At 34.2% G+C, this 57,341-nt stretch carries 71 protein-coding genes, 13 pseudogenes and 1 riboswitch (2 of these 85 running past the window's edge); of the genes and pseudogenes, 3 read left to right on the plus strand and 81 right to left on the minus strand.

What is annotated here, in order from left to right; translation table 11 throughout:
* Window positions 1-276, plus strand: the 3' portion of a protein-coding gene (locus PWK10_RS14395) for a spermine/spermidine synthase domain-containing protein (protein ID WP_274766516.1). It extends 222 nt beyond the left edge of the window; 276 of the gene's 498 nt are visible here — the last part of the coding sequence; the start codon falls outside the window, past its left edge; the stop codon is at window positions 274-276.
* Between the two features lie 255 nt (window positions 277-531).
* Window positions 532-1,928, plus strand: a pseudogene (locus PWK10_RS18950) (amino acid permease).
* Between the two features lie 33 nt (window positions 1,929-1,961).
* Here the strand turns inward: PWK10_RS18950 and thiT are convergent.
* Window positions 1,962-2,591, minus strand: a complete 630-nt coding sequence (gene thiT / locus PWK10_RS14410; RefSeq protein WP_274766519.1) for an energy-coupled thiamine transporter ThiT — start codon at window positions 2,589-2,591, stop codon at window positions 1,962-1,964.
* Between the two features lie 27 nt (window positions 2,592-2,618).
* Window positions 2,619-2,720: riboswitch (TPP riboswitch) on the minus strand.
* 51 nt (window positions 2,721-2,771) lie between these two features.
* The gene (locus tag PWK10_RS14415) at window positions 2,772-3,635 is read right to left on the minus strand and encodes a tRNA 2-thiocytidine biosynthesis TtcA family protein (RefSeq protein WP_008908677.1); all 864 of its coding nucleotides are present in this window, start codon (window positions 3,633-3,635) and stop codon (window positions 2,772-2,774) included.
* A 212-nt stretch (window positions 3,636-3,847) separates the two neighbouring features.
* On the opposite strand from PWK10_RS14415, the gene PWK10_RS14420 reads away from it, so the two are divergent.
* On the plus strand, window positions 3,848-4,870 hold the full coding sequence (locus PWK10_RS14420; RefSeq protein ID WP_008908678.1) for a branched-chain amino acid aminotransferase: 1,023 nt from the start codon (window positions 3,848-3,850) through the stop codon (window positions 4,868-4,870).
* 61 nt (window positions 4,871-4,931) lie between these two features.
* On the opposite strand, the gene PWK10_RS14425 is transcribed toward PWK10_RS14420, so the two are convergent.
* The 79 genes and pseudogenes from PWK10_RS14425 to PWK10_RS14795 form a co-directional block, all read right to left on the minus strand.
* The gene (locus PWK10_RS14425; protein ID WP_274766520.1) at window positions 4,932-6,839 is read right to left on the minus strand and encodes an immune inhibitor A domain-containing protein; all 1,908 of its coding nucleotides are present in this window, start codon (window positions 6,837-6,839) and stop codon (window positions 4,932-4,934) included.
* Entirely contained in the window at window positions 6,829-7,140 is a 312-nt protein-coding gene (locus tag PWK10_RS14430; RefSeq protein WP_274766521.1) for a hypothetical protein, read from the minus strand. Before PWK10_RS14430 ends, PWK10_RS14425 begins: the two co-directional genes overlap by 11 nt.
* A 304-nt stretch (window positions 7,141-7,444) precedes the next feature.
* A complete protein-coding gene (locus tag PWK10_RS14435; RefSeq protein WP_342455808.1) occupies window positions 7,445-8,848 on the minus strand; it encodes a DUF4153 domain-containing protein in 1,404 nt (467 codons plus the stop codon).
* Complete coding sequence (locus tag PWK10_RS14440; RefSeq protein ID WP_274766522.1) at window positions 8,796-9,140, minus strand: hypothetical protein; 345 nt, start codon at window positions 9,138-9,140, stop codon at window positions 8,796-8,798. Before PWK10_RS14440 ends, PWK10_RS14435 begins: the two co-directional genes overlap by 53 nt.
* 260 nt (window positions 9,141-9,400) lie before the next feature.
* Window positions 9,401-9,739 (minus strand): hypothetical protein, encoded by a 339-nt coding sequence (locus PWK10_RS14445; RefSeq protein WP_274766523.1) that lies wholly within the window; start codon window positions 9,737-9,739, stop codon window positions 9,401-9,403.
* Window positions 9,730-9,906 (minus strand): hypothetical protein, encoded by a 177-nt coding sequence (locus PWK10_RS14450; protein ID WP_274768385.1) that lies wholly within the window; start codon window positions 9,904-9,906, stop codon window positions 9,730-9,732. Before PWK10_RS14450 ends, PWK10_RS14445 begins: the two co-directional genes overlap by 10 nt.
* Window positions 9,882-10,331 carry a hypothetical protein gene (locus tag PWK10_RS14455; RefSeq protein WP_274766524.1) on the minus strand — a complete coding sequence of 150 codons (450 nt, stop codon included), beginning with the start codon at window positions 10,329-10,331 and terminating at the stop codon, window positions 9,882-9,884. Before PWK10_RS14455 ends, PWK10_RS14450 begins: the two co-directional genes overlap by 25 nt.
* Window positions 10,332-10,341: 10 nt before the next feature.
* A complete protein-coding gene (locus PWK10_RS14460; RefSeq protein ID WP_274766525.1) occupies window positions 10,342-10,860 on the minus strand; it encodes a glycosyltransferase in 519 nt (172 codons plus the stop codon).
* A 47-nt stretch (window positions 10,861-10,907) separates the two neighbouring features.
* On the minus strand, window positions 10,908-11,396 hold the full coding sequence (locus tag PWK10_RS14465) for a hypothetical protein (protein WP_274768303.1): 489 nt from the start codon (window positions 11,394-11,396) through the stop codon (window positions 10,908-10,910).
* Window positions 11,397-11,404: 8 nt separating this feature from the next.
* The gene (locus PWK10_RS14470; RefSeq protein ID WP_274766526.1) at window positions 11,405-11,785 is read right to left on the minus strand and encodes a hypothetical protein; all 381 of its coding nucleotides are present in this window, start codon (window positions 11,783-11,785) and stop codon (window positions 11,405-11,407) included.
* A gap of 154 nt (window positions 11,786-11,939) precedes the next feature.
* Window positions 11,940-12,350, minus strand: coding sequence for a carbohydrate kinase family protein (locus tag PWK10_RS14475; RefSeq protein WP_342455809.1), 411 nt, complete (start codon window positions 12,348-12,350; stop codon window positions 11,940-11,942).
* The gene (locus tag PWK10_RS14480; protein ID WP_274766527.1) at window positions 12,296-12,529 is read right to left on the minus strand and encodes a hypothetical protein; all 234 of its coding nucleotides are present in this window, start codon (window positions 12,527-12,529) and stop codon (window positions 12,296-12,298) included. Before PWK10_RS14480 ends, PWK10_RS14475 begins: the two co-directional genes overlap by 55 nt.
* 46 nt (window positions 12,530-12,575) lie before the next feature.
* Window positions 12,576-12,761 (minus strand): hypothetical protein, encoded by a 186-nt coding sequence (locus PWK10_RS14485; RefSeq protein WP_274766528.1) that lies wholly within the window; start codon window positions 12,759-12,761, stop codon window positions 12,576-12,578.
* A gap of 55 nt (window positions 12,762-12,816) precedes the next feature.
* A complete protein-coding gene (locus PWK10_RS14490) occupies window positions 12,817-13,038 on the minus strand; it encodes a substrate-binding domain-containing protein (protein ID WP_274766529.1) in 222 nt (73 codons plus the stop codon).
* Complete coding sequence (locus PWK10_RS14495; protein ID WP_274766530.1) at window positions 13,023-13,808, minus strand: LacI family DNA-binding transcriptional regulator; 786 nt, start codon at window positions 13,806-13,808, stop codon at window positions 13,023-13,025. The genes PWK10_RS14490 and PWK10_RS14495 overlap by 16 nt, the downstream gene beginning before the upstream one ends.
* 111 nt (window positions 13,809-13,919) lie before the next feature.
* A complete protein-coding gene (locus tag PWK10_RS14500; RefSeq protein WP_008908685.1) occupies window positions 13,920-14,564 on the minus strand; it encodes an SDR family NAD(P)-dependent oxidoreductase in 645 nt (214 codons plus the stop codon).
* Between the two features lie 208 nt (window positions 14,565-14,772).
* Window positions 14,773-14,991, minus strand: coding sequence for a DUF192 domain-containing protein (locus tag PWK10_RS14505; RefSeq protein WP_274766531.1), 219 nt, complete (start codon window positions 14,989-14,991; stop codon window positions 14,773-14,775).
* 45 nt (window positions 14,992-15,036) lie between these two features.
* Window positions 15,037-15,843 carry a type II secretion system F family protein gene (locus PWK10_RS14510; RefSeq protein WP_274766532.1) on the minus strand — a complete coding sequence of 269 codons (807 nt, stop codon included), beginning with the start codon at window positions 15,841-15,843 and terminating at the stop codon, window positions 15,037-15,039.
* Window positions 15,844-15,994: 151 nt separating this feature from the next.
* The gene (locus tag PWK10_RS20080) at window positions 15,995-16,225 is read right to left on the minus strand and encodes a type II secretion system F family protein (protein WP_446715385.1); all 231 of its coding nucleotides are present in this window, start codon (window positions 16,223-16,225) and stop codon (window positions 15,995-15,997) included.
* A gap of 4 nt (window positions 16,226-16,229) precedes the next feature.
* Window positions 16,230-16,601 carry a type II secretion system F family protein gene (locus PWK10_RS14515; protein ID WP_274766533.1) on the minus strand — a complete coding sequence of 124 codons (372 nt, stop codon included), beginning with the start codon at window positions 16,599-16,601 and terminating at the stop codon, window positions 16,230-16,232.
* Between the two features lie 250 nt (window positions 16,602-16,851).
* Window positions 16,852-18,111, minus strand: coding sequence for a CpaF family protein (locus tag PWK10_RS14520; protein ID WP_342455545.1), 1,260 nt, complete (start codon window positions 18,109-18,111; stop codon window positions 16,852-16,854).
* Between the two features lie 294 nt (window positions 18,112-18,405).
* Entirely contained in the window at window positions 18,406-18,528 is a 123-nt protein-coding gene (locus PWK10_RS14525; protein WP_274766534.1) for a hypothetical protein, read from the minus strand.
* Window positions 18,529-18,619: 91 nt separating this feature from the next.
* Entirely contained in the window at window positions 18,620-18,856 is a 237-nt protein-coding gene (locus PWK10_RS14530; protein WP_274766535.1) for a hypothetical protein, read from the minus strand.
* Window positions 18,857-18,896: 40 nt separating this feature from the next.
* Window positions 18,897-19,241, minus strand: coding sequence for a response regulator (locus PWK10_RS14535; RefSeq protein ID WP_274766536.1), 345 nt, complete (start codon window positions 19,239-19,241; stop codon window positions 18,897-18,899).
* Window positions 19,242-19,441: 200 nt separating this feature from the next.
* On the minus strand, window positions 19,442-19,606 hold the full coding sequence (locus tag PWK10_RS14540) for a hypothetical protein (RefSeq protein ID WP_274766537.1): 165 nt from the start codon (window positions 19,604-19,606) through the stop codon (window positions 19,442-19,444).
* A gap of 5 nt (window positions 19,607-19,611) precedes the next feature.
* Complete coding sequence (cpaB, locus tag PWK10_RS14545; protein ID WP_274766538.1) at window positions 19,612-20,046, minus strand: Flp pilus assembly protein CpaB; 435 nt, start codon at window positions 20,044-20,046, stop codon at window positions 19,612-19,614.
* Between the two features lie 8 nt (window positions 20,047-20,054).
* Window positions 20,055-20,216 (minus strand): hypothetical protein, encoded by a 162-nt coding sequence (locus PWK10_RS14550; RefSeq protein ID WP_274766539.1) that lies wholly within the window; start codon window positions 20,214-20,216, stop codon window positions 20,055-20,057.
* Between the two features lie 103 nt (window positions 20,217-20,319).
* Complete coding sequence (locus PWK10_RS14555; protein WP_274766540.1) at window positions 20,320-20,673, minus strand: hypothetical protein; 354 nt, start codon at window positions 20,671-20,673, stop codon at window positions 20,320-20,322.
* Window positions 20,674-20,746: 73 nt separating this feature from the next.
* Entirely contained in the window at window positions 20,747-21,106 is a 360-nt protein-coding gene (locus tag PWK10_RS14560) for a Tad domain-containing protein (RefSeq protein ID WP_274766541.1), read from the minus strand.
* Between the two features lie 9 nt (window positions 21,107-21,115).
* Window positions 21,116-21,469 carry a TadE/TadG family type IV pilus assembly protein gene (locus PWK10_RS14565; protein ID WP_274766542.1) on the minus strand — a complete coding sequence of 118 codons (354 nt, stop codon included), beginning with the start codon at window positions 21,467-21,469 and terminating at the stop codon, window positions 21,116-21,118.
* Window positions 21,470-21,564: 95 nt separating this feature from the next.
* Window positions 21,565-21,753 carry a Flp family type IVb pilin gene (locus PWK10_RS14570; RefSeq protein ID WP_274766543.1) on the minus strand — a complete coding sequence of 63 codons (189 nt, stop codon included), beginning with the start codon at window positions 21,751-21,753 and terminating at the stop codon, window positions 21,565-21,567.
* Between the two features lie 106 nt (window positions 21,754-21,859).
* Window positions 21,860-22,120 carry a response regulator transcription factor gene (locus PWK10_RS14575; protein ID WP_274766544.1) on the minus strand — a complete coding sequence of 87 codons (261 nt, stop codon included), beginning with the start codon at window positions 22,118-22,120 and terminating at the stop codon, window positions 21,860-21,862.
* 104 nt (window positions 22,121-22,224) lie between these two features.
* Complete coding sequence (locus PWK10_RS14580) at window positions 22,225-22,515, minus strand: response regulator (RefSeq protein WP_274766545.1); 291 nt, start codon at window positions 22,513-22,515, stop codon at window positions 22,225-22,227.
* 111 nt (window positions 22,516-22,626) lie between these two features.
* Window positions 22,627-23,373: a sensor histidine kinase gene (locus PWK10_RS14585; RefSeq protein WP_274766546.1), complete on the minus strand. Its 747-nt coding sequence runs from the start codon at window positions 23,371-23,373 to the stop codon at window positions 22,627-22,629.
* A 31-nt stretch (window positions 23,374-23,404) separates the two neighbouring features.
* The gene (locus tag PWK10_RS14590; RefSeq protein WP_274766547.1) at window positions 23,405-23,671 is read right to left on the minus strand and encodes a hypothetical protein; all 267 of its coding nucleotides are present in this window, start codon (window positions 23,669-23,671) and stop codon (window positions 23,405-23,407) included.
* Between the two features lie 150 nt (window positions 23,672-23,821).
* Window positions 23,822-24,907 (minus strand): annotated as a pseudogene (locus tag PWK10_RS14595) (methyl-accepting chemotaxis protein); the annotation flags it as partial.
* Window positions 24,880-25,158, minus strand: coding sequence for a hypothetical protein (locus PWK10_RS14600; protein WP_274766549.1), 279 nt, complete (start codon window positions 25,156-25,158; stop codon window positions 24,880-24,882). The gene PWK10_RS14600 and the pseudogene PWK10_RS14595, both read right to left, overlap by 28 nt.
* Window positions 25,146-25,784: a cache domain-containing protein gene (locus tag PWK10_RS14605; protein ID WP_274766550.1), complete on the minus strand. Its 639-nt coding sequence runs from the start codon at window positions 25,782-25,784 to the stop codon at window positions 25,146-25,148. The genes PWK10_RS14600 and PWK10_RS14605 overlap by 13 nt, the downstream gene beginning before the upstream one ends.
* Before the next feature lie 138 nt (window positions 25,785-25,922).
* The gene (locus PWK10_RS14610; protein ID WP_274766551.1) at window positions 25,923-26,924 is read right to left on the minus strand and encodes a putative bifunctional diguanylate cyclase/phosphodiesterase; all 1,002 of its coding nucleotides are present in this window, start codon (window positions 26,922-26,924) and stop codon (window positions 25,923-25,925) included.
* 2 nt (window positions 26,925-26,926) lie between these two features.
* Window positions 26,927-28,777, minus strand: coding sequence for a diguanylate cyclase domain-containing protein (locus PWK10_RS14615; RefSeq protein WP_274766552.1), 1,851 nt, complete (start codon window positions 28,775-28,777; stop codon window positions 26,927-26,929).
* A 160-nt stretch (window positions 28,778-28,937) separates the two neighbouring features.
* Window positions 28,938-30,035, minus strand: a complete 1,098-nt coding sequence (locus PWK10_RS14620) for a methyl-accepting chemotaxis protein (protein WP_274766553.1) — start codon at window positions 30,033-30,035, stop codon at window positions 28,938-28,940.
* A 105-nt stretch (window positions 30,036-30,140) separates the two neighbouring features.
* Window positions 30,141-30,227, minus strand: a pseudogene (locus PWK10_RS18955) (cache domain-containing protein); the annotation flags it as partial.
* Window positions 30,221-30,592, minus strand: a complete 372-nt coding sequence (locus PWK10_RS14630; protein ID WP_274766554.1) for a cache domain-containing protein — start codon at window positions 30,590-30,592, stop codon at window positions 30,221-30,223. The gene PWK10_RS14630 and the pseudogene PWK10_RS18955, both read right to left, overlap by 7 nt.
* Window positions 30,567-30,689, minus strand: a complete 123-nt coding sequence (locus tag PWK10_RS14635; protein ID WP_274766555.1) for a hypothetical protein — start codon at window positions 30,687-30,689, stop codon at window positions 30,567-30,569. The genes PWK10_RS14630 and PWK10_RS14635 overlap by 26 nt, the downstream gene beginning before the upstream one ends.
* A gap of 120 nt (window positions 30,690-30,809) precedes the next feature.
* Complete coding sequence (locus PWK10_RS14640; RefSeq protein ID WP_274766556.1) at window positions 30,810-31,529, minus strand: ABC transporter permease subunit; 720 nt, start codon at window positions 31,527-31,529, stop codon at window positions 30,810-30,812.
* A 26-nt stretch (window positions 31,530-31,555) separates the two neighbouring features.
* Window positions 31,556-31,984 (minus strand): ABC transporter permease subunit, encoded by a 429-nt coding sequence (locus tag PWK10_RS14645; RefSeq protein WP_274766557.1) that lies wholly within the window; start codon window positions 31,982-31,984, stop codon window positions 31,556-31,558.
* Between the two features lie 11 nt (window positions 31,985-31,995).
* Window positions 31,996-33,512 (minus strand): annotated as a pseudogene (locus PWK10_RS14650) (xylose ABC transporter ATP-binding protein).
* Between the two features lie 81 nt (window positions 33,513-33,593).
* Window positions 33,594-34,607: a sugar ABC transporter substrate-binding protein gene (locus tag PWK10_RS14655; RefSeq protein WP_274766558.1), complete on the minus strand. Its 1,014-nt coding sequence runs from the start codon at window positions 34,605-34,607 to the stop codon at window positions 33,594-33,596.
* A 183-nt stretch (window positions 34,608-34,790) separates the two neighbouring features.
* Window positions 34,791-36,374 carry a substrate-binding domain-containing protein gene (locus PWK10_RS14660; RefSeq protein WP_342455810.1) on the minus strand — a complete coding sequence of 528 codons (1,584 nt, stop codon included), beginning with the start codon at window positions 36,372-36,374 and terminating at the stop codon, window positions 34,791-34,793.
* A gap of 61 nt (window positions 36,375-36,435) precedes the next feature.
* Window positions 36,436-37,023: a hypothetical protein gene (locus PWK10_RS14665; RefSeq protein ID WP_274766559.1), complete on the minus strand. Its 588-nt coding sequence runs from the start codon at window positions 37,021-37,023 to the stop codon at window positions 36,436-36,438.
* A gap of 227 nt (window positions 37,024-37,250) precedes the next feature.
* The gene (locus PWK10_RS14670; protein ID WP_274766560.1) at window positions 37,251-37,541 is read right to left on the minus strand and encodes a response regulator; all 291 of its coding nucleotides are present in this window, start codon (window positions 37,539-37,541) and stop codon (window positions 37,251-37,253) included.
* The gene (locus tag PWK10_RS14675) at window positions 37,535-37,687 is read right to left on the minus strand and encodes a hypothetical protein (RefSeq protein ID WP_274766561.1); all 153 of its coding nucleotides are present in this window, start codon (window positions 37,685-37,687) and stop codon (window positions 37,535-37,537) included. Before PWK10_RS14675 ends, PWK10_RS14670 begins: the two co-directional genes overlap by 7 nt.
* 2 nt (window positions 37,688-37,689) lie before the next feature.
* Window positions 37,690-37,938, minus strand: coding sequence for a sensor histidine kinase (locus tag PWK10_RS18960; protein ID WP_342455811.1), 249 nt, complete (start codon window positions 37,936-37,938; stop codon window positions 37,690-37,692).
* Window positions 37,935-38,213, minus strand: a complete 279-nt coding sequence (locus PWK10_RS14680; RefSeq protein ID WP_274766562.1) for a histidine kinase — start codon at window positions 38,211-38,213, stop codon at window positions 37,935-37,937. Before PWK10_RS14680 ends, PWK10_RS18960 begins: the two co-directional genes overlap by 4 nt.
* Before the next feature lie 26 nt (window positions 38,214-38,239).
* Window positions 38,240-38,491, minus strand: coding sequence for a HAMP domain-containing protein (locus tag PWK10_RS14685; protein ID WP_274766563.1), 252 nt, complete (start codon window positions 38,489-38,491; stop codon window positions 38,240-38,242).
* Between the two features lie 154 nt (window positions 38,492-38,645).
* Entirely contained in the window at window positions 38,646-38,858 is a 213-nt protein-coding gene (locus PWK10_RS14690) for a hypothetical protein (RefSeq protein WP_274766564.1), read from the minus strand.
* Window positions 38,859-39,142: 284 nt separating this feature from the next.
* A complete protein-coding gene (locus PWK10_RS14695) occupies window positions 39,143-39,469 on the minus strand; it encodes a substrate-binding domain-containing protein (RefSeq protein ID WP_274766565.1) in 327 nt (108 codons plus the stop codon).
* A 40-nt stretch (window positions 39,470-39,509) separates the two neighbouring features.
* The gene (locus tag PWK10_RS14700) at window positions 39,510-39,833 is read right to left on the minus strand and encodes a substrate-binding domain-containing protein (protein WP_274766566.1); all 324 of its coding nucleotides are present in this window, start codon (window positions 39,831-39,833) and stop codon (window positions 39,510-39,512) included.
* Between the two features lie 346 nt (window positions 39,834-40,179).
* Window positions 40,180-41,592, minus strand: a complete 1,413-nt coding sequence (locus PWK10_RS14705; RefSeq protein WP_274766567.1) for a peptidoglycan-binding domain-containing protein — start codon at window positions 41,590-41,592, stop codon at window positions 40,180-40,182.
* Between the two features lie 179 nt (window positions 41,593-41,771).
* The gene (locus PWK10_RS14710) at window positions 41,772-42,734 is read right to left on the minus strand and encodes an FAD:protein FMN transferase (RefSeq protein ID WP_274768306.1); all 963 of its coding nucleotides are present in this window, start codon (window positions 42,732-42,734) and stop codon (window positions 41,772-41,774) included.
* A 188-nt stretch (window positions 42,735-42,922) separates the two neighbouring features.
* Window positions 42,923-44,172: pseudogene (gene sstT / locus PWK10_RS14715) on the minus strand (serine/threonine transporter SstT).
* A gap of 194 nt (window positions 44,173-44,366) precedes the next feature.
* Entirely contained in the window at window positions 44,367-44,447 is an 81-nt protein-coding gene (locus PWK10_RS20085) for a hypothetical protein (RefSeq protein WP_446715386.1), read from the minus strand.
* Between the two features lie 13 nt (window positions 44,448-44,460).
* Window positions 44,461-44,918: pseudogene (locus PWK10_RS14720) on the minus strand (glycerol-3-phosphate responsive antiterminator).
* A 9-nt stretch (window positions 44,919-44,927) separates the two neighbouring features.
* Window positions 44,928-45,203, minus strand: coding sequence for a DUF1667 domain-containing protein (locus PWK10_RS14725; RefSeq protein WP_342455812.1), 276 nt, complete (start codon window positions 45,201-45,203; stop codon window positions 44,928-44,930).
* An 81-nt stretch (window positions 45,204-45,284) separates the two neighbouring features.
* A pseudogene (locus PWK10_RS14730) lies at window positions 45,285-46,542 on the minus strand (NAD(P)/FAD-dependent oxidoreductase).
* Window positions 46,543-46,555: 13 nt separating this feature from the next.
* Window positions 46,556-47,976: pseudogene (locus tag PWK10_RS20090) on the minus strand (FAD-dependent oxidoreductase).
* Between the two features lie 124 nt (window positions 47,977-48,100).
* Window positions 48,101-49,594, minus strand: a pseudogene (gene glpK, locus PWK10_RS14740) (glycerol kinase GlpK).
* A gap of 159 nt (window positions 49,595-49,753) precedes the next feature.
* On the minus strand, window positions 49,754-50,017 hold the full coding sequence (locus tag PWK10_RS14745; protein ID WP_274766569.1) for a hypothetical protein: 264 nt from the start codon (window positions 50,015-50,017) through the stop codon (window positions 49,754-49,756).
* Between the two features lie 2 nt (window positions 50,018-50,019).
* Entirely contained in the window at window positions 50,020-50,505 is a 486-nt protein-coding gene (locus PWK10_RS14750; protein ID WP_274766570.1) for a DUF6973 domain-containing protein, read from the minus strand.
* Entirely contained in the window at window positions 50,469-50,627 is a 159-nt protein-coding gene (locus tag PWK10_RS14755) for a hypothetical protein (RefSeq protein ID WP_274766571.1), read from the minus strand. The genes PWK10_RS14750 and PWK10_RS14755 overlap by 37 nt, the downstream gene beginning before the upstream one ends.
* A 406-nt stretch (window positions 50,628-51,033) precedes the next feature.
* Window positions 51,034-51,512 (minus strand): annotated as a pseudogene (gene rlmH / locus PWK10_RS14760) (23S rRNA (pseudouridine(1915)-N(3))-methyltransferase RlmH).
* A gap of 105 nt (window positions 51,513-51,617) precedes the next feature.
* Window positions 51,618-52,855 (minus strand): annotated as a pseudogene (locus tag PWK10_RS14765) (uracil-xanthine permease family protein).
* 198 nt (window positions 52,856-53,053) lie between these two features.
* Window positions 53,054-54,106, minus strand: a complete 1,053-nt coding sequence (locus PWK10_RS14770; RefSeq protein WP_274766572.1) for a S1C family serine protease — start codon at window positions 54,104-54,106, stop codon at window positions 53,054-53,056.
* 8 nt (window positions 54,107-54,114) lie between these two features.
* A pseudogene (locus PWK10_RS14775) lies at window positions 54,115-54,901 on the minus strand (MBL fold metallo-hydrolase).
* An 86-nt stretch (window positions 54,902-54,987) separates the two neighbouring features.
* Window positions 54,988-55,771 (minus strand): annotated as a pseudogene (locus PWK10_RS14780) (ABC transporter ATP-binding protein).
* A 14-nt stretch (window positions 55,772-55,785) separates the two neighbouring features.
* Entirely contained in the window at window positions 55,786-56,028 is a 243-nt protein-coding gene (locus PWK10_RS18980) for an iron chelate uptake ABC transporter family permease subunit (protein ID WP_342455549.1), read from the minus strand.
* 23 nt (window positions 56,029-56,051) lie between these two features.
* Window positions 56,052-56,345, minus strand: coding sequence for an iron chelate uptake ABC transporter family permease subunit (locus tag PWK10_RS18985; protein ID WP_342455550.1), 294 nt, complete (start codon window positions 56,343-56,345; stop codon window positions 56,052-56,054).
* A 37-nt stretch (window positions 56,346-56,382) separates the two neighbouring features.
* Entirely contained in the window at window positions 56,383-56,715 is a 333-nt protein-coding gene (locus PWK10_RS14790) for an iron chelate uptake ABC transporter family permease subunit (RefSeq protein ID WP_274766573.1), read from the minus strand.
* Between the two features lie 82 nt (window positions 56,716-56,797).
* Window positions 56,798-57,341, minus strand: partial view of a FecCD family ABC transporter permease gene (locus PWK10_RS14795; protein WP_274766574.1) — the 3' portion only. The gene runs 23 nt beyond the window's last position; only the last 544 of its 567 coding nucleotides appear in the window; its start codon lies beyond the right edge, outside the window; the stop codon is at window positions 56,798-56,800.

The raw sequence follows: 57,341 nt of genomic DNA on the forward strand, positions 1-57,341 counted from the left end.
TATGACATAATAATCGTAGACTCATCGGACCCAATTGGCCCTGCTGAAGTTTTATTTAGCGAAAATTTTTATAGGGATGTTTACAATGCCCTCAAGGAAGATGGAATAATGGCCTGCCAAAGCGAATCTCCTATTTTGTATCCTGATATTTTTAGGGCAACATATAAAAAATTAAAAAACATATTCCCTATAGTTAAAATCTCCATCGCAACAGTTCCAACTTATCCCGGAGGATTTTGGAGCTTTACGATCGGTTCAAAAAATATGATAAGATAAATAAAGTTAATGATATAGATACAAAATATGTCTCAAAAGAAATATTAGAATCCTCCTTTAATATTCCAAAATTTGTTCAGAATATCATAAAATAAAACGGTGCCTGGCACTGCTTTTTAAAATTTTGCTAAAATTTTGTTATTGACTATTCACCTCTTTTCATAGATAATTAACTTATCAATATTTATGCATCAAATGTATAAAGGGGGTCTTATTATGAGCAATGCTAAAAAATTAGGACTTTGGACTTTGGTTATGCTTACCTTCGTTCCAACCTTTGGATTTGGTAACATAACTACCAACGCTGTTGCACTTGGACCTGCTGCGATTCCATCATGGGTATTGGTATCATTGTTATTCTTCTTCCCATTATCAATTATGATGGCAGAACTTGCATCAGCAAACCAAGATAAGGAAGGCGGAATTTATACTTGGATTGAGAGCGTTCTTGGTCCAAAGTGGGCCTTCATTGGAACATGGTCCTACTTCGTTGCTAATTTATTTTATCTACAAATGGTTTTTGCAAGAATACCAGTTTCAACTTCATGGGCAATATTTGGTGAAAACAGATTCAATGACCAAAACGCATATCTTCTTCCTTACTTGAGCGTTATTCTTGCAATAATACTAACTTATATCGCAACAACAGGAGTTAAGAAGTTCTCAAAGCTTGCTGACTTTGGTGGAAAATTCACTATTGCAGCAACAGTAGTATTTATTCTCTTTGCCTTTGTTGGGCTTTTGGTTGGTAAACCCTCAGCAACTCAATTTACAGTTGAAAACACCATTCCAAAGTTTGATACAGGCTATTTTGCAACCTTCTCATGGCTTCTTTTGCTGTTGCCGGTGCTGAAGTTGCAGGAACTTATATTAAAGACGTTGATAATCCAAAGAAGACATTCCCAAAGGCAGTTATCATCGCAACTGTTCTTATAGCTTTAGCTTACGTTATAGGTTCTGTTGCTGTATGCCTTGTTATATCACCTGAAGCTCTTCAAGAGGCTAACCTTAAGAACGCAGGTTATGTGGTATATCAGACACTTGCACAAAACTTTGGAATAAACGGCAAGATTGTAGTTCAAATATATGCAGCTATCCTTACTATAACATCTATCGCTGCATATATTGTATGGATTGAATCACCAATTAGGGCTATGTTTGCTGAAGTTCCAGAGGGAACCTTCCCAAAATTCTTAACTGAAAAGGATGAAAACGGAACATTAAAGAAGGCTCTTTGGGCTCAATGTGCCCTTGTTATCATAATGATTATAGTCCCACTATTAGGACTTGACTCAATCGATGCCTTCTTTAGAATATTAACTGACCTTTCATCGTTATCGCTTGTTGTTCCTTATATAGTTTTAATTGCAGCGTATATAGTATTTAGATTAAAAGGTAAAGAAGCTCCATTTACATTCTTTAAGTCCAACACAACGGCTATGATTTTCTCATGGATAGCTCTTATCTTAAGCATTGCAGGATTCTTCGGTGCAGGACTTGACTATGTAATGGGATCAGAAACTACAAAGGAAGCTGCAATCCTAATCTTTAAGACCTATGGTGGTCCTGTAATCCTAATAATTTTAGGATATGTATTAGTATTCTTTACAAGACTTGCTAATAAAAACGCTTCAAAAACTCAATCTATGTAATAAAAACTCCTCTAGGTGTCCTAGAGGAGTTTTTTAGCTTACGGCTTGCTGCTTTATCTTTTCTATGGCATTTTTAAATTGAGGAACTAAGGATATTAAAAGGCAAAGTAAAAGATCCGGCCCTAAATAACTTATGTTATAAACAATTGAATACCATAGCGGGTTCATCCCCTCCGGTGCATAGCTTGCAAAGAAAATAGCCCCAGATATTATATGAAAAATCATCCTTGAAATTCCACCTATTATTAAAGCTATGCTAAAGTTTTTTCTATAAAGTCCTGCAAGCCCAAGGGCAGCAAAGGCAAGGGGATAATCTACTATAACCTGTGCCCAATGAACTATATACTGGTCTTGAATAAACTGCAATATTCCATAGGCAGCACCAGCAATAAGTCCATCCTTATAGCCAAAAATATAAGCAAAAAGCATTATTGGAATCATGCTGCCTAGGGTTATTGTCCCTCCCTGGGGCATCTGCAGAAATTTAATATAGGATAAAACAAAGGACATGGCAATTAAAAGGCTTGCATAGGTAAGTTTCTTTGCCGACATCTTTTCCTTGGATCTTGACATAGCTAGTCCAATACCTACCAAGATAATAATTAAAACCCAAGAAGTCAATGTTATTTTTGAAATGCTTTTAAAGATGTTTAAAAATTGCATAAAAAACCTCCTTTTAGCCGACGCAAAAGGAGTTAGGCTTCGCTTCCCTTCGCTGGCATTACCCAGTTCAGGTTCTAAGGGTCGAAGGCTATGCCTTCCTCTCAGCACGTGGCTCCCCTAGCGATCGGCAAATTTTTATTCAGTTAATTATATGATACACTTTAAAATTATATACGTCAATCATTCTTTGTCATAAAAATCTAGAAAGGAATACTTTTGTCCTCCCTTTTGCCAACCTATTATGCTATCTAGATTTACGTTTTGAGCTGCCTTAAATATCGACTTTTCAACGTCTTCAAAGTCCTTTTTAAGGTTATTTATAAGCTCTTTAATTTCATATCTCTTATTTCCTATTTTCTTAGCAGCCACCATGCAGGCACAATTTAAAGGCCATATTCCTGCGTATTTTGTAAACTGCTCTATATAACGCTCTTCAATATAATACATAGGCCTTATAAGTTCCATCCCTTCAAAGTTTTGTGCCTTTAATTTAGGCATCATGGTTTTAAAATTCCCTGAGTATAAAACGTTTAAAAGGATTGTTTCAATAACATCATTATAATGGTGACCTAAGGCAAGCTTGTTACACCCAATCTCCTTGGCCTTATTATATAAAGCTCCCCTTCTCATCCTTGCACACATGTAACAAGGATAGTCCTTGGCAATTCTGTCTACAACTTCAAATATCTTCCCATCGAATATATGGGCAGGAATGTTTAAATAATTTAAATTATCTATAAGAAGCCTTTTAATATCGGGATGGTATCCTGGGTCCATAACTATAAACTCAACTTCAAACTTTGCCTTTGAATGGTTTTTAAATTCCTGAAAGAGCTTTGCCATAAGAAGGCTATCTTTACCCCCTGATATCGCAACCGCAACCTTATCTCCATCCTTTATAAGTTGAAAATCCTTAATTGCCCTTACAAAGGGTGAATAGATTTTGTGCCTAAATTTTGTTATTATGGCCCTTTCTATTTCAGCTAAGGGTTTTCTTTCTGATTCTGGAATTAAAACAGGGCAATTGCTCTGAATGCTATTCATATAATCACCTCAACTACTTCGTATCTATCTTTAGCTTTTCCTTCTAGGCATTCTTTTATATATTATATTACATTATATCCTCCTTTCAAATATATTTTTGTGATATACTTCACAATGCTTGGCAGGGATTAATTTTTTAGGATATAATAATAGTAGGATTGTGTTACATTTATTTTACATATTCCCCCAAATTATTTTATCGAGGTGATTTTATGAAACAAGTAAATCTTGATTGGGGCAAACTTGGCTTTAACTACATCAAAACAGACTTTAGATACGTATCCTATTGGAAGGATGGTAAATGGGATGGGGGAAAATTGGTAGAAGATAACATGATAACAATTAGCGAAGGTTCTCCAGCTATCCACTATGGTCAGCAATGCTTTGAAGGTCTAAAAGCTTATAGAACAAAGGATGGCAAAATACAGCTTTTTAGGCCGGATCAAAACGCAAAAAGAATGAATAATAGTGCAAGAAGGCTTTTAATGCCAGAAATTCCTGAAGAAAAATTCATAGATGCTTGTATTCAAGTAGTAAAGGCAAACGAACACTTCGTTCCTCCATATGGAACAGGTGCAACTTTTTATTTAAGACCTTACTTAATTGGAGTTGGAGATAACCTTGGAGTAAAACCTGCAAAGGAATACCTTTTCTCAGTTTTTGGTTGCCCAGTAGGACCATATTTTAAGGGCGGTCTTTCTCCAGTTAATTTTATGGTTTCCGATTATGATAGAGCTGCACCTCATGGAACTGGTGCTGCAAAGGTTGGAGGAAACTATGCTGGAAGCCTTCTTCCACATGAAATTGCCCTTCAAAGGGGATTTGCAGATTGTATATACCTTGACCCTGCAACCCATACAAAGATAGAAGAAGTTGGTGCCGCAAACTTCTTTGGAATAACAAAGGACAATAAATTCGTAACTCCAAAATCTCCTTCAATACTTCCAAGTATAACAAAATATTCTCTAATGTATGTTGCTGAGCATTACCTTGGTATGCAGGTTGAAGAGAGGGATGTTTACATCGATAATTTGGATGAGTTTGTTGAAGCCGGTGCCTGCGGAACAGCGGCTGTAATAACTCCTATTGGTGGAATAGAATATAAAGGAAAACTTCATGTATTCTACAGCCAAACAGAAGTAGGGCCAATAACAAGAAAGCTTTACGATACATTGGTAGGAATCCAATTTGGAGACATTAAAGCTCCAGAAGGATGGATAGTGGAAGTAAAATAAAAGTCAAGTGCCAGGCACTTGACTTTTTGACTTTTTGACATTTCTATAATATTCCAATTTATTATTTTATTGTTATCCTTAGTTTTGCATAGCTATTGTCATTTGCTTGATGGGTAATTTGAATAGTAAGTCCATAGCTTATTATGTTTCTTCCAAGGTAAGGAAGTTCAGGATTTGTATAATCCTTTGTATCATCAAAGGATGGTTCAGTAAATATATAATCATCCTCTGCAACTCTTTCATATATATCGCTTAAATCAACATAAAGTTTTGATTCCTTGTCCTTACTAAATGCAGCATCATGCATTTGATAAGTTGCGCTTGCAAAGCTTAATCTTCCGTCATTCCATTTCCAAAGTATATTGTTTTGATCTGCATCTACTATTCCTAGGAATCCATCACCTGGATGCAAACCATACCAATTATCAGTATAGAAGTCATCTACATACCATACAACCATCCCTGGATCATAGGAGAATATTCTACCTAAAGCACTGTTGTGGGCAAGCCCCATATCAACTCCATGATGGTTTCTCCATTCTACAAGATAGTAATGTGGTGCAAAAGTTATTCCTGTATCCTTAACAAATCCATTTAATGAGAATTTTAACTCTCCTTCAACATCGTCAAAGAAAATTACTTCTCCATCTGCCGTAACTTTAATATCATCTACGTAGAAGCCTGCACCATAAACATAGTAATCTGTTTCATATTCAAATTTTAGTTCAATTTCCTTCCCTGCAAATCTTGATAAATCAAATATAGCATCTACCCATCCATCTGAAGTTCCAGTTATTCCATAAGGAACAACAACCTCAGCCTGAGGATGATGTTCAGTTGTTGTAATATTGCCTTCAATATATTCAAAGTCGTTGCTTCCTATTTCTCTTGCTTGAACTGATGCAAAATCCCAGCCCTCCTCAATATCATACCATGTTTTAAAGTTTAGAATAGCATTATTTTTATTTCTTAAATCAACTCTTGCGGTCATATAAGTCTTTAAATTTGAACCATCACTTCCTTTGCCACCCCAATATGCAAATTTTCCACTATATGGGGTTGTTATGGAATGTTGTTTTTTAGGAAGATTAATTCTTATAACTTGCCCTGTTTCACTCGCTTGTCTTATTGTAACTTCTGCACCAGCTTGAGGAAGTTTTTCTAAATCTACATCCACTACCTTCTGCCAGTTGCCTCCGTATAGAGCTTGTAAAATTTGTCTTCCATATGGACTTATTCCTGTAGGTTCAGTTCCTGGGATTTTCCCTGACCAGCTTCCCGATGACATCAATGACCATCTTGATATTGGCTCTGATACAGGTGATGAATACTGTGTATCATATTCATCTGGAAGTCCAAGGTCATGCCCGAATTCATGGGCAAATACGCCTGCTGCGCCATCCTCAGGTTCCATAGTATAATCATATGCATAATAATTTGTTCCAGGAATCTTATAAAAACCACCTAAATTCCACCTGTGGGACCAAATAGCATTAGAGCCTAAGCTTCCTCCTCCTGCCTCTTCTCCAACTCCTGCATGGATAACCATAAGGTGGTCAATTATTCCATCAGGTTCGTCAAAGTTACCATCGCCATCAAGGTCATATCTATCCTCTTTATCAAAATCAGCAAAATTTATATTTGGATCTAAAGCTGCTAGTTGTAATGCATGAGCTACCAAATGCCTTGGTCTTATGTCATGTGATAAACCATATGGTGCCCCATAATAAGCGGCTTCCCTAGGAACGGTATACCAACCAGCTACCTTTCCTTCAATTATTAGGCTGCCGCCAGAATGCTGCAGATAATATTGCCTCATAGAAACTAATTTTTCCCCGTTTGGTCCCATATAACCATTATCTCCAAATATTAAATCTTCAAAATGCTTTACACTATAATCATCATAATACATATCCGTCTCTTCAGGCTTTATCTGGTTATGTTTGTAGTCTTGATATTCAACAAGCAAAACCAGGATATTTACCTTTTAGGATTATTATCCGGCTGACTTTTTCAAATACATATTTTTTAATTTTTTGATTTTGAATGGATTTAAGTTTTCTGTCCATTTTGTTTGGCTTATATTTTAAATTTTCCTTTGCGGTTTCCCTCATGTATTCTAAATAAATCTTATGGGCCTGTTCATAACTTGCGTCCTTTGGAATTTTACCTTCTTTTTTCAACATCTCAATTACCTTTTCTTCATTTGCAACTGACAAATCCGCAGGTCCTCCTAAAGTAAAATAACTCTCTTCATTTTCGTTTTTCATAGCCCTTGTGGGCGTGTAAAGGTTAAATAGTGAAAAGATAAGGAGAAATGAAATTAAAATGGATAAAAACTTTTTCATACCCCACCTCCGGTATTGTTTAGTATTTTCACTAAATATATATATTTTACGGAGTGAATTTTTAGCACAAAATTTATAAAAGTAATGAACCGTCTAATAAAAATACCCAAAAGTATAAAAATACTTTTGGGTATTACCATTTTTATGCAATGTCAAAAAGTCAAAATGTCAAGAGGCAGGCACTCATTTTATTAACACGTAGAATTCATAGCCCTTTCCTGTTACTTCACTTGTTTTCTTTTTCAATAAAGTCCCTTTGGACAGTTATACTGTTAAAAATGATTTTAACCTTTACCTTTGGAGTTACATCAGTAAAAGTAAGGTCTTCTGTTCCTAACATTATCAATTCTTGCCCACTGTCTTTATATTTAATAACAAGCTTCTTTACAAATTCATCTAAATCCTTTGAATATATTTCTTCATTCCCATTAAATATTTTTAATACAGAGCTGTTATAATCGTATTTTGCATAAATTCCCTTTGCTTCAGTGTTTTCATACATATATCTCATATCAAACAAATAATCATATCCAGATATATTTAAAGATCTTTCATCAGCTTTTCTTTGGAAGTTAAAATACATAACCGGCTGAAATACTTTAGGTGTATACTCAAAACCAAAAACCTTTTTCATATCAGAAATTTGAAATCCCTTTGGAAGGTATTTTACATCATCAAGGCTATGGTATCTTTCAAAGTAACTTAGTATGCTGCTTATATTTTCTTTATCCTTATGATTTACATAGGATTTGGGAACTATTTTACCATCCTTTAAAAGCTCATTTCTTATTAAAATGTTTTCAAGCCTTTTGTTTTGGCTGAACTTAGATATTGAAAAGCTACTCAATGGTCCAAAGTTTGAAATTAATATGAATATCGAAAGGGATACAGGTAAAATTATATTTAAAAGGCTCTTTGTAAAGGCAAAGTAGAGCATTATCAAAAATACCCAAATTCCCGCAATGACTACATAGTATCTATTTTCAGTAACCCCATATTGCTGAATTCTTATGCCTATTGATATAAACATCATAACAAGTATAGGCAAGATGGCCTTTGGAGTTATCATTAAAAATATCTTAGCCCACTTATTATCCTCATGAATTGGAGTTATAAAGAATAAAACTGCTGCGACTATAAGGGAATACCAAAGAACAAGATGGGATACAATCCCCTGTGGAAAGGTTCTTGTTAGTATTATTTTTACAAAATAGATGTAAAGTATCGCTGTATAAACTGATAAAAGGGGCATTACTATATAAAGTATCAATATCTTCAAAAGTTTAGTAAAATTCTCCTTGGTAAATTCCTCAAAATACTGAGGAATATTTGCAAGAAAGTAGGTTACTGCAAACACAAAAACAACTAAAATAAAAGAATAAAGATACATCTGCTCCTTTATTCGGACTTCAAGGAGTCTGTCTATTGTAAAAAGTATTGCAGAAATTCCAAAGAATAAAACTAAAGAATATAAAACCGTTGTAAAAAGGATGATAAAACCTTTATAACATACATCTCGAAATTTTTTCTCTTTGGGAAATATGGGATGAATAAGAATATTAGATAAAATATAAGATTTAGGGCAAAAATCTTGACATTGTAACCATTTTAAAATCTTTGATAGTAAAATAGTATATTACCATGAATATTAAATCTAATGCGTAGTAAAATATTTCCCTTGATTTATTTTGTTCCCTTTCCGTCCACAATTTAATGAATAGGGATATTGCCATTCCTAGTGCTAAAGTCATAGCAAGCTTTTTTAAATTGTTGGTATTTACGCCTAAATTTCTAGATTCGATCTCAATCATTGCAATTAAAAGGGCTGCAATCATTGTAGATAGGGCTATTGTAATTGGGAATCTGTTGATGGCTCTGTAAATTGAATTGATGATTCCTTTAAAAACTTTAGATATGCCCATAAAAATTCTCCTTTACTTTTTATTTTATTATACCATAATTTAAACTAATATTTAATAAGCTAAATAGTATATTGTAAGTTTGGGATGAAACATTAAAATGTGTGTATTAGCTATTTAAAAAGGCAAAATAAAAAAATAATCTTCCCTTTTTCCAAATCAGGTTTTGACGATGAATTAATAAATTTAGCTTCATTAGATGAAAAAATTAAGCTTATAAGTTTAGAGGATTTATTTATATAACCCCTTGGTTTTCCAAGGGGTTAGTCTTCTCCTCTTAAAACACGTGCAGCCCTTTCTGGGGAAACAACATTTGTGTAAAAGCCTGTTGCAAGTTCAAATCCTGCGTGAATGGAAATCCTTGGGCATATCCTTATTTGATAGTGGTGATATTCAACTTCATCCTTTATAAATTCAAAGAACATGTTGTATGCAACATCCCCAACATTTTCTATTAAGCTTTTTATAGCAAAGTGTAATACCCTACTTAAGGCTTTAATATCCGATTCATTTAAACTTAATAAGCTGCTTCTATGTCTTATAGGCACTACCGCCATTTCATACGGAAAAATAGAAGCATAGGGGCAGAAAATCAAAAACATTCATCCAAATAAACTATTCTTTCTTTGTTTATAATCTCATCCTTTATCTTAGAACAAGTTAAACACTCTCCATGTTTCTCATAAAACTGCTTTTCCTTTTCAATTAATCCTTTAATTCTGTCGGGCATCCTGTTTATAGCAATTATTTGGGAATGGGGATGCTCCAAAGACGCCCCGATTCTTTTTTATAGTTTTTAAAAACTTGAACATACTTAACTCCTTCCTTTTGATACAATATCCTACTAACCTCAATAAAAGCTTTAACTACCTTTTCAAAATCATCAACTTCCATTTCATGAATATTTTTGCTGTGATCCCTTCCTTCTATCACAACATAATGATATCCCGTAACTTCCCCTTCATTATTTAATATAGGAAATTTATTTTCAACTACTCTTACATTCCATGGGTCATCAATTCTTAAAACTTCAGGAGGCGTCATTTCTTCATTGCCTACACAGAAAGGGCAACTTTCCTTGTAGGATACCCTTTCAACCACCTCATAAGATTTATAGTCCTTTGGCCTTTTTGACCTGTTTTCTACGACTATAATCTGTTCCCGTGTTACATCATTAAGCCTTAGCTGTGCCATTTTAACCTCCCTATAACATATTTTTTATTTTCTCTTTTAATGTATGATCCTCTGAGCCAGTTAAAAAGGCTTTATAGATTTTTTCCCTTTTAATTAATGCCAACTCTAAAACCTCTAAATACCCCTTTGCCGTTGCCTCCCAGGTATATTTTTCCTCAACCCGCTTTATTCCAAGCTCTCTATACAATTCAAAATTATCAAGGGCTAAATTAAGTCCTCTTGCTATATCCTCAGCATCCTCAGGATCAACCAAAACCCCATATTTTCCTCCCTCTACAGTTTCAAAGGTTCCTCCGTTTTTAGTCACAACAACAGGAAGTCCTGCATACATAGCCTCAATGGGAGCAAGTCCAAAGGGTTCATAAAGGGCAGTTAAACAAAATATTGATTTTCTTTTGCTAAACACCCTATAGGCTGATGCCAGCTGCCTCTGGCCATTTATTGGAAACATACTAACCTTTCCGTAAAGATCATGTTCTTTAATTATTGTCATAATCTCATCCATTATTTCTCTTTCTTCATAATTCAAGCTTGAATAATCCTTAAAGGGATTCTCAACTCCCCTTAAGATTATAACTAAGTTTGCCTTTTCCTGTAGTTTTTATCCTTTGCAAAGGCTAAAACTGCGCCTTTATGATTTTTCTTTTTATCAAATCGCGAGGACAATACTATGCATGGCAGGTTTAGTCTATCATCATTTAAGTCCCTATTTAAATATTTTAAAATACAATTTTCCGTATCCTCATCAAAAATTTGTGGAATATGTGTAAAAGTTTTCGTATTTACCCCCGGTGGAATAACCTTAAATTTACTATCATCCTTAACATCAACTGCACCCTCATATAGCCTATGGCTATATTGGTCAAATCTTTCCTGGGTCGTTGATACTACGTTTACAAAGGACCTATTCATTGCGATTCTTTCTGCAAAAATCCTCTTTGAAAAATTATATTTTTTGTCAAATTCATCGAAGTTTTCTTTATTAACACCAAGCTTGTCCATTTTTTGGGCCCCCAAGGAATGGGCTGTAAAGGTAAAGGGAACATCTAATATATTTGAAAGTATTGCCGATGCTAAACCTCCATCCCCATAATGAGCTGTAAGTGCATCAGGCTTTGTCCCTTCTTTTTATAAAAATCCACTGTCCCCTTTACAAATTCCTTTCCAAGATATGGCCAAAGCCTTTCCTTAGGTAAAAACTTATCTCCTCCAAAGGGGATTCTTATTATCCTTACATTTTGGCTTCCATGATAGGACTCTACGTCCTCTGAAAACTCAGGCCAGTTTTCATCTATTATTCTTCTTGTAATTATATCAACATCGATTCCCATCTCTCCAAGGGCAAGGGCAACCTCCTTAACATAAACAAGCTGTCCTCCAAAGTCTGGATGTTCCGTTAAATGGCTGTCGTTATTATCAAAATTACCTTGTGGGTTTATAAAGGCAACTCTCATGGCAAACCTCCTTATGGTAAAATATAGAAATGTCAAAAAGTCAAAATGTCAAGTGGCAGGCACTCTAATATTGCACCTACATTTTTTAATTTTATGGCACTAAGTTTAAGGCCTGATTTTACTGCATCTAAAATAGTAAATCCCTTTATAATTCCTACAAAAATCCCGACCAGAAGGCATCTCCTGCCCCTGTAGTATCTACAACTTCTGTTGCAAGGGAAGGAAGTTTTATATATTCTTTTCCATTTGATACTAAAACGCCATCCCTTCCTAGGGTTAGCATAACAAGCTTCACACCAAAGTTTAGGAAATTTTTTATATGATTTTCTTCTGTGTCAACTCCAAATATCCTTTCAGCATCATCTAAAGATGGCTTAACAATGTCAACATGCTTTAATATTTCCTTTACATATTTCCTGCCTTCCACTTCATCATCAAAAAGATTTGGATGATAGTTGGGGTCAAAGGATATTAAGACTTCATTTTCCTTTGCTGTTTTAATAAGGCTCTCTACAACATCCCTTGACGGCCTTTTAGATATGGGCCAACAGGAAAAATGAAGTATTTTACTTTTTTAACTGCATCCTCCAGCTCTTTTGTTAATTCAATATGATAATCCGCCCCTCTATAAAATATAGGCCTTGGCGTTCCTTTGCTTTTGGTTACTATAACCATGCTCGTAGGATAGGAAGCTTTATTTATAAATCTAGTATCGATTCCATGTTGATTAAGCTTCGATATCAAAAATCCCCAAAACCATCCTCTCCAACTGATGATGCAACTATTGAATTTAATCCAAGTTTTTGGTGTTTATTGCTATATTTGAAGGTGAACCCCCAAAATGTCTTGTATACGTATCGCACTCAAAATTATCGCTATAATCCTTTGATATCATATCGACAAGAAGTTCCCCTACTGCGATTAAATCATAGTGCCTATCTTGTTTTAGTTGGATTTTTTGATTTATTGTAGCCATATTACACCTCCGTGAAAAGCTTTTCTCAAGTTCAAAAATAAAATAGGTATAAAACCTATTTTGTGCTCCTTCTTATAATCAATTGATATGGCAAAAGTATGTTTTTATCAATGGGTTTATTATCCGTTGTATCAATAAATGCCTTTACGCACATCTTCCCTGCCTCGTAAAAGTCTATTTTTATAGTGCTTAAAGAGGGGTTATAAATCTCAGAAATTATATTATCATCAAATCCCATAACCTGAACTTCGTCTGGAATATTTATCCCTTTATCCACAAGATACTTAATTGCACCAAGGGCCATAAAGTCATTGGCTGCCAATACTCCATCGATTTTTTTCTTTCTAAAATGCTTTTCATAGCCTTATATCCGCTTTTTATTGAAAAATCGCCCTCTTCTAAAACTATATCCTTAGGGTTTATTCCCTCTTCAACAATTGCCTTTAAAAAACCGCTATATCTATCATATCCTGCAGACCTATCCCACAAGGGGCCCATTATCATGGAAAGGTTCTTGGCACCCTTTGATATCAGATATTTTGTAGCTTCATAAGCTGCCCTCTCGTTATCTACGTTAACACAAGTTAATTTAGGATGTTCAAACCACTGACCAAATACTATAAAGGGAATGTCAGCCTTTTCAAGTTCCTCCCTATGCTTTTCAGTAAAGATAGTTCCTGAAAAGATTATTCCATCCACCCTTTTTTCTTTAAAAAGTTGAAAATAGGATATCTCACTATCAGTATCGTTTTCAGAGGTTGTAAGCAAAACGCTAAGGCCATTTGACTTTGCTTCATTTTCAATCCCTTTTACAAACTCAGCAAAGTTTATATTTGAAAGGTCTGGAACTATAACGCCTATTACATTTGTTTTATTCATCAAAAGCCCTCTTGCTAAGGCATTGGGCTTATATCCCGTCTCCTCTAAAACCTTTAAAACCCTTTGTTTGTTTTCCTCTGCAACATTTCCTGTTCCGTTTATAACCCTTGATACTGTTGCCGGAGAAACTCCAGCCAATTTTGCTATGTCCTTTATGTTCAATCCCATTTTTACCTCCCCATAGGCGTCTATGTGTCCTCGTGAAAAGCTTTTCTCAATTTAAAATTATCATAAGTTTTTATATCTTGTCAATATATTTTTAAAATTTTCAAAAATATTTTATATTACTATTTCACATCTTCCATCGTCTAGTTCTTTAATTTTAAGGGCAACTTCCCTTGGGGATTTAAACCTTGACTTATCCTTTACATGGTCTGTATTATTCCAAAATGGCGTATCCATACCTCCCATATATACAGCTACAACCTTTATCCTACCTTCTAATTCCTTTAATAGGCTCTCGGAAAAGCCTCTTATTGCAAACTTGCTGGCACAATAAACTGATTCATTAACCTTGCCCCTTAATCCTGCTGTTGAAATAATGTTCATTATTTTTTCCTTTATCATGGGCATAAGGACCTTTGTTACATAAATTGTTCCCTTTACATTTGTGTCAATAACAGTATCTATATCTTTATATTCCATATCTTCAATTGGGCCAAATATACCAACACCAGCATTGTTTATAAGGATATCCACAAAGTTGTGGATATGTTTTATTTTTTCTTTTAAGTTTTCCACCGACTGTGGATTGGTGATATCGCAGGAAATGCAATTAATGCTTTTAGCACCTTCTATCTCCCTTTTTGTTTCTTCAAGCTTTTCTAAACTTCTTCCAATAAGAATCAAATCGTTTCCTTCGGCATATACCTTTGCAAGCTCCCTTCCCAATCCTGAACCTGCACCTGTTATTACAATTATCATAAAGATCCCCCTTGAAATTAATTTAGCTTAACGTTATTATTAATAGTTTATTTCTAAATTATAAGGCCTGTCAAGGTAGCTTTCATAGTTAAAACAAGCATCATTTTTATTGGTAAAATGTAGAAATGTCAAAAAGTCAAAATGTCAAGTGGCAGGCACTTCTAATACATATTTTACACCCTTCATTGGGGGAGTATCTTCCATGGAGTTAGGTTTTTATCTTTTTAATGACATTCATATTTTCATCTAAAAGGTATACGTCAATGTTAAAAAACATAAAAAAGGTATGGATGCTGTTACAGGGTTTAAAAAGTATCGCCTCATGATGGGGCCTTTTTCTAAACATATAACCTGTTAATCTTTTAAAGAATGTATCGGCAATATAAGCCTCAATAACTTTACCTTCTATATAAACCTTTTCCTTCATAACATCACCTTGTAAACATTTCTATCGCCTTTATTATTGCAGGGCCTAAAAGTATGATAAATATGGTTGGAAAGATAAAAAAACTAAGGGGAAAAGCATCTTTATCGGAACCTTCATGGCCTTTTCCTTTGCCACTTGTTTTCTTCTCTCCCTTAAATTTTGGCTCTCTATCCTTAAAACCTTTCCAAGGCTAACTCCAAGTTCATCCGCCTGAATTAGAGATGTTACAAACATAGAAAGCTCCCTTACTTCATTTCTGTCGCTCATATTTTTAAGGGCAATTTTCCTTGGAATTCCCATCCTAATCTCCTTTAACGTCTTTGCAAACTCATCGCTAAGATCCCCCTTTATGATGGTTATAACCCTTGCGATGGCACCATCGAAGGATAATCCCGCCTCAACGCTTACGGTAATTAGGTCTAAAATATAAGGAAGATCCTTTAATATCCTTTTTCTCCTCCCTTGAATTTTTGAGGATAAATTAACATTAAAGATTACATTAGTTAAAATTGCTGTCAAAAGGGAAATAAAGATTGATTTAATCCTGCTATCTTGAATAGATGAAAATAACATATATGAAAGCAAAAATATGATCAAAACCGATGTATATTTTACAAACATCCACCTTTCGGGGGTAAAATCCTTAGGATATCCTGCCCTTTCAAGCTTTTTGGCTATTGTAACAAGCTTATAGGATGGAGTTAATTTACTTAGGAGCCTATTTATCATGTCATATATAGGCTTTATAACCCTTTGGCTAAAAGTTAAAAGCTCTTTATCTTCTACAATTTTACCCTCTAAATCCTGTAGCCTTTTTTGAATAATTATTTTATCCTGATATGAGTAATACAAAACCGAATATATAAGTGTAAAGCAGGATATGAAAAACAATAAAATTAAAAAAACATATCACCATCCCCCTAAAGGTCTATGTTTATTATTTTTCGTATTATAAAAAGTCCAATAATCTGGCTTATTACCCCAAACATAACCATAGCTATTCCTATCTTTGTAGTAAAAGGAGCATTATATACTCCCTATTAAAGGAATAAATTATCATTGCAAGAAATATAGGCATGAGGGATATTATAAGCCCTGTAAGTTTGCCCTGGGCAGTTAAGGCATTTAGTTCGCTTTTTAATTTTTGCCTTTCCCTTATGGTTTCTGCTATGTTATCAAGTATTTCGGATAAATTCCTCCAACATCCTTTTGTATTAAAAGGGCATTGATGAATAGTTTTAAATCCTCCGAATCAACCCTGTTTTGAAGATCCAAAAGGCTTCTTCTTCGGTTTTCCCAAGGCTTATCTCCTTTAAAAGCCTATTAAATTCCTTTGAAATAGGCTCCATCATCTCGTCCTTTACAACTGCAATGGACTGCATGAGGGAATACCCTGCCTTTAGGGAGTTTGAAATCAAAGTTATCGCCTCTACAAGCTGAAGGTCAAACTCCTTTATCCTGTCCTTTTTCTTTTTAAGTATTATGATATCTGGAATATAAAATGCAATAACCATTAAAAAGGAGGAAATTAAAAGATCCCTTGATATTGCATATATAAATAAAGTAACAAGGGCTGTTATTAATATTTTTATTACATAAACCTCCTCCAAGGTTAAAGGAATATCGGATTTTATAATATTTTCTTCAAGTTGAGTCCTTTTTCCCTTTTTCTTTGGAATAAATCTTGCAAGAAATTTGATAAGGCTCTCTTTTTTATTTCCTCATCCTTTATTTGTTTTTGATTATCCTCCATTTCCTTTAACCTTTCAATGGGTTTTTCCTTGCCTTGGAAAACTAAAAATATAGCCAATATTAAAAAGAATACTGAAAAAATATAAGAATTATCATACTCCCACCCCATCATGAAAATATATCCGGTGGAACAGCAATGCCCTTTTCCTTTAATTTCTGCATAAACTTTGGAATAACTCCTGTAAATACAAAATCTCCCTTTACCTTTCCTTTGCTGTCAACACCCCTTTGTTCAAACCTGAATATATCCTGAAGGACTATTACATCGCCCTCCATACCCTGCACTTCTGTAATGTGGGTTATCTTTCTACTTCCATCTAATAGCCTTGCCTGCTGAATGATAAGGTCTATTGCTGAAGCTATCTGATCCCTTATAGCCTTAACAGGAAGGTTCATCCCCGACATCAAAACCATAGTCTCAAGCCTTGAGAGCATATCCCTTGGGGAATTGGCATGACCTGTTGTCAATGAACCATCATGCCCTGTGTTCATGGCCTGAAGCATATCAAGGGCCTCACCGGAGCGGACCTCACCGACAACAATTCTATCCGGCCTCATTCTAAGGCTGTTTTTGACAAGATCCCTTATTGTAACCTCCCCTTTCCCCTCAAGGTTTGCCGGCCTTGTTTCAAGCCTTACAACATGATCCTGTGAAAGTTGAAGTTCTGCTGCATCCTCTATGGTTATTATTCTTTCATCGTTTGGAATGAAGGAGGATAAAACGTTTAAGGTTGTAGTTTTTCCACTTCCCGTTCCACCGGAAACTATTATATTAAGCCTTCCCTGAACACAGCACTTTAAAAACTCCGCCATCTTGGCATTTAGCGTTCCAAAACTAATTAGGTCTTCAATTGTAAAGGGATCCTCGGAAAATTTTCTTATGGTAATTGAAGGGCCATCTATCGCAAGGGGAGGAATTATCGCATTAACTCTTGAACCATTAGGAAGTCTTGCATCCACCATTGGCGATGATTCATCTATTCTTCTTCCTAAGGGGGACACTATCTTTTTTATAACATGCATAACATGATCATCGTTTTTAAACTTCGCATCGGTAAGAAGGAGCTTACCATTCCTTTCAACATAAATTTTATTAGGGCCGTTAACCATTATCTCGCTAATATTTGGATCCTTTAAAAAGGATGTTATTGGTCCAAATCCTATTATCTCATCTAAAAGCTCCTCCTTTATCTTTTTCCTTTGGGCATTCGTTAAATTTAATGATTCCTCTTCAATATTTTTATCGATTATAGAGATTATCTTTTCTTTTAGTTTTTCGTTTTCATCAGAAATCTCATTAAAATCTATATCCAGCTCCTCAATCACTTTATTTTGAATCTTTGTTTTTAGCTCTATATAAGGGTCCATCTCCCTTTCTTTTTTGTCTGCTTTTTATCGCTAATTCCCTCAAGTCTTTTTACAAGGCTCATAGTCACACCCCCAGTCCACTAAATCTCAATGGACTTTGTTATATCCTCAAGGGATTTTAATATTTTGGATTTTTTATATTTTGGATTTGCTGCTATGGGTTGTCCTTTATTTATAGAGATAATAACCGCCTCCTCATCGTCTTCTACAACTTTAAAAAGTTTTCCTTAAAGGTCTCTTCAATATCCCTTAAGCTTACACCATATTTAGTGTTAAATCTGTTTATTATAAGCTTTACTTTTTGCTATCGTATCCTAAGGATTTCATAACATTAAGCCCTATCTTTGCGTTTTTTAATGAAGCAATATCCATGTTTGATATAAAGAATATATAATCTGCGCTATCTAATACAAACAATGTATTATCTGAAAAATTAACTCCTGTGTCTATAATTAAAGGTCATAGTGTTTCTTTAAAACATCTAAAATCCTTTCTATGCTTTCTTTGCCTATAAATTCTGCCTCCTCCGGGTTTTTGGTGCAAACAAAACATCCAAGTTTTCATTAAAGGAATATAAATATTGTTTTATGCTGCTAAAGGATTCTAAATCATCGTTTATAGCATCCATTATCGTCTTATAATTTAATCCATTAATTAAAACAGCAATATCCCCAAATTGAAGATCTAAATCCAAAAGAAGGACTTTTTTCCCTTGACTAAAAAGGACTGCAAGGTTGGTTGCCAACGTGGTTTTCCCAACTCCCCCTTGGTGCTGAAGAGGGTAATTATCTTTGCGTTTTTTCTTTTTCTATCATCTTATTTAAGTCTTTGTATCTTTCATAGGTCGCCTTTATGGTTTCTATTAACTGCTCGTAGTTAAAGGGCTTTATAATATATTCCTTTGCACCATAGAACATAGCCTTTCTTAGATATTCACTCTCTCCCTGAACCGACATTATTATAACTATTATATTGGGATATTCCCTTGTGATCCTTTCGGTAGCCTCAAGCCCATTAATTATAGGCATATTGATATCCATTAGGATGACATCGGGTTTTACCTTTGGAATAAGTTTTAAAACTTCCTCTCCATTCTGTGCCTCCCCAACAACTAAAAATCCATCCTCCATATCTAATATCTTTTTATAACTTCCCTTGTCTCCTTTATGTCATCGGCAATTAAAATCCTAATCATCCTATCACTCCTTTACAGGAAGCAAAACCTTTATCTTCATTCCAGGTTCAATTAAATTTTCGTTTTTTATTCCATTGACCTGCTTTAAAAGGATATAATTATCCGGAGTTCCATAGAATTTTCTGCTGATATTCCTTAATGTATCTCCCTTTTAACGGTATAAATAATCGTCTTATAGATTATGCTGCTTGTGCTGTTTAAAAGATTATCCTCAACGGCTCCCTTTGAATTTATCCTATCCTCACTATTAATAGGTCTTAGGGCAAGCTCTATAATTCCAACGCCTTCTGCAAGGACCAATTTTTCTACATCATCATTTGGAATAGATAATGTAACAAAAAGCTCTGGGGAACCTTTCCATCGTCCTTTGTCTTAGTTTCATCTTGGGTGTTTCTGTCAATTGCCAAAACCTCAACATCCTGAATTATAGTTTTTGCAATGCTGGGCCTTGTTTTATCGTTATCCATCTTTTCCTTTAAAAATACTAAAACATCCACCCTATCCCCAGGCTTTAAAAGGTAACTAACACCGGTATCCCCTGTAACGCTTACAGAAACTGCCCTATGGTTTTTAGGAAGCTTAAAACTTAGGCTTGAACTGTCTTTGTCTATAAGCTTATCCCATATAAAGGGTTCATTTTTATAAATAGTGACCTTTGCAAAGCGGCCTATTAAGCCTTTCTTATCCCTTACATAATTTGAAAAGGCATCAGAATATTCCACTTCTACTTCCTTTATCATCTTATCTTCTATTGGATTTCCCTTGAAATGTTTTCAGCTGCAACTAAAATTTTTATCTTTTTAACCTTTTCCTTATCCTTTGGGGAGTTTATATAGTAATAAATTCCTATTGTTGACATTAAGGATATGATAAAGGAGATTAAAATAAGCCTTTTAATGGATCCTTTCATAACAACACCTCTATCTTATAAGTTTTGCAGCATAAAGGCCTGTATCTTCTAAAGTAAAATCTATCTCCCGCTTCTTACGTATCTTATAAACCTTCCAGTAACTTCAGCCTTTCCACTTCTTTTTCAACATCCTCAACAAAAACTCAGCAAACCCAACAACCAAAACCTTTTTTCTTCCGTCTACCTCTAAAGTGTTAACTAAAGGCAGTGTCCATAGCCTTCTTGAATCCCTTTTGAAATTTTGAAAGGTATAGGGGTCCGCATTGATATAATTTCTTATATCATCAACGACCCCAGCCATGTTACCGGGTTCTGTATCTATAAGGTCCCCTACGCTAATTTTCCCGTTATATCCATATAGAGCATTTATTCTAAAGACGTTGGCACCAAATCCTCCGAGGGCAACAACGCCATAGTTTCCATGGTATCCGTCTCCTGCATCCTCCTTTAATGTCACCCTATCCCCGTAGGAAAAATCATAGGCTACAACCGCAAAGGGCCTTAAGCCCCCTTTACGCTCTTTACAGGTCCTATGGCAGCCCTTGTTTTTGCATAAACCTTTGTTCCTTTAAGGCCGATTGCCTTTGCAAAAAGTATTCAACATCTAAATCGCCTTCTATCTCTACTTGTTTGTTATTATCGCTTATACTTATAGTAGTTCTACTTGGATCAATTCCGTTTTTCTCTAAGTATTCATAGGCAATTATACTTGCCTTTGAAGGATTTTCCGGAAGTTCAAGGCAGGCCGAGAGGGCAGCAGCATCTAGGGCATTTGAAAGCTTAACCTTATTTATATAAACATTTCCTATATCTAGAGCAAGGGCGGTAAAGCCTAATAAAGCAGTAAAGGCAACTACCAAGATAATCGCTGCATTTCCCTTTCTTTTCATTCCCATCACCTACTCTACCCTCATAGATGTTTTTGCCCTGAGTCTTATGCTGTCCCCTAAAAGATTGCTTATTACAGGCATTAAAATATCATAATCATACTCAACCTGGACGGTTAAAGTATCCCCTGGCTTTCTTGATCCTTCATTAGGATGTATACTTACATTGATCCTATTGATATCAAGGTTAGAAGCAGCAGTATAAACGGAATCTAAGATATCTTCATCCGTCCCGCCAACTATCCCTATTCTTGCCCCTTCCCTTGAAGCAGATTGAATAACTATATATGAATTCATCAAAATTCCAAATTCTATGATTCCAAAAATTATTAAAACCAAAATAGGAAGTATAATTGCAAATTCCACAAGGGACTGTCCCCTTTTTTCATCCCCATCACCACTTTTAAAAGCCTATGGATAAAGAAAGTAGATATGCCTTTGCATATCTACTTTCTTTAGAGTTATTGGCCGCCACCAAGCTCTCCTGCAATTTGGTTGAATATATTTCTTATATTTCCGCCAAGTAGCGTTAGTGCAACTATAACAACCACAGCAACCAATGCGATTATGAGCCCGTATTCTACCATGCCTTGTCCTTTTTGCTTCTTAAAATTTAAACTCATCATAAAACCTAAAAGGTTTCTTAGCATATATATAACCCCTTTTAATTTTTTCTGCTGTCCTTCCCCTTTTCTTAATATTATTGTATTCTGTCAAAAAAATGAAATAGAAACAAAAGGCACAAAAATAGGGACTTTAGTCCCTAAAATATTCCTCTATATGATTTTCTATAGCAATTATAGCAGCCTGAACCCTGTCCCTTACGTCAAGCTTTGAAAATATATTTGTGGTATAGTTTTTAACTGTTTTTTCAGAAAGAAAAAGCCTTTCACCTATCTCCTTATTAGATAAACCTTGGGATATAAGATAAAGTATCTCCCTTTCCCTTTTGGTAAGGGAATCTAAAATATTAGTTCTCTTCCCTTTTGATTTGATGTCCTCAAAAAGAATTGACATTAAGGATTTGTCTATAAAGTTTTCTCCGAAATAAACCCTTCTTATGGCTTCTACTATTTCGCATCCGGCAGAATCCTTTAAAATATACCCATCGGCTCCGATCTCTATTGCCTTTTTATTATGGTATTTTGATTTTCGACGGTAAGAAGTATAACCTTTAAAGCGTTAAAATCCCTCTTTACAACCTTTAAAACATCAATTCCATTTATTATGGGCATATTAATGTCTAAAAGTAAAACATCCACAGCCTTTGATTTTAAAATATCCAAAACCTCCCTGCCATCCCTTGCTTCCCCAACAACCTCTAGGTCCTCTTCAAAGCTTATAATCCTTTCAAGTCCCCTTCTTATAAGTTCATGATCATCGGCAATTAATACCTTAATTTTCTCCCTCATCCTTCAACACCTTCCTGTTTACAGGGAGCTTTATTTTAAACGTTGTCCCTATTCCCCTTTTGGACTCTATATGAATATCCCCCTGAAGTTGTTTAACCCTTTCCATTATTCCTAAAAGACCAAAGGATTCTCCTCGTTTTTTACCTCATCTAAGGTTTTTTCAACATCAAAGCCTATTCCATCATCATTAACTACAAGCATTAGATATTTTAAACCATAATCTAATTTTATCTCTACGTTTTTAGCCTTTGAATGTTTTTTAACATTGTTTAAAATTTCCTGGACTATTCTAAATACTGCAACCTGAATTATTGGCTCAATCTCGTCCTTTACGGGTTTTAATTTTAAATTAATTTTTAAATCATGATCCTGGGTTATAGATTTTACAAGCTCATGAATGGTTTGATTTAATCCAAGGTCATCTAAGGACATGGGCCTTAAATCAAATATTATATCCCTAACCTCCTTAAGGGCCCTTTTCAGTATTTCCTTCAATTCAAAAAGCTCCTTTAATCCTTCATCTATATTTTTTTCAATTATCCTTTTGCAAAAGTCAACCCTCATTACTGCATTTGCAATATACTGGGCTGGGCCATCGTGGATATCCCTTGCTATTCTTTTTCTTTCATTTTCTTGTGCCTCTAAAATCTTTATTCCAAGGAGCATCTCCGATTCTACATTATCCATTCCAAGGGCAGGCAATATGTCTCCTTCTAAATATTTTAGAGCAACGTTAATTTGATGAATTACCCTCTCGGCATTTTTTATGTTTTCTGCCAATTTTTTTAGCTGTATCTCTAAGTGGTCCCTTTTTTCCCTTAACATTTTTTCTTCGTTTTTCTTTTCATTTAACTTCATTCTAACTTCATAGGCCTCATCATAGGCCTTTTTATATCCTCTTCAGTATACTTAAAAAATCCCTTGAAACCTCAGCAAGCCTTATTCTAAGCTTCTTATCTAGTTTTTCTAACCTGTCTACCTCATCTATAACATTTAATATCCTATTTTTAATGCTTGCTATTTCAAGCATAAGATTTTCCTCTTCTTTTCTTATCCCGTCTATTATATCAAATATCTGTTCCCTGCTTAAATTTATGTTTTCTATTATTTTATTTATAATATCGTTGATTTGTGCTATATCTAGCCTTTTAATCATAAAATCCCCCTATTGGGTAAAAACACAAAGCTTTTATTCATATCTTAAACAATTTCTTATATTTTATTATATTTCTAATTTAATAACATCTCAACCAAATTTATCCCAACTTAAAAGGGAAGCAATTTAGCTTCCCTTTTAAGTTTTATTTTATTCAACTTTATATACATCAACCATTTTAGATAAATCAGAAGCTAAGGAACTTAAATGCTCCGCTGTTGCTGCAACCTCCTGTGAGGATGCTGAAAGCTCCTCTGAAGATGCTGCAACCTCTTCAGCTGCTGCTGAGTTTTCTTCCGTTACTGCACTAACAGCTTCTACCTTTGATAGTATCTCATCCTTTGACTTCACTACTTCATCCATTCCTCTATGCACCATTTCCATTAGCGGAACTATTCCTTCTACAGATTCTAATATCTCTCCAAAGGCACCTACAGTGTTCTCTACTGCTTTGGTCTGAGATTTTATAAAATTTTCTACGCTGCTGGAGGTCTTTATTACTTCCTCCGTATCCTTTTGTATTGAGCTTACAAGCTCTGCTATTTCGCTGGTTGATTTTTTCGACTCCTCTGCAAGCTTTCTAACTTCATCCGCAACTACTGCAAAACCTCTTCCTGCCTCCCCTGCCCTTGCTGCCTCTATTGCAGCATTTAATGCTAATAAGTTAGTTTGTTCTGATATGGATGTTATTACACTTGTTATATTGCTTATTTCCTTTACAGAGCTTGTTAGATTGTTAACCTTTGCTACAACTAACTCAAAGGCATTTCTTATATCATCTATTGACTTTATTAATTTGTCCATCTCTTCTTTTCCTACACTTGCTTTATTACTTGTATTTCCAGCCTCATCCTTTACCTTCTGTAACTGTTGGTAGGCTCCTTCTATGCTATTAGTAAGGTTAATCATAAGGCTTACTATTTCCTGTAAATCATTTGCCTGGGAGGAGGAACCTTCTGCTATCTGCTGCATCGTCTTTGCAACTTCCTGTGAACTTGAGGCCATCTCCTCAGATGTAGCTGATAAGTTTTCCGATTGTCCCAATACCTCCTCAACGCTAACCTTTATCTTCTTTATCATTTCCCTTTGGGCCTTTATCATATTTTTAAAGCTTTCCTGTATCCTTCCTACTTCATCGCTGCTTGTAACCTCAACATCTATTGCCATATCACCCTTCTCTGCCATTTTCATAAGGTGCATAATATTTATTAAAGGATTTGAGATTCTGTTGGCAAAGCTAAACCTAAAATAGCAGTTAATGCTGCCATTATAGCTAGTATTATTGCTGTTTGGGTAAGACTACTATTAAATTCCTTTGCATATTCACTTTGATTCATTGTCGCAATGGCAATCCAATTGGTGAGTTTTGACTGGGAAAATCCCATTATCTTATCTTCACCGTTAAAATTATATTTTAAATTACCATTTTTCATTTGAACAACCTTTTTACCAAAATCATACTTTTCAGCGATATTTACAAAGAGCATTTCCTTTTAGGATGGGCAATTACTACTCCGTTATCTAAAATCAAGGTTGTATATCCTGTTTCTCCAACCTTCGTCTTTAACATATTTTTTATTATAGTATCTATGCTTACATCCGCTGCAACAACAGCTGTTTTTCCATCGGAAAGCTTAAAGGCCTTTGCAACAGTTATAACCACGTCTTTACTTGCTGCATCCTCATAGGGATCAGTTATAACTGCCCTCCCAAAGGAATTTACGGCATCTTTATACCATGGTCTTGATGTAGGATCATATCCTTCTGGAAGCTGAATTTTAGGATATATAAGCATTTCCTTATCACTATTTCCTACATATAAAGCTATTACATTTTCATCAGATTGTTGAAGATTTTGAAGGATATTCAAGAGCTTTGCATTGTCCCTTCTATAAACATCAGGATTTTTAATAACGGAATCAATTTGACCTATAATTCTCTCAATAAAAGTATCAATATATGCAATCTTTTCATCAGAAATTTGTTTTGTTAAATTATTTACTTTGCTTTCTACCAATGCTTTACTTCTAAATAAAGTAATTGATGTCGTTATTATTGCTGGGATAACTGATATTAAAATAAAAATTGATATTAATTTTTGCCTTAACATCATCCTCTTAAAAAATTCATACTAATCATGCTCCCCTTTAATTTTAATATGATTAAAATATTTTTTAAATTTTATATTATATTTATCGACTCTTTATCCTGTGTCTTTAGCTTTTTGCGACAAAAAGGATAGGAAATATCCCTATCCTAAAAATTTATTTTCAATTTTTTCTGATGGAACAGGCTTGCTAAAGACATATCCTTGAATAAAGTCACATCCTATTTCTTTTAATAAATCCCTTTGAACCTTAGTTTCTATTCCCTCTGCCACTACTTTAAGATTCAGGCTCTTTACAAAGGAAATCAGGTTCTTTACTATTAAAGCATCATGAGTTAAAAATCTATCGCTAAGGCTTTTATCTAATTTTACTTTATCAACAGGAAGATAAGTCAAATAATTTATAGAAGAATATCCCGTCCCAAAGTCATCTAAAACTATTTTAACGCCTATATCCTTTAGCTGTCTTAATGTATTTATTACATCATCATGGTTTTCCAGCATTATATTTTCAGTTATTTCAAGTTCTATATAAAAAGGTTCAATATTAAATTCCTCAAGCATATCCTCTACCTTTTTGGGGAAGGATTTATCTTTAATTTGAGAAGGCGAAACATTTATTGCAATAGGCTTTAATTTGTATCCCTTTTCCTTCCACCCTTTAAGCTGCATCAATGACTCTTTAATAACCCATTCTCCAATTGGAACTATAAGGTTCGTATCCTCTGCAATGGGGATAAACTTAGCAGGGGATATGTTATGATTTCTTAATCTTAAAAGTGCTTCAAAGGAAACAACTTCATAGCTTTTAGCATCAATAATAGGTTGATAATATAAAACAAAACCATCGTTGTTTATAGAATCTCTCAATATCTCTTCAATCTCCATTCTTTCCTTAAGCCTATCAATCATTTCATTATTAAAAAATATATATTTATTTTTACCAGAACTTTTCGCCCCGTATAAAGCAAGATCTGCCTTCATTAATAAATCATCTAAACTTAGGCCGTCTATGGGATATAATGCAATACCAGAACTTGCTGTGATATTAACTTTTAGAACATCCTTTATTTTTTCTGCTAAATTATCTATAATATTTTTTACTTTACCTTCAATTTTTTCAGTATCCTTTTCATCCTTAATCAATATTATAAATTCATCCCCACCAAATCTAAAAAGTTTATATTTTCTTCCTTCATTTGGCTAAAAAATTCCGACACACTTTTAAGCAGTGCATCTCCAAAAACATGCCCTTTAGTATCGTTGATATTTTTAAAATTATCTAAATCCATTAATACAACTGCACCATGTCCGTCCTTTACAACTTCTTTAAAAGTCTTTTCAAGCATTCTTCTATTAGGAAGTCCTGTCAAGTGATCGTTGTAGGCAAGAAAAGTGATGGCCTCATCCTGTTCTTTAAGCCTTGTTATTTCAGTTAAAATACCATAAAGTTTTCTTGCTTTAATATCCTTAATACATCTTGCTGAAATCAAAAACCATCTTGTTCTTCCCTTTGAATCTTTCATTTTTATCTGTGAATATATCCCATCAGAATAGCCATGGATATATCTACGATAGGAATCTATTAGTCTTTGTTTATCCTCTTCCTCTAAAACTGTATCAAAAACTTTTGATAATTCATTCTCACCATACAAACTAATACCCATCATTTGAAGGAAACTTTCTGACAAATTAATTGTCCCTTTTTCCAAATCAATTTCCCAAACGGCACTATTGCTTCCTTCGATGGCTATTTCATACTTTTGTTGTAATTCTTGTAATCTTTCATTATAAGATTGGATTTCCTCGTATTGGGCCCTTAGCTCCTCCTCTGCTGCAGTAAGCTGCTCAACCGTTGCAGCCAGCTCCTCATTAGATACCAAAAGCTCCTCTTTATGTTCCTTTATATTATTTACATATCCATTTATCTTATCAAGCATCTCATTTATTACCCTTTTAAGATCAGCAAAATCATCATTTTCAAAAATTTCAACTCTATATTCTAAGTTTCCCTCTAAATCGATTTGACTAAGATCTTCAGACAAGACATCAATAGGCTTTAAAATCTTTTTATTTACTATAAGTAAAATAATCAAAGAAGTTAATAATGCCATGAGTAAAGAAATAGCAAAATATTTATATAGGGATATGACTAGGCTTTTTAGGGATAGTCCCATACTTAAAATGCCTGTAATTTTACCCTCTGAAAATACGGGCATTAGAATCTTAACTATGTTTATTTCCCCTTCTTTATCTATCATCTCGTTTACAACTGTTTTGCCATTTAATACTTCATCAAGATATGGTTTATCATTTATCTTCTCTTGCTGAAAATCACCAACATAAGAGACTACACTTAAATTTTTGTCATATAGCAAAATATAAAGGATATTATCGTCGTTAATATAATGGTTTAATAATATCTGGGGGCTAAAAATTCTTCTTTGTTCATATATTTCATTTGCAAGAATTCCAACCTGGATTATTGAACCATCTTTATTCTTAACATAGCCATATCTTAAATACCTATCGGAAGATACATCCTTTCTTATATCCTCCTCTACCCACTCAGAATAACTGCTTTTCATAAATCTTCTTATAGGATGATTCTCTGGCGCAATAAATCCAACATATTCATCAATGTTTGAAAATACTATTTTACCTTCCTTGTTAAATAGATTTAATTCAAATATCCCCAATTTATATGCGTATTCTTTTAACAGGGTATTGTTTATCTTGTTATCATTTAATAAAACCGCTCTTCCAGCCATTATAAGTTTATCTTCAAAGGCTCTATCAATCTTTCTCAATGAAGTTTCGTTATTTTCTATAGCAACAGCAACCTCTTTTGCAATATTAAGCCCAAACTCCTTGGTTTTATTCTTAATAATTTTACTTCCTGTTAAATAAGTAGAGAACATAGTTAAAAATATGGATATAATCACCACAATAAGTGGAATTATAGCTATATTAGTTAAGTTAATCTTCTTCTTTTTCATAATTCTCACCTTTATAACATAATTCGACATAAACCATCATCGTTTAAACTAATTTTACAATATTTAGATATAAAAGGCAATATAAAATCTAAATTATAGCAAATCCATTATTAAATATAAAAGGCAGATATTGATAATCTGCCTTAAGCACAATATCCTTTTAATTTAACCTAAATATTTCAACAGCATTAGCTAAATCAGTAGCAAGCTGATTTAAAGTATTGGCTGTTGCTGCAACCTCCTGTGAGGATGCTGAAAGTTCCTCTGAAGATGCTGCAACCTCTTCAGCTGCTGCTGTGTTTTCTTCCGTTACTGCGCTTACCGCCTCAACCTTTAAAAGAACTTTATCCTTGGAGCTTACCATCTCATCCATAGCATTATAGGTATTCTTCATAAGAGGTGCTATTCTTTCAATAGATTCCAGTATATCCCCAAAGGAGGCTACTGTTTTTTCAACTGCTGTTGCCTGGGATTTTATAAATCCATCCACATCCTTTGATGTAATTATTACATCATCCGTATCCTTTTCAATTGAATTTACGAGTTCAACTATTTCACTAGCAGACTTCTTCGACTCCTCTGCAAGCTTTCTAACCTCATCCGCAACTACTGCAAAACCTCTTCCTGCCTCCCCTGCCCTTGCCGCCTCTATTGCAGCATTTAATGCAAGTAAATTTGTTTGCTCTGCTATTGAGGTTATTACGTTAGTTATATTGCTTATCTCTTTAACTGAATTTGTAAGATTATTAACCTTTAATGTTACTATTTCAAACGCATTTTTAATATCCTCTATTGTCCTAATTAATTTATCCATCTCTGATTTACCAATATTTGCCCTATTAGATGTATTTAAAGTTTCATCTTTAACTGTTGTTAATTCCCTTAATGCATTTTCTATATTTTGTGTCAACTCTGTCATAAGCCCTACTATTTCCTGTAAATCATTTGCCTGGGAGGAAGAACCTTCTGCTATCTGCTGCATCGTCTTTGCAACTTCCTGTGAACTTGAGGCCATCTCCTCAGATGTAGCTGATAAGTTTTCCGATTGTCCCAATACCTCCTCAACGCTAACCTTTATCTTCTTTATCATTTCCCTTTGGGCCTTTAGCATTTTCCCGAAACTCTCTTGTATTTTTCCTATTTCATCATTGCTTTTAATTTCAAGTTCTATATTTAGATTACCCTCTGCAACCTCCTTCATGGATTCAGAAAGTTCCTTTAATGGATTAAGTTTTTTATTAAGAAACCACAATATCAAACTGGACCCTACTAAAAGGTTTATCAAAGAAAACAAAAGTATAATGTTTAAAACCTTTTGGGCCGGCCTATAAAAGTCTTCATCATAAACTCCAACATTTACATACCAATCCCATGGTTCAAAGTATGCTACTGCATTTGTTTTAGCTCGAATTATATCTTCTCCTGGATTTTTCCAATAATATTTTATAATACCATTATTTTTGGATGTTTACCCTCTTCTATAATTAATTTTACGATATTGTTTCCTTTAGGATCTACTATGTTAGATATATCATCTCCCTCCTTAAAAGGATGCATCATTTCTATTCCTTGACTATTTATAGCAAACATGTAAGCTCCTATATCTAATTCTAACTTTTCATTTTGTCCTCTTGTTTTACCATCACCCTTTTTAGGATTTAACATTTTAGATTTGAAAATTTCCTGAGCTTCCTCCCTAGTAAGTTTTCCTTCTTGAACTTGACTTTCTAATGCCTCCATAAATGTAATACCCATATTTATCTTGTTTTTCAATGCTCTGTTTCCAAGATCAGAAAGTGATTTTTGATATGCCATATGAAGCAATACCTAAAATTCCCATACTAAATACAATTACTGCTATGAACATTGCAACTAATTTTATTTTAATACTTGTTCCAGCCATTTTCTTCATTGTAAATTTAACCTCCTTAGCTTTTGTTGTCCTTAAATCCTCACTAAAATTATCGTTTGCTTAGCACAAAACTTTATAATAAAAGCGTCTGGAAAATCCAGACGCTTTAGGGGGATCTTGTTATCTACTCTTGTTGCGGGTTTTTACATCAAATATAACTGCTGCTGCAAGAACAGCACCTCTTATTATATACTGATAGGATATTCCAACTCCCATTAAGTTCATTCCGTTTATTAGAGACGCCATAACAAGGGCACCAACAATAGAACCTGTAACCTTTCCAACACCGCCTGCTGCTGAAACACCACCAACATAAGCAGCTGCTATTGCATCAAGCTCAAACAGCGTTCCTGCTGTTGTTGTTGCAGATTGAAGTCTTGCTGTGTAAAGTATTCCTGAAAGGGCTGATAAAAGGCCCATCGATCCAAAGACTATCAATGTAATCTTACTTACATCAATACCGCTAAGCTTTGCAGCCTCAGGGTTTCCACCAACTGCATATATATATCTTCCAAGGGAGTTTTCGTAGTTATTACATGATATATAGCAACAACGATAATAACTATAACAACCCGTCCAGGAAAGTCCATTATATCCCGATAAAATCCATGTAACATAAGCAATTATCGATGAAACAAGGACAAGTTTTAATATGAACATCTTAAAGGATATAACCTCAAAATTGTATTTAATCTTATTTTTTCTAACATTAAATTCGCTGTATATATAAAAGACTATCGCTAACGCACCAATTAGAAGGGTTAAAAGATGAATTCCTGGAATATGGGCAATATCAGGAATAAAGCCATTGCCAATGGCATTAAAACTTTTATTTGGCACTATAATCGTTCCTGTCTCTTCTGTAACTAAAAGAAGCGCCCCCTAAAGGCCAGCATTCCTGCAAGTGTTGCCACAAAGGCTGGGATTCCAACATAGGCAACCAAATAACCATTAAAAAGTCCAATTAAAGTTCCTAATACAAGAACTACTAAAATAGTTAAATATACAGGTGCCCCTGCCTTTGTTAAAAGTATAGCAGCAATTGCACCTAAAAATCCTGCAAGATATCCTACCGAAAGGTCGATATGCCTTATAACTATTATTAAAGTCATGCCAACCGCCAAAACAGCTATATAGCCTGTTTGATTTATTAGGTTGCTTATATTTCTTGATGATATAAAAAGCCCACCTGTTGTAGCAGTAAAAATCATCATTATAACTGCAAGGGCAACATACATTCCATAGTCACGTATATTTTGTTTTAAAAGATATTTAGCTTCATCCATAAACCTCATAACAATGCCTCCTAATTCGTTGCAAGTTCCATTATTTTTTCTTGGGTTGCTTCTTCTATAGGCAGTTCACCAACCATTCTACCTCCCGACATTACATATACTCTGTCGCTCATTCCTAAAATTTCAGGAAGTTCAGATGAAATCATTATTATGCTCATTCCCTTTTCAACAAGCTGATTCATGAGGGTATATATCTCATATTTTGCACCAACATCAATACCCCTTGTAGGCTCGTCTAATATAAGGACATGGGGTTTTACAAAAAGCCACTTTGCAAGGGAAACCTTCTGTTGATTCCCGCCGCTAAGGTTGCCAACCTTTTGTTCAACGCTTGGTGCTTTTATCCTTAAAGACTCTTTATATTCATTGGCAACTTTAATCTCCTCATTTTCATTTACAAACCCGTTTTTGTAAGTTCCTTAAGGTTTGTAATTGAAATATTGTTTCTAATATCATCTATTAGGATCAAACCATTTCCCTTTCTATCCTCTGATACGTAAGCAATTCCAGCTCTTATTGCATCCTTTGGTTTTGTAAATTTCTTTTTTGTCCATTAACATAAATTTCACCCTTTAACCTATAACCTTTGGGATTTCCAAATATGGACAGAGCAAGCTCTGTTCTCCCTGCACCCATAAGTCCAGCTATTCCTACGATTTCACCCTTTCGAACGTTAAACTCAACATCCTTTAGGATTTGTCTTCCTAGATTAGGATCATAAGCGCTTAAATTTTTTACCTCAAGGACCTTCTCTCCAAACTCCTTTTTCTTTCTCTTAGGATAAATATCCTCTATTTCCCTTCCGACCATATGTTTTATTATTATATTTTCGCTTATCTCATCCTTTCCAACTTCAAGGGATGAAATCATCTTACCATCCCTTAACACTGTAATTGAATCCGCAACGGATATAACTTCCTTTAATTTGTGGGAAATCAATATACATGTTACTCCATGCTCTTTTAACTCTTTAATTAATTTTAATAGGTTTTCGCTGTCATCCTCATTTAGAGCTGCTGTTGGCTCATCTAAAATCAAAAGCTTTACGTTTTTGAAAGGGCCTTTGCAATCTCAACAAGCTGCTGCATGCCAACCCCAAGGTCCTTAACCTTTAGTGTTGGATTTATATCCAGCTTAACCTTTTTTAGCATCTTTTTTGCCCTTGCTATAGTTTCATTCCAGTCGATGAAGTTTCCTTTCTTTATTTCATGCCCCAAAAATATGTTTTCATATATCGTAAGCTCAGGAATCAGTGCAAGTTCCTGATATATCGTAACAATTCCAACTCGTTCACTATCGTTTATACTTTTAAATTTTTGAGGCTTTCCATCGAATATAATTTCTCCCGCGTATTCTCCAAAAGGATAAACCCCACTTAATACCTTCATGAGGGTTGATTTCCCTGAACCATTTTCTCCAACTAAGCAGTGAATCTCTCCCTTTTTACCCTAAAGTCAACGTTATCTAATGCTTTAACTCCTGGAAATGTCTTTGTTATATTCTTCATCTCTAAAATGTATTCACTCATAACACCAAACTCCTTGAAATGACATTTAATTGATTAAGAAATGAATAGTGATAGCATAAACTATCACTATTCATATTTGCATTATTGTATTCCTGTAAAGTCTGAAGCATTATAGTAGCCTGAATCTATTAATGCTTCCTTTACATTATTTTTATCAACAACTATAACTTCTGTTTGCTTTGCCTTAACATCAATCTTTCCGTTGTTATATGTTCCTGTTGTTTCTGGTTCTTTTCCTTGGAGTAAATCCTTTGCCATTGCTATAGCATCCTTAACAAGAGTTCTAACATCCTTGAATACTGTCATTGATTGTTTTCCATCAATTATATACTGAACTGAAGCCTTTTCAGCGTCTTGTCCTGTTACTACATAGCTTGTAACATCTTTATCTGCTGCAAAGGCATCTGCAATAGCACGAGCTGTTCCATCGTTTGGTGCAAGTATAAATACATTACCCTTATCTTCCTTCTTAGCAGCTGTTAAGTTGTCTTCTGCTCTTCTCTTTGCTTCATTGAAATCCCAGTTTGTTGTAATCTGGCCTATTATTCTTGCCATTTCATCACGAGTTAATTTTGGCTTATTTTGAAGAGCAACAGCTTCGCTTGAGTTCTTTATAACGAATGTTCCATCAGCAATCTTTGGCTGCAAAACATTCCATGCACCTTCAAAGAATAGGAATGCGTTGTTGTCTGATGCTGCCCCTGCATAAAGATAAAGTGGATTTCCTTTTCCCTTTGCTTTATCTACAAGGTATTGTGCTTGAGCTTCACCAACTGCAATGCTATCAAAGGTTACATAATAATCAACAGCGTCGGTATTAGTTATCAATCTGTCATAGGATATAACCTTTATTCCTTCTTTTTTAGCAGCTTCTGCTGCAGCTGCAGCTGCATTACCATCATGTGGGCAAATTATAAGCACTTTAATTCCCTTTGCAATTAAAGCATCAACATTTTCCTTTTCCTTTGCTGAAGATCCTTGGCTGAATAAAATTTCAACTGAATAATCGGTATCCTTTAGAGCTTCCTTAAATCTTGTTTCATCCTGAACCCATCTTGGTTCATCCTTTGTTGGCAATACTATACCAACATCCACCTTTTTGTTCCGCAGGATGTTAGTCCTAGCATCATCATTGCTAACATAAAAAACGCAATGATCTTTTTCATTTTTAACCCCCTGATTTTTAAATTTTTTGATTATTAATTCTATTAAAATTATTGCACAAATGAAGATGCTTGTCTCTGGACCTATTTGCAAAGTTTATGCATAAATTAGCTATTATTCAAATTTAAAATTTTGAAGTAGTAATTTTTGTAGTAAAAAATTGCAGTCAATAGAATTTTCTATTGACTGCCATCCTTTTATATATACTTCTTCCTTTAAATGGAATCCGTCCTTTATTATCGTTTCCTCAATGTTGTCCTTATCAACAGGAATTGGCTGCAAAACATAATACGGAACATAGTATTTGCCATCAAATATTTTCCTTTCTATATTTAAAGGTTCCTTTTTAACAAGTTTTATGGCCATTTCAATCGTTGCCTCTGCTAATTTGTCAATAGGCTTATAAGCCGTCATAAGCTGAGTTCCCTCAACAATTCTTTGGCATGCCCAAAGGTCAGCATCCTGTCCAACAACATAAACCTTCCCCATATATCTGTGTTCCGATAAGGCTTCAATTGCCCCCTCTGCTAAGCTATCGTTCCCTGCTATTATTCCATTAATTTTAGTGCCCCTTTGAAGTTCTTTATCAATAACACTAAAGGCATATTCCTTTAGCCAGTTTTCTGCCCATTCCTCCTTTATTATGTTTATTTTCTTAGCTTCAACATAGGGCATTAATATCCTGTCATAACCCTCCTTAATCATTTTTGTGTTATAGTCATTAGGAGCTCCATTGACAATAAAAATATTCCCCCATTTTACCTTTTTTAACAACCATAAGGCCATGAGTTCTCCAACCCTTACGTTGTCAAAACTTATATAAAGATCGACATTTGAATTCAAAACAAGCCTATCATAGGAAATTACAGGGATCCCCCTTTCCTTTGCCATTTCAACAGCTTTAGAGGCTTTTTTATAGTCATTAGGAACTAATATAAGAATATCTATACCCTGATCTAATAGATATTTAACTTGCTTTAGCTGGTCCTGATCATCGTTGTTGGCATTTTGAACTATTATCTCTGCCCCTAATTCTCTTGCCTTTGTAATTAAAATGTCTCTGTCCTTTATCCATCTTTCCTCCTTTAATGTCCCAAGGGAAAAACCTATTTTAATTTTGTTATTATTCTCAGAATTAGATCCATTAGATTGTTTTAAATAAAAATCAGGTTTATAAAGCTTTATAAAAATAAAAGAAAGTTCAATAAAAAGAATAACAACCAATATAACTGTAAGGGTGTTTTTTAATATCCTATCCTTAAGCAAGATTATCCCCCTTACATTTCTTGAAAGTCTATACTCTGTTGGCGTCATTCCTGTCACCCTTTTGAAGGCCTTGCAATAATAATTTGGATCGCTGTATCCTATCTGCTGACAGATCTCCTTAATGCTTAAATTTTGATTTATAAGAAGCTGCATAGATTTTTCTATCCTAAGCTCTGTTAAATATTCTATAAATCCCTTACCTATTTTATCCTTAAAGATTTTGCTTAAATAATGGTAGCTCAAATTGACGCTTTTTGCTATATCATGTAAAGATATATCCTGATGATAATTTTTATTTATATACTCTAAAACCTTTGAAACAATTCCATCTATATTGCCGTTTTTGAATTTTGAATTTGATAGGCTAAATCGGATAAAAATTGCAGAAATTGCATTCTTAATTCGATTCCATTGCTTATCTTTAATAAGGATAAAATAACTTTTTGCTTAATGTCACTAAAATTATCAATCCTTTGGGAAACTGCCCTTTCTATTAAAAAACTAGTTCTATTAATTTTGCCTTTATCCTATCGATATCTTCTAAATAAATACTGTTAAGCCAAACAAATATCTCTTTAAAAATCTCATGGGCTTCGTTAAAATTCCCTGTAATTATTGAGTTCAAAAACAAATTTTCAATGTTACTATTATAATCATAGGAGGATTGCAAATTTAATGGTATATCCTCATAATGAATTATAATTCCATCAGTTTTAGTAGCTGCGGCAAGATAAGCCTCACTACAGGACCTTGGGAATCCTTCAAGGTCATAAACCCTTCCTATCCCTATTTTAAACTTTATATCAGTTGATCCCATTAATTTTTCTGTTAGCCTCTTTCCTAACTTAACAGATTTATCCTTTATATCATTTATATTTTCCGCTTCATTAACAGGAATAAAAGCTACTATTCTATCTGACAATGGTCTTCCTATAAGACAATTGGTTAACCCCTTTAACTTTATCTTTAAAAGGTCATAAAAATTTTGTTTGTCCTGCCTTCCCTTAAGGCTCTCTACTTTACCTCTATCCTCAAAGTCAGAAAATAAAATGCACATAGCATAGCCATGTTTAAGATCCATATTAAATATGCCTTCATAAAATTGCACTTCATTTAATGTTCCAACATTAAACATCTTATAAGAAACAAACTGTGCTTCTAGAAAAGGAATAATTTTATTTATTTTATCCTTTAATTCTACTTCTATTAGAAAATTTCTCCTTTTGTTTTCAACAGCAGCAGATAGTTTGCTTATCGTTTCAATTACCTTTGATTTGTTTATAGGCTTTAATAGGTATTCAAAAACTCCTAAATTAAGTGCTTCTTTAGCATAATCAAAATATTCATAGGCCGTAAGTATAACAAAAATACATCGTTATTTGCTGCCTTAATCTGCCTTATGGCTTCTATTCCATCAATTCCTGGCATATGAATGTCCATAAATATGGCATCCGGTTTAAGCTCAATTGCCTTTTCTATTGCTTCTCTACCTGAACTTGCAGTCCCAATGACCTTAACATCTTCAAAATTTTTAGATATTATCATCTTCAGAGAATCAAGCACAAGATATTCATCATCAACAATCAAAATCTTTAACATACCTTCACATCCTTTATTCGTGAATTCCCCTTTGGTATTCTTAATGTTATCTTGGTTCCATAACCCAGTTTACTTTCTATACTTATTAATTCACATCTATCCTGAATATCAAATAAAATCTCAAGCCTTTCCAAAACATTATTCATACCTATTCCAGTAACATGTTTTTTAGATAATCTTTCATCTGTAGCCGATAAAAGTATTTTTGTATTGTATCTTCATCCATTCCCATCCCGTTATCTATTATTTCGATTATTATATTTTCTTTCATAGATTTAACATTTAGGTGTATTTCGCCAGGCCTTTCTAAATTCTGAAGCCCATGGACATAAGCATTTTCAACTATTGGCTGTAGGGTTATTCTTGGAACTTTAACATCGAGTGCCCCTTCATCTATATCGCTAAAAACTCTATCCTATTTCCAAACCTCATTTTTAATATTCCCATATAATTTTTCACATGCTCTATTTCATCCCTTAATGGAACTAAATCATCTATATTTTTTAAATTATATCTAAAAAGCTGTGCTATATTTTCAATAAATTCTGAAGCTTTATCAGAACCTTCTATCATAGCAAGCTGAGAAGCTGCATTTAAAGTATTAAAAAGAAAGTGGGGATTTATCTGAGATTGTAAAAACTTAAGTTCTGCCTCCTTTAAAAGGCTTGCCATCTTTATATTTTGGAGTTCCTGTTCCTTTAATTTTTTTTCGACCTCAGCTTGTTTTTTAGCTCATTTATATAATTTTTAATGCTGTCTACCATTTTAATAAATGCACCTGCAAGTATATCCGTTTCATCTCCTGTGTTTGGCTTGTAAATTTCTATGTCAAAGTGCCCTTTAGCTACCTTTTCTGCCGAATTGGAAAGGTCGGATATGGGCTTTGTAAGCCTATATGTTGACATAATAGCTATATATAAAGATAAAAAAATTGATATTATTATTGTCAAAAACTTAGATAAGTTACAAAACTCATATTCTTATTTATGTTTTGATATCTTTCTGATTCTGTTTTAAGTTTGCTGTCAAGAAGTTTGTCATAATATTGATTTATATATTCACTTATTTCTATTGAACGCTGAAAATTTGAAATATATCTGCTGCTTATCCTCCCCTTTTAGCAAGGACGGCTTTATCCGTTTCCCTTAAAAGTTCATCAAGCATATTGCCGATGTCCATTAAAATAAGAAGCTTATTATCATATTCAAGAGTCCTGGAAATTTGATTTGAAATCTCCTGAAGTCGATTATAATAATTATAGTAATTAAGAAGGTTTTCGGATGATGCTGTTGTTAGATATTTTTCAAGCTCCGTCATAAGTCCATTTATGTTATACTTTAGTTCATTTAAGTATATATAATCGTTTATAATGCTATTTGTATTGTTTATTACAACCTTTGCAGTATAAAATGAAAAAAACTTGTGCTGGTCAAAAGGAAAATAGTAAAAAGGAAATAAATTATAAGTCTTTTTCTAATTCCTAAAAACTTAAATATCTCCTTGTTCATATAAACTCTCCCACTTTCGGTATTTATTTCTTAGCATTTCCTTTTTTCTTAAATTAAAAAGCTCATCCTTTGTTATTACCCTTATTTCTGAATCTATAAAGGTCGGAATATTTTTCCCTCTTTTATTTCAACAAGGGCCTTAATACTTTCATATCCCATGTTATATGGGTCACTTGCAACCGTCCCATAAATTATTTCCTTTTCAATATAGCGGGTTATTTCCTCTGAAATCCCATAGCCAACAAGGGTAATTTTGCCAACCATATTCCTATCCACGATAAGCTGCGCAGCTCCTAAGGTATCCGCTGAACTTATTGTGAATATCGCGTTTATCCCTTCATTAGAATCGATTATCTTTTGTGTAATCTCCTCCGCACTTAAAATCCCCATTTTAGATGTGTAATACTTTACAACCTTCATTTCAGGATAATCCTTTATGGTGCTTAAAAACCGTTCATTTTTAGATTGTTTTCAATAGAATCCCCATTGGAATCGCTATTAGAAATAACAGCAACCTTAGCCCTTCCCCTGTAGCTTTAATTAAGAGTAGCGCAGCCTTCTTTCCTATTTCAAAGCTATTTGTTCCAACAAAGGCATACCTTTTGCTTTTATTATTATCGTTTTCAAGGGTTATAACAGGAATTCCCTTATAATAGGCCCTGTCTATTAGCTTTGTAAAATCCTCCGTATTAAATGCATGGGTTATAATTCCATCAACTTTTGCAAGAGTTGCAATATCAATATATTTTAATTCCTCCCGAATGTCACTAAAACGGGGGCACAAAACTCAATGGCAACATTTAAATCCCCTGCAGCTGCTTCTGCCCCTCTTACTACTTCCATCCAAAAGGGATCAACAGTATTTTGAGCAATAAAATAAAAACGATATTTAGGTTTAGAAAATATCGGTTTTATGTCCTTGTTATCAATACTATAGAGTATAACTCCGGCTAATATATTTAATATTATCAATATTAAAATTATATAATTATATAAAAATTTAATAAAATTCCGACTTTTCATCAGATATTCCTCCGCTAATTTTTATATTAATTATACCATACAATAAAAAACACAAAAATAACCCCCACTTTTTTAAAAAGTGAGGGTATATCAATGTATACTAATTATCATCTTGCAGCCTTAGCAGCTTCAACTATTGCTGTTATATATCCATAAGTATCAGCAAGGGTTGCACCACTTACTGCATCTGCCATCTTATCCTTTGGTGTTGATGCAAGGATATTTTCAAGTTCCTTTATTGTCTTTCCATTTACAAATTTATAAATCGCTTCAAAGTTTTTATCAATTGGAACTGTTGATTTTGCCTTATCTTTCATTAACTGTGAATAGTATTCTGCATTTGTCATCTTTGATGCAAGAACCATTCCCTGTGGATAGTTCTTTCCAAAATCAGCATCTGAGTTTGGAACTCCCTTTGCTACGTCCTTGCTCATGTATTGATAATCATCCATGTAGGATGCAACAATCTTGTCTCCTGATACGAATGCTACAGCTAATGTAAAACATTTTGTTCCGTGTGCCGCAAAGTCAACCTTTCCAACCTTTAGATCCTTAAGTTCATCTGTAGTAACTTCAATTTCTGGGCTGTTATTAGCAGCCTTAGCAGCTTCAACTATTGCTGTTATATATCCATAAGTATCAGCAAGAGTTGCACCACTTACTGCATCTGCCATCTTATCCTTTGGTGTTGATGCAAGGATATTTTCAAGTTCTTTTATAGTCTTTCCTTTTACAAATTCAATTATAGCTTCGAAGTTTTTATCAATTGGAACTGTTGATTTTGCCTTATCTTTCATTAACTGTGAATAGTATTCTGCATTTGTCATCTTTGATGCAAGAACCATTCCCTGTGGATAGTTCTTTCCAAAATCAGCATCTGAGTTTGGAACTCCCTTTGCTACGTCCTTGCTCATAAACTGATAATCGTCGATATAAGCTGCAACTATTCTATCGCCCTCAACTGCAGCGATTGCAAATGTAAAGCACTTAGTTCCATGGGCAGCATAATCTACCTTTCCTACCTTAATGATAGCCTTTTCCTTCTTAACTTCATTGTTTGTGCTTGGGTTAGTTGTTGGCTTTGTAGTATTCTTTGCAACATTAACAGGCGCTGGGTTTAATTTTGCCATTGTCTTTGGTCCAACAACACCGCCTGCTTTAAGGCCATGTTTCTTTTGAAAATCCTTAACCGCTGCTAATGTTTTTGGTCCGTAGATTCCATCAACCTTTAGATTGTATCCATATTTGTTGAGCAATGTTTGTAATGTTTTAACATCTTCACCATATGAGTTTAATGCAAGCAAGCGATTAACCTTTACATTTGTTTGTGTAGTAGTTTTTGTTTGAGTAGTTTTCTTAGTTGTGGTGTTAGTCTTTTTAGTATCAGTTTGTGTTTTGTTTTGATTGTTATTGCTTTCACCGCTTGTAGCTGCTGAAACTGCATCAGCTTTAAAGAATTTTGGACCATTGCTTACTGTAAATGAAGATAGTGCAATCATAACAGCAAGGGCAAAGGTCAATACTTTAATGCTTTTTTCATACTAATCCCCCTTACCTAAAATTTAATATTACGAAGGGTGATGAGGTATTGTTTGTTAATTATTAAACCAACCCCTCTACCCAAAACTTAACTTTTCGTAATATCTATCATATATTATAACACAATATGAAAAAATTCCATACATTTTTGTAATTTTTTCTAATTTGCAAGCTTAAACTCCTCATTTGTTATGTTAATTTTACCCCTTAGCCCATCTGTTATATAAACCTTTTTGTCCTTTGTAATAAAAATTGCCTCTACACCTTCCATGCTGTTTACTATTTTTAAACCCTTTTCAATTCCCGCAGCAAATATGGTAGTAGACAATGCATCTGCTACTATCGATTTATCTGTTATTATTGTCGTTCCAACCAAATTGTTTTCTACAGGATACCCTGTTTTGGTATCTAAAATATGATGATACCTTTTACCATTAGCTTCAAAATATCTTTCATAAACTCCCGAGGATACAACTGTTTTATCCTTTATTGGAACAATAGCAAAATAATCCCCTCTTATCGAATATGGGTTTTGTATTCCTATATTCCAATCCCTGTTTTTAACAGGATTTTCTCCCATTGCAAGAACATTTCCACCAAGGTTTATAATAGCATGCTCAACGCCGTTTTCTTTAAGTATTCTGCAAACCTCATCGGCAGCATAACCCTTTGCGATTCCTCCAAGGTCTATCATCATTCCCTTTTTCTTTAGGAAGACCGTCTTTTCGCTATCGTTTAATTCTATATCCTCATAATTTACCAATGGAAGCTTTTCCTTTATTTCATAATCCTCTGGAACCCTGGCATAATCTGTTCCTATATTCCATAATTTAACTATAGGCCCTATTGTAATGTCAAATAATCCCTCTGAAACTTTTCCAAATTCCTTGCCTGTTTTAATAACGTAATAAACATCATCTGAAACCTTGACAGGTTTTATTCCTGAATTTTCATTAACCTCATCAACTTCGCTGCCCTCTGCATTTATCGTCATTTTGTCCTCTATCTCCTTTAATCTTTTAAAGGCTTTTTCAAGAACAGTAGAGTCAACATCATCATATATTTTAATAGTATATACTGTCCCAAGGAAAAAGTCCGTTTTTTCTAGAGGTTCCTGTAGTATTTTAGCTTCTTTTTACAACCAGAAAAAATCAAAATAAAAAACATTAAAAGGCTAAATAAAAAATTCCCTTTTTCATCTCCATCCCCCATTACATTTATTTTACAAATTGTATTTTATCATTAAGAGGGGCTTTGTGCAATTGTTAACAAAAATTAATACAAAAACCCCTGCAAATATGCAGGGAAATTTTATGCCGTTTTCTTTGTATCATATATCTCGATTTTCCTTCCTTCTTTGCGCCACTTTGCAAACTCAGCAGTTGCTGTAAATAGAACGTCTGAAGATGAGTTAAGAGCTGTTTCACATGAGTCCTGAATAACACCCACTATAAAACCTACACCTACAACCTGCATTGCAATATCATTTGGAATTCCAAACAAACTGCAAGCAAGAGGAATTAACAATAAGGAACCACCAGCTACACCTGAAGCACCACAGGCACTTATGGCTGATAAAACGCTTAGGATAAAGGCTGTAGGAATGTCGACCTTTATACCGAGGGTGTTGGCAGCCGCAAGGGATAAAACAGATATTGTAACTGCAGCACCAGCCATATTTATTGTAGCACCAAGAGGAATTGACACTGAATAGGTGTCCTTGTCAAGCCCTAAGCTTTCACAAAGGCTCATATTAACTGGTATATTTGCTGCAGAACTTCTTGTGAAGAAGGCTGTAATACCACTATCCTTTAAACATCTTAATACAAGTGGGTATGGATTTTGACGGATATATAAAAAACAATAATAGGATTAACTACAAGGGCTACAAATAGCATCGCTCCAACGAGAAGAACTATTAATTGTCCATAGCTTAATAGCGCTTGAATTCCATTCGTAGCAATTGACTCGAAAACAAGTCCCATAATTCCAAGGGGTGCAAAGTTAATAACCCATCTAACTATTGTTGATAGTGCATCTGCTACATTAGCTATTATAGTCTTTGTAGAATCAGAAGCATTTCTTAAGGCAATGCCTAAAAGAACTGCCCAGGATAGTATTCCTATATAATTGGCATTGAAAAGAGCCTTTACTGGATTATCAACAAGATTCAATAAAAGCCCCTTTAATACTTCCGTAACCCCACCTGGAGGTGTTAAATTCCCTGCCTCAGTTCCAGACAAAGTTAACGTAACTGGGAACATAAAGCTTGCAAGAACGCCAATAAGTCCTGCAGAAAATGTTCCTACTAAATAAAGAACTATAATCGATTTCATATTGGTCTGATGTCCACTCTTATGCTGTGATAAAGCAGATGATACTAAGAATAATACCAGCATTGGTGCTACTGCCTTTAGAGCACCAACAAATAATGAACCAAAAATAGTAACTGGCTTTGCCGTTTCTGGCATCGTTAGTGCTAATATGATACCTACGATTAAGCCTACAAGTATTCGTTTTACTAAGCTTAGTCGATTCCATTTTTGGATTAGACTATTCATCTTTTCTCCCCTCTTAATAATGTTATAAGTTTGCCACTAAACTATAAGTGGACTTAACAAGAATAATTTTAACATATGTATTTTTGAAATAAAAGTAAAAAATTTTGGAATTTTTATTCTTTTTGTCGTTTTTTGAATATTTATTTTATATAATAATTTAAAAAAATAATAAAACCTCCACAAAATTATGGAGGTTACCATAAATCTCTGCTGGAGGTGGATATCCCTACTGCTCCGCTGGAGAGGGCATTTTCTATATCGCTTTTATCTAAAATTAATCCCCCGCAATTACCGGGACATTGATGTGGCGATGTATTTTTTGATCACCTTATATGCAAGGCCTGGCATGATCTCAACTGCATTTGGCCTATCTTCTAAAATGTTTTTTATCCCGGTTTCAAGGGATCTTGAATCTAATAAAAAATCCTTTGTATAGCAATTAAATTTTCATTTTTAATAGCCCTAATTAGGGTAGGTTTTGTCGTTATTATTCCATCAACACCGACATATTTTAAAAATCTCACCGCCTCTTCATCCTTCCCAAGGCCTTCCACTAAATCTATATGGGCAAACACCCTTTTTCCTTTGTTTTTTATCCTTTTAACAGTATCCTTTATATTTAAGATGCCCCCGCATAATAGGAAAACAACTTTAACATCCCTATCTAAGACCAAATCGACATCCTTAATATTTTTTATTGCTGCTATGATAGGATTTTGTTTTAAATCGTCAAGTATCTCCTTCATACAAAGCCCCTAATCTTTGATTCTCTCAACCCTTGATGTTGCAACAACATTAGCACCGGTTCCAAGAACATTTTCAATTATTATATCTCCGATATTGATTGGCGCTTTAGCTTCTACTTTGTTTATCTCCTTCATTATATCAAATATTTTGCTCTTTGGGACCTCCCTATCCGTTTTAACCGATAAAAGGGGTCTATCTCCACCCTTTACCTTGACGGTTGTTGTTATGATTCTTGTTGGGTTTATGATTTCATTTTTGCATAGTCTTCGCCTTTTTACATTTATTCCCTGTTACTTTAATTTCTCCGTTAATCTCAACCTGAAGTTGACATCCTAAGGGGCAGTTTATACAGGTCATATATTTTGTCATTCTGCCACCTCCTTAAGTTCAAAGATAAGCTCATCCTTCACCCTTTGAAGAATATCTTTAGATAATTTTACGCTCTCCATTTCTCCAGGCGTAACATGATTTTTCCTAATCCTAAATATTACATTGTCTCTATCCCTAACTATTAGATATACATTTTTATAGACATAATTAACCCTCATGTAAAAATTAACCTCTTCCCTTACATTTTGGGGTGAAATAAAATTAGGAACCACATATCTTATTCCATTCATCCCAATAGTCTTGAAGGTCTTTTCTCCTTTAAATCTTTCTCCTTTAATATATTTTGCTGCCCCATATCCTGCAATGTAACTTTCCATTGTTACATAATCAACAAGATCATGCACATGAACTACGTTCCCACAGGCAAAAATCCCATCTATGCTGGTTTCCATAAGTTCACTAACATATGCTCCGTTTGTAAGAGGATTTATAGCAATATCGGCTTCCTTTGATAGTTCATTTTCTGGAATAAGTCCAACGGATAAAAGCAAAGTATCGCATTCTATATACTTTTCCGTTCCAAGAAGTGGCCTTTTATTTTCGTCAACCTTTGCTATGGTGACTCCTTCTACCCTATTTTTCCCATGAATCTTTATAACCGTATGATTAAATAAAGGGGAATATCAAAATCCTCAAGACACTGAACTATATTTCTTTTTAATCCCGTTGAATAGGGCAGAATCTCAACCACCATTTTAACCTCTGCCCCTTCAAGGGTCATCCTTCTTGCCATTATAAGCCCTATATCCCCAGAACCTAAAATAACTACTTTTTACCAACCATATATCCTTCCATATTTACAAATCTTTGAGCAGAACCTGCAGTAAAAATACCTGCTGGTCTACTTCCTGGAATATTTAAAGCTCCCCTTGTCCTTTCCCTACATCCCATAGCAAGTATAACAGCCTTTGCTTTGATTTCCATTAATCCATCCTTAGGATTTAACGCTACAATTCTTTTATCCTTTGATAGATGAAGGACCATCGTATCCAATTTATATTCTATTCCTAAAGCTTCAACCTCATCTATAAACCTTTGAGCATATTCAGGTCCTGTAAGCTGTTCTTTAAATATATGAAGGCCAAATCCATTATGAATACATTGCTGTAATATCCCACCAAGCCTTTTGTCCCTTTCTAATATAAGTATATCATCAATCCCATTTTTCTTTGCCTCTATTGCAGCGGCAAGGCCTGCAGGTCCACCCCCGATTATAACTAGATCCCTTTCCATTTTCCCACCCCTTTTATTTTGTCCTTCCGGTTAAAATATAACTTCCTTCTTCTGATTTTAATATTCCCGTCATAGGAATATTAAGTTCCCTTGAAAGTATTTCAACTACCCTTGGCATGCAAAATCCCCCTGGCACCTTCCCATTCCTGCCCTTACTCTTCTTTTAACTCCATCTACTGTCCTTGCTCCTAAGGGCCTTTTTATTGCATTTACAATGTCCCCCTCCGTTATGTGTTCGCATCTACATATTATCCTTCCATATAAATTATTTTCATGAAGGGCATTTCTTTTCTCATCCTCTGTCATATTAATAAACAGCTTTGTATTTTTTCTTTTGTTTATAAAAGCAGCTTTTTTATTTAATCTTAATCCTTGATTTTCTAAAAGATTAACAACATATGGTGCAATTGCAACAGCTGCAGTTAACCCTGGTGATTCTATTCCTGCTGCATTAACAGCATTTTTGTAGGAATATTTATTACAAAATCACCTGTGCTGGGGTTGCCCTAACCCCTGCAAAGGAGGTTATTATGTCCCTTAGATTTAGGTTTTTAACGCTTCTATTTCCTCCCTTTATAATCTCCTCTATTCCTTCCCTTGATGTGGAAACATCATCCCTTATATTTATTTCTCTGGCATTTGGCCCTACAAATAAATTTCCATGAACAGTTGGCGCAACCAATATTCCCTTTCCTCTGTTTGAAGGGGGTTGAAATATGGTCCTTGTTACTAAATTTCCAGCAGATTTATCAAATAGGCAGTATTCTCCCTTCTTGGGATTATCCTGAATTTTTCTCCTCCCAGCATGTCGTTTATTTCATCTGAAAATAAGCCGGCAGCATTAACAAGATACATGGATTTAAAGGTGCCGTTATTTGTTTCTATTATAAAGTAATCTTTCTCTTTATATATTCTATTTACCTTCGTATTAAACATAAATTCAACGCCGTTTTCATTTGCGTTTTCAGCAAGGGCAATAGCAAGTTCAAAGGGTGATACTATTGCTGCAGTTTTAGCATAAAGGGCACCGACAACATTTTCCTGTAGGTTTGGCTCTAAGGATAAAACCGTATTCTTATCTATTATCGAAAGTTCCTTTACGCCGTTTTTTAAACCCCTCTCGTAAAGTGCCTCTATCTGCTTCATATCTTCATCATCAAAGGCTAAAACCAAGGAACCATTTCTTTTGTATGGAACATCTAACTCTTTGCAAATTTCCTCATATATTTGGCTTCCCAAAACATTAAACTTTGCCTTTAAAGTCCCCTCCTTTGCATCATAACCTGCATGAACGATTCCACTGCTTGCCTTTGTAGAGCCATTTGCAACATCATTGCTTTTTTCTATTACAAGGCACTTTAAATCGTATCTTGAAAGCTCCCTTGCAATGCTCACTCCTACTATTCCAGCCCCAATTATGATAACATCAAACATAAGTTTGCCCCCTTAAAACAAATTAAGCCATGGAAAAAGACCACCTTAAGTGGTTTTTCCCATGGCTCTCAACTCTCGCCAAAATATTCTATTAATTATATTTTATCACAAATAATAAATCCAATCAATCCTCCTTTTCCCATAAAAGAGCCCTTCTAACAGCCCTATGCCATCCTTTGATGAGCTTTTCTCTTTTTCATCCTCCATATTAGGCTTAAATTTCTTGTCTACTGACCAATTATTAATTATCTCCTCCTTATCCCTCCAAAAGCCAACTGCAAGCCCTGCCAAATAAGCCGCTCCAAGTGCTGTTGTTTCAATTACCTTTGGTCTATATACGTCAACGTTTAAAATATCCGCTTGAAACTGCATTAGAAAATTATTTGCCGAAGCTCCACCATCCACCCTTAGCTGCTGCAAGTTTACTTTAGAATCCTCCTCCATTGCCTTTAAAACATCCATAGTTTGATATGCTATAGACTCAAGGGCTGCCCTTATAATGTGTTCCTTTTGGCACCCCTTGTAAGTCCAACGATAGTTCCCCTGGCATACATATCCCAATAGGGAGCTCCCATACCTACAAAGGCAGGAACAAGATAAACCCCGTTGGAATCCTCAACAGCCGTTGCATATTCTTCGCTATCTGCTGCAGTCCTTATCATCCTTAGCTCATCCCTTAACCATTGCACAACAGCTCCTGCCATGAATATACTTCCCTCAAGGGCATATTCTACTTTGCCATCAACACCCCAAGCTATTGTGGTTAAAAGCCCCTTCTTTGATTTAACAGGCTTTTCACCTGTATTCATTAACATAAAGCATCCTGTTCCGTATGTGTTTTTGCCATTCCCTTTTCAAAACATCCTTGCCCAAATAATGCCGCCTGCTGATCCCCTGCAATCCCTGATATTGGAATTTCACCACCTATAACGTCTGTTGCAGTATAACCATATATGCAGCTTGATTCTTTAACCTCAGGCAGCATGGATTTTGGTATGTTTAAAATTTCTAATATCTCATCATCCCACTTTAATTCATATATGTTGTATAGCAAAGTTCTTGATGCGTTAGAGTAATCCGTAACGTGCACCCTTCCGCCGGTTAAATTCCAAATAAGCCAGGTGTCAATGGTTCCAAACAAAAGCTCACCCTTTTCAGCCTTTTCTCTTGCACCTTCAATATTATCCAGGATCCATTTTATTTTAGTCCCTGAAAAATAGGCATCTAAAACAAGACCTGTTTTTTCCCTTATAAGATCTGCATATCCTCTATCCTTTAAATCATCACAAATTCCCGAAGTCCTCCTGCACTGCCAAACTATGGCATTGTATATGGGCTTTCCAGTTATTTTATCCCATACAACTGTTGTCTCCCTTTGATTTGTAATCCCTATTGCAACAATATCTCCTGATGTAAGCCCTGCCTTTGCCATAGCCTCATTGGCAACTCCGATTTGTGTTGCCCATATTTCAATCGGGTCATGTTCAACCCAACCTGCCCTTGGATAAATTTGAGTAAACTCCTTTTGGGCAATTGAAACTATATTTCCTTCCTTATCAAAAACTATTGCCCTTGAACTTGTCGTCCCCTGGTCTAATGCTAAAATATACTTTGACATCATAACCCCCCAAAAAGCCGCAATACTACCTTTGTAGCATTGCGGCTCTCACTTCTCTGCCATACAAGATTATTTTAACATAAATGAATTAATTTTTACAATATTATGAATTATTTTAGCTAATTTTATTTTATGTATTTTAATCATATTGTTTAAAATTTATTTATTTTCCTTAATATAATACATAAAAATAAAATACAAATTTAAAATGATTGCAATAGCTATAATATATATTATATAATTATTAACAATATATGTAATGTCACCCATAATATAAATTCTCAAAAGATTTATTTTAATTTCTTTTAATCCCTCACTTTGAAGAACCAATCTAACGACATCATTTAGTTTGTTTATAAAAAATATATTTGAGAAAAACAGTATAATTTGTAATATTAAATTAGATATTAATATCTTTTTCATAGCTATTTCCTTTCACCTTCCGAGTTTGTATTAACTAATTTATTATTAACTATTCTTTTCATTTTTCCATTTCTTACCATGCCTTGTATTATATCGGCTATTTCTGTATCTGATTTAGATTCTTTTCCTAAAACAGCTTTTCTACCTACTTCATTATTATATAAATCCATTTCTTTTTCAATAGATGGTTGTCCTACTGCTCCTTCTTCATGTGCTGTAGCCCAATCTAACGCCCAATTGTAGTCAATATGTTTAACCATCATAGCATTCCAATAAGCATGCCTGAAAGCATCACCATTTCCATTATGCAAGCCTTCACTATATCTCTTTTCCGTTTCATCCATAGCTTTTTTACCTTGCCAAATTGCTTTTAACCCTTTAAAAGGATTTTTATTGTATAGTTCTTGCTCCTTTGGGTTTAATGAAACTGGTGCTGGGTAAGAAAGTCCATTTATATTATCATAAAGTATGTTTTCATTATTATACAAATATTTCTTTTCCATTTCTTTTTTATAAAATCATTTATTTCTTCCTCTGTTGCATTAGGGTTTTCGTTAATATACTCATTAACTTTATCAATAAAATATTCAACATCCTCTATTCTAATCATTTTCCCATAATTTATTTCTTTAATTTTTATGTTTATCTTAGACTTTAAGTCAATTACTTTAGCATTTGCTAAGGATTAACCTAATATCATAAATATTAACGCAAAAACGATAATATTACAAATGAACTTATTGGCTTTTTGCCTTTTCCCCATTTTTCTCACTCCCCATACCAAAAACTCTTGAATCTTATTTTTAACATTTTAAAGTTATGCTAAAGATGTCCTATGATTATATTTATAAAATCATTATAACTCATAATTCCCCTTTCCCATTAGATAACAATTTAACATTAATTTTAAAAATAAATTCTAAGAATTTTATAATTTTTTCAAGAAATTAACATTTGTTAAAAAGTGCTTAATTAGAAATTTGCGGATTTATATAATTAATCTACAATTTGTTTTCTTATTTGTGATACGGTTCACCGCTAATTATCCTATAAGCCCTATAGATTTGCTCAAGTAAAATCAAACGCATAAGCTGATGGGGAAGGTCATTTTAGAAAAAGATAGCTTAAAATCTGCTCTATTTAGAACCGATTTAGATAATCCTATTGAGCCTCCTATTATAAAGGCAATGCTGCTTTTACCCTCTATAGCCCTTTGACTTAAAAATTGTGCAAATTCCTCGGATGATAGATGTTTCCCTTGAATATCAAGGGCAACAACGAACATATTCTCCTTTATATGTTTTAAAATATTTTGGCCTTCCTTATCCTTTATGTTTTCCTCTTCCCGTTGAGATAAATTCTCCGGTGCCTTTTCATCAGGAACTTCTATTATTTCAACCTTAGCATATTTTGAAAGCCTTTTTAAATATTCATTAATGCCTTCTTTTAAATATTTTTCCTTTAGCTTGCCTACAGAAATTATAGTTAAGTTCATATTCTCCTCCTTTAAAAGCTTTTGTTTATAATACAATTTTATTTACAATGAAAACTATTGTAAAGTAAAAAGCTACCCCACCTTAAGGGGTAGCCTACTTATATTTTATTCTCTGTTTAGAACTAAATTCACTATAACCCCAACTATTGCTGCAAAGCTAAGGCCTTGTATTTTTACCGTTTCTGTTATAGGAATACCTATATTTATTCCTGTATATGATGGTAACAGTCCTAGAATAAGAACTGTAGCCATAACTATTATATTCTTTACATTAAATTTCACTTTGCTGTTTTTTATCGTCTGAACTCCTATTAGGGCTATCATCGAATACAACATAAAGCTAATTCCGCCCATTACTGGAACCGGAATAGACTTTAAAAATCCTCCAACCTTACCTATAAATCCTAGAATCATCGCAAAGACTGCAGTCATTCTAAGAATTGATGGGTCATAATTTTTGTAATCGCTAAAACTCCTGTATTTTCGCCATAGGTTGTATTTGCAGGTCCACCTATAAATCCTGCCGCCATGGTTGCCAAACCATCGCCTAAAAGCGTTCTATTAAGCCCTGGGTCCTTTATAAAATCCTGTCCTACAACCTGTCCGTTTGTTGTAATATCGCCTATGTGTTCCATAAACACCGCAAGAACAACCGGTGCTATAATCGCTATTGCTGCCAAGTCAAATTTAGGTAAAGTAAAGTGTGGGATTTCTATTAATTTGGCTGCCGATATGCTGGATGTATCAACTATTCCTAAGGCAGCTGATAGAATATATCCAAATGTAACACCTACTATTATTGACAGCTGTTTTAAAAGTCCCTTGCCAAACAATGTTACCATAACTGCAACTAAAAGCGTTGCTATTGAAACCAAATAATTCGTCTTTGCACTGTTATAGGCCACAGGAACCAAGTTTAAACCTATTACCATTATCATAGGTCCTACAACCTGTGCAGGTAAAAATCTTTTTATCCTTTCAACCCCTATTCTTTGAACCACTAAGGATACTAAAACATAAATCAATCCTGCAACTACTATCCCGCCCTGTGCATATCTTAAGTCTCCAAAGGATTGTTTTACAGCAATTATCCCTGGGATAAAGGCAAAGGATGAACCTAAGAAAACCGGAACCTTTTTCTTTGTGCAAAGGTGGAATATCATGGTTCCAAGACCTGCTGAAAATATAGCCACCGATGGGTCAAGACCTGTTAAGATAGGAACCAAAACTGTGGCCCCAAACATCGCGATAAGATGTTGAACTGCCAAGATTATTCTTTTTAGTCTTTCAAATAAAGTAAGTTCCTGAGCTAACTGTCCTTTTAATACTATTTTTTCTTGCATTTTAAAACCTCCTTTTTCAGCCTCGCTGGACTGATTTAAAAGTTTTGGGCATAAAAAACTTCCTACCATGAGAGGTAAGAAGTTGTGTCCAATATTATGCAAAACCTTTAACATCTTACCAGCCTCACGGGACTGATTTAAAGACCTCTTTTATTATCTTTTATATGATAACACATTATTTAATAAAAATCAATAGCTTTATCTAAAAACATCCACTGAAAGATTATCGATGGAATCCAAAAGAACTTCAACTTCTCTTACCATACCTATTGGATTTTTAATCTTTAAAATTACCTTGCTTCCAATTTCCTTTAAATACAATTCCCTTTTAAGGTCTACAACTTTGTTAACCTCCACACCGTCTATAGAAAGGATGACATCCCCCTCTTTAATTCCTGCCTTAAAACCTGGACCATCCTCTATAACCTCATAAACATATATTCCTCTGTCTATGTTGTAATTATAATATCGTGCTGTTTCAACATCAAATACCTTAAGCCCTAACGTTAGCGGCTTAAATTCTCCCTTTTCCCTTAGAGATTTTAATATCGGCTTAATTATATTTATTGGAATTGCAAAGCCTATCCCCTCATATTCAGAAGCTTTAACGGAGTTTATACCTATAACCTCACCCCTAAGATTTATAAGGGGGCCTCCGCTGTTTCCCTTGTTTATTGCTGCATCCGTTTGGATTAAATCCTCCATAAACTTTCCCTTCTCAATCTCAATGGTTATATCCTTACCGCTTATGATGCCAGCCGTTACAGTCCTGTGATACCTTAAATTTAAAGGGTTCCCTATGGCAAGAACGCTATCCCCTATATTTATAAGGTTTGAATCCCCTAAGGTTACCTCCTTAAGATTGTCCGCTTCTATCTTTATTATAGCAAGGTCCAAGACCCTGTCCTCAAAAACAACATTGCCGGTAAATTCTCTACCATCCGTTAAGGTTATGATCATATTCTTATCAAGGACATGGCTGTTGGTGGCGATAAATCCGTCTTGGTCGATTATAAAGCCAGATGCAACTTGTCCTTTGCTGGATATCGAAACTACCGAAGGCAAAACCTTGTTTGCTGCATAGGAAAAGTCGGTAGTTTTTTCAATGATAATCCTGTTTTCAATTTTGTTTTCCTCTTTACCTTGTGTTGCAGCAGGAAAAAAGGTAACCATCAAAAATGCACCAATTACTGCACCTAAAAGTGAAACCACAAAATAAGAAAAAGGGAAGGTCTTCTCTCCTCCATACAAACCACCTTTTAGATAGATTGAACCCTCCCAACCCTATCTCTATGGGCAATGTCGATTATTATATCTTCTCCATCCCTTACTCCATTCATCTCTAAAATTGAAATAACCGTTCTTAAGGCAAGCTCAGGGTAGTTGTTAGTTTGGCTTAAATGCCCAAGCATGACCTTTTTATCCTTTGGTTTAATATTTCTAAAATCGTTTTTGCTGCATCTTCGTTGGAAAGATGTCCTCTGTCGCTAAGTATTCTCCTTTTTAAATGATATGGATATGGACCTATCTTTAAAAGTTCAACATCATGATTTGATTCTAAAAGTATAAAATCAGAATCCTTTATGTTTTCTTTAACCTCTTTGCTGGAGTGGCCTATATCCGTTGCTATGGATATTTTTTGTTTTTATGGTAAAAGGAATATCCAACAGGGTCCACCGCATCATGGGGTATTTTAAAGGGTTTTATGAATATATCTCCAATCTCAAAACCTTCATAGCCTTCAAATACCTTTATATTGTGAAGCTTTACCTCACCAATGGCCTTATAAATTGCATTCCATGTATTAGTATTAGCATAAATAGGAATATTAAACCTTCTTGATAAAATTCCTGCCGCCTTAATATGGTCATCGTGTTCATGGGTTATCAGTATACCTTTTATTTCCGTAGGATCTATTCCAATTTCCTTTAATCCCTCTTGAACTTTTTTCCTTGTAAGGCCTGCATCTACTAAAAGCTTAGTCTTTTCTGTTCCTACATAAAGACAATTGCCACTACTTCCGCTGTATATTGAACAAAACTCCATAGAATCTCCTCTTTCGAATAAAATATATCAAGCTATATTATAATTCTTTATTATTGAAATAACAATAAGTAAAATAAAAGGATTGATTAACTCATCAAATCATATGTCACACATACAGGTTTATTATATTTAGAATCATAAATTATTTCAGCATCAATATTAAATATTCCTCTTAGATTTTCTTTTGTTATAACATCTTCAGGTTTTCCTTCACAAACTATTTTGCCACTCTTAATACCTATAATATAATCAGAAAATCTTGCTGCATTGTTAAGTTCATGTATTACCATTACTATAGTTCTTTTTCTTTTTTGTTTAATTGTTCAAGTAATCTTAAAATTTCCAGTTGATGTTGTATATCGAGATAAGTGGTCGGCTCATCTAGCAAAAGAATCTCTGTTTGTTGGGCAAGTGCCATAGCAATCCATGCCCTTTGTCGTTGTCCCCCGATAGCTCCTCTAAAGGTCTATCCTTAAATTCCTTCATACCAACCACATCAATTGACCAGTCTATAATTTCCCTATCATCTTTATTTAAACTTCCAAATCCACTTTTATAAGGGAATCTTCCATAGGAAACCAAATCTTCAACACAAAGCCCTAAAGGTGCAACTGGGCTTTGGGGTAAAAATGCCATTATCTTTGCAATTTCCTTAGGATGTTTTTCTAATATATCTTCACCTTTAATATATATCTTACCTTTTTTAGGATTAATAACTCTTGCGATAGTTTTTAGTATCGTTGATTTACCACATCCGTTGGCACCAATTATTGCAGTTATTTTACCTTTTGGTATATTTAGATTTAAATTTCTTACTATTTCATAATTATCATAAGCAATACTTAAGTTTTCAGTTTTTATAATATGCATACAAATCTCCCTAATCATTGTTTTAACATTAAATATATAAAATACGGAACTCCTATAAAAGATACTATTATACCTACTGGCATTTCTCCAATTAAAATTAAGTTTCTTGAAAAAATATCTGAAACCAAAAGAATCATTGTCCCTATCAATGCAGATATAGGTATCAAATATTTATGTTTTGCTCCAATCAATTTTCTTGCAATATGCGGTGAAATAAGTCCTATAAATGCAAGGGTTCCAGAAATCGAAGTTGCCATTGATGCTAATAATACAGAAATTATTAAAAGCTTTCTTTTTCTTTCTCTAGTTCTATTCCAAGCCCTACCGAAATTTCATCCCCTAAACTAATAACATCAATATACCTTGACTTATAATAAGCTATAAACGAAATCACTACTATCCCTGGGAAAACAGCCAAAACATATCTCCAATCAGTTCCCCACAAACTTCCAAGGGTCCAAATAATAACTCTATTAAATTCTTGAGTTGTAAATCTAAGTTGAAATATTATTAAAAGGGCAGTAAATATGGCATTAATTCCAATTCCCGTTAAAATCAATCTATTTGCATCCATCCCTTTTTCCATGCAAAAATGTATATCAAAAGAGCTCCTAAAAAGCCCCTACAAAAGCAACTAAAGGCATCGTAAAAATGGTAAAGTTGCTTATTCCATCATAAACATTTCCATTCATATAGTATATATACATAACAACCGCAAGGGCTGAACCTGAACTAATTCCAATTATTCCAGGATCCGAAAGGTCATTTCTTGTTATTCCTTGTAAAATAACCCCTGATATGGAGAGGGCGGTTCCAACTAAAATAGCCATAATAATCCTTGGCAATCTTATATTCCAAATAATCAAATTATGTTTTTTACTCCCTTGTCCTATAAAGGTTCTTAATATATCAATAGGTTGTATTTTGTAAGAACCTACACTCAAACTAATAATTATTGTAATCAGGATAATAATTAATAATACTGCAAAAGTAGCAAAAATTTTTTATATTTTCCTTTTATATTTTTCAAATTCCTCTATGCCCCCTTCTGATAAGATAAATAAAAATAGGAGCACCAATTAAAGCTGTTAATGAACCTATTGGCGTCTCATATGGTTTATTTATCATTCTTGCAACTATATCACTATAAACAAGTAGGTTTGCCCCCATTAAGATTGACGTAGGTATAATACGTTTATAGTCAGTTCCCACCAAAAATTTTACAATATGTGGAACTATAAGTCCTACAAAGGCAATATTTCCTGCCACTGAAACCGAGCTTCCACTTAATAAAATAACTGCAACAATTGCTATTAGCCTTACTAAATTAATTCTAACACCTAAACTTGTTGCAACCTCATCTCCTAAACTTATAATTGTTATCTTATGTGAAATAAGAATTGATATCACTATCCCTACAATACCTAAATAAAACAACAATTTTAATGAAGTCCATTTTGATGTTGACAATCCCCCAGAAATCCAAAAGCTAAGCTGCTGTGAAAGATTAAATATCATAGCAATCGCAGTTGCTAAGGATATGAGTAAAGTTCCTATTGCAACGCCTGCA

The sequence above is a fragment of the Caloramator sp. Dgby_cultured_2 genome (genome assembly GCF_028872215.1).
GTDB lineage: Bacteria > Bacillota > Clostridia > Clostridiales > Caloramatoraceae > Caloramator > Caloramator australicus.

What these genes read in the sequence shown, in the direction of transcription:
- thiT (WP_274766519.1), bottom strand. Translation starts at nt 2,591, where the DNA reads ATGCAATTTTTAAACATCTTTAAAAGCATTTCAAAAATAACATTGACT.
- PWK10_RS14415 (WP_008908677.1), bottom strand. Translation starts at nt 3,635, where the DNA reads ATGAATAGCATTCAGAGCAATTGCCCTGTTTTAATTCCAGAATCAGAA.
- PWK10_RS14420 (WP_008908678.1), top strand. Translation starts at nt 3,848, where the DNA reads ATGAAACAAGTAAATCTTGATTGGGGCAAACTTGGCTTTAACTACATC.
- PWK10_RS14430 (WP_274766521.1), bottom strand. Translation starts at nt 7,140, where the DNA reads ATGAAAAACGAAAATGAAGAGAGTTATTTTACTTTAGGAGGACCTGCG.
- PWK10_RS14440 (WP_274766522.1), bottom strand. Translation starts at nt 9,140, where the DNA reads ATGGGCATATCTAAAGTTTTTAAAGGAATCATCAATTCAATTTACAGA.
- PWK10_RS14445 (WP_274766523.1), bottom strand. Translation starts at nt 9,739, where the DNA reads ATGTTTTTGATTTTCTGCCCCTATGCTTCTATTTTTCCGTATGAAATG.
- PWK10_RS14455 (WP_274766524.1), bottom strand. Translation starts at nt 10,331, where the DNA reads ATGGCACAGCTAAGGCTTAATGATGTAACACGGGAACAGATTATAGTC.
- PWK10_RS14470 (WP_274766526.1), bottom strand. Translation starts at nt 11,785, where the DNA reads ATGAGAGTTGCCTTTATAAACCCACAAGGTAATTTTGATAATAACGAC.
- PWK10_RS14485 (WP_274766528.1), bottom strand. Translation starts at nt 12,761, where the DNA reads ATGGCTACAATAAATCAAAAAATCCAACTAAAACAAGATAGGCACTAT.
- PWK10_RS14495 (WP_274766530.1), bottom strand. Translation starts at nt 13,808, where the DNA reads ATGGGATTGAACATAAAGGACATAGCAAAATTGGCTGGAGTTTCTCCG.
- PWK10_RS14500 (WP_008908685.1), bottom strand. Translation starts at nt 14,564, where the DNA reads ATGATAATTGTAATAACAGGTGCAGGTTCAGGATTGGGAAGGGAGCTT.
- PWK10_RS14505 (WP_274766531.1), bottom strand. Translation starts at nt 14,991, where the DNA reads ATGAAGGAAAAGGTTTATATAGAAGGTAAAGTTATTGAGGCTTATATT.
- PWK10_RS14520 (WP_342455545.1), bottom strand. Translation starts at nt 18,111, where the DNA reads ATGGACCCTTATATAGAGCTAAAAACAAAGATTCAAAATAAAGTGATT.
- PWK10_RS14535 (WP_274766536.1), bottom strand. Translation starts at nt 19,241, where the DNA reads ATGGAGGATGGATTTTTAGTTGTTGGGGAGGCACAGAATGGAGAGGAA.
- cpaB (WP_274766538.1), bottom strand. Translation starts at nt 20,046, where the DNA reads ATGATAAAGGAAGTAGAAGTGGAATATTCTGATGCCTTTTCAAATTAT.
- PWK10_RS14550 (WP_274766539.1), bottom strand. Translation starts at nt 20,216, where the DNA reads ATGAAAGGATCCATTAAAAGGCTTATTTTAATCTCCTTTATCATATCC.
- PWK10_RS14560 (WP_274766541.1), bottom strand. Translation starts at nt 21,106, where the DNA reads ATGAAAAGAAAGGGAAATGCAGCGATTATCTTGGTAGTTGCCTTTACT.
- PWK10_RS14570 (WP_274766543.1), bottom strand. Translation starts at nt 21,753, where the DNA reads ATGCTAAGAAACCTTTTAGGTTTTATGATGAGTTTAAATTTTAAGAAG.
- PWK10_RS14575 (WP_274766544.1), bottom strand. Translation starts at nt 22,120, where the DNA reads ATGTCAATTCTTTTTGAGGACATCAAATCAAAAGGGAAGAGAACTAAT.
- PWK10_RS14580 (WP_274766545.1), bottom strand. Translation starts at nt 22,515, where the DNA reads ATGAGGGAGAAAATTAAGGTATTAATTGCCGATGATCATGAACTTATA.
- PWK10_RS14585 (WP_274766546.1), bottom strand. Translation starts at nt 23,373, where the DNA reads ATGAAGTTAAATGAAAAGAAAAACGAAGAAAAAATGTTAAGGGAAAAA.
- PWK10_RS14590 (WP_274766547.1), bottom strand. Translation starts at nt 23,671, where the DNA reads ATGATTAAAAGGCTAGATATAGCACAAATCAACGATATTATAAATAAA.
- PWK10_RS14600 (WP_274766549.1), bottom strand. Translation starts at nt 25,158, where the DNA reads ATGCTCTTTGTAAATATCGCTGAAAAGTATGATTTTGGTAAAAAGGTT.
- PWK10_RS14605 (WP_274766550.1), bottom strand. Translation starts at nt 25,784, where the DNA reads ATGATGTTAAGGCAAAAATTAATATCAATTTTTATTTTAATATCAGTT.
- PWK10_RS14615 (WP_274766552.1), bottom strand. Translation starts at nt 28,777, where the DNA reads ATGAAAAAGAAGAAGATTAACTTAACTAATATAGCTATAATTCCACTT.
- PWK10_RS14630 (WP_274766554.1), bottom strand. Translation starts at nt 30,592, where the DNA reads ATGGCATATCAAAAATCACTTTCTGATCTTGGAAACAGAGCATTGAAA.
- PWK10_RS14635 (WP_274766555.1), bottom strand. Translation starts at nt 30,689, where the DNA reads ATGAAGAAAATGGCTGGAACAAGTATTAAAATAAAATTAGTTGCAATG.
- PWK10_RS14645 (WP_274766557.1), bottom strand. Translation starts at nt 31,984, where the DNA reads ATGAGGTTTATGGATGAAGCTAAATATCTTTTAAAACAAAATATACGT.
- PWK10_RS14665 (WP_274766559.1), bottom strand. Translation starts at nt 37,023, where the DNA reads ATGGATCTTAAACATGGCTATGCTATGTGCATTTTATTTTCTGACTTT.
- PWK10_RS14670 (WP_274766560.1), bottom strand. Translation starts at nt 37,541, where the DNA reads ATGTTAAAGATTTTGATTGTTGATGATGAATATCTTGTGCTTGATTCT.
- PWK10_RS14675 (WP_274766561.1), bottom strand. Translation starts at nt 37,687, where the DNA reads ATGAATAATGTTTTGGAAAGGCTTGAGATTTTATTTGATATTCAGGAT.
- PWK10_RS14680 (WP_274766562.1), bottom strand. Translation starts at nt 38,213, where the DNA reads ATGGCAAGCCTTTTAAAGGAGGCAGAACTTAAGTTTTTACAATCTCAG.
- PWK10_RS14690 (WP_274766564.1), bottom strand. Translation starts at nt 38,858, where the DNA reads ATGACGGAGCTTGAAAAATATCTAACAACAGCATCATCCGAAAACCTT.
- PWK10_RS14695 (WP_274766565.1), bottom strand. Translation starts at nt 39,469, where the DNA reads ATGAAGGTTGTAAAGTATTACACATCTAAAATGGGGATTTTAAGTGCG.
- PWK10_RS14745 (WP_274766569.1), bottom strand. Translation starts at nt 50,017, where the DNA reads ATGAAAAAGATATTAATATCTAATTTAATATTACAAATTATACTGTTT.
- PWK10_RS14755 (WP_274766571.1), bottom strand. Translation starts at nt 50,627, where the DNA reads ATGATTAGAATAGAGGATGTTGAATATTTTATTGATAAAGTTAATGAG.
- PWK10_RS18980 (WP_342455549.1), bottom strand. Translation starts at nt 56,028, where the DNA reads ATGGCAACTTCGATTTCTGGAACCCTTGCATTTATAGGACTTATTTCA.
- PWK10_RS18985 (WP_342455550.1), bottom strand. Translation starts at nt 56,345, where the DNA reads ATGGATGCAAATAGATTGATTTTAACGGGAATTGGAATTAATGCCATA.